This is a genomic window from Streptomyces zingiberis, from assembly GCF_012034935.1.
Classification (GTDB): Bacteria; Actinomycetota; Actinomycetes; order Streptomycetales; family Streptomycetaceae; genus Streptomyces; species Streptomyces zingiberis.
In genome coordinates, this window is record NZ_JAATEN010000029.1 from 1 (window position 1) to 56,783 (window position 56,783).

At 76.2% G+C, this 56,783-nt stretch carries 47 protein-coding genes and 1 pseudogene; 23 read left to right on the forward strand and 25 right to left on the reverse strand.

What is annotated here, in order from left to right:
* On the reverse strand, positions 1-750 hold a 750-nt coding region (locus HCK00_RS25050; RefSeq protein WP_375782008.1), incomplete at its 3' end, for a TerD family protein.
* 311 nt (positions 751-1,061) lie between these two features.
* Between HCK00_RS25050 and HCK00_RS25055 the strand changes: the two genes are divergently transcribed.
* Together HCK00_RS25055 and HCK00_RS25060 are read left to right on the forward strand one after the other, a co-directional pair.
* On the forward strand, positions 1,062-1,538 hold the full coding sequence (locus HCK00_RS25055; RefSeq protein WP_168104320.1) for a DUF6643 family protein: 477 nt from the start codon (positions 1,062-1,064) through the stop codon (positions 1,536-1,538).
* 474 nt (positions 1,539-2,012) lie between these two features.
* Positions 2,013-4,487: a right-handed parallel beta-helix repeat-containing protein gene (locus HCK00_RS25060; RefSeq protein ID WP_168104321.1), complete on the forward strand. Its 2,475-nt coding sequence runs from the start codon at positions 2,013-2,015 to the stop codon at positions 4,485-4,487.
* A 138-nt stretch (positions 4,488-4,625) separates the two neighbouring features.
* On the opposite strand, the gene HCK00_RS25065 is transcribed toward HCK00_RS25060, so the two are convergent.
* Positions 4,626-7,157: a hypothetical protein gene (locus HCK00_RS25065; protein WP_206320962.1), complete on the reverse strand. Its 2,532-nt coding sequence runs from the start codon at positions 7,155-7,157 to the stop codon at positions 4,626-4,628.
* Positions 7,158-7,386: 229 nt separating this feature from the next.
* Here HCK00_RS25065 and HCK00_RS25070 point away from each other — a divergent pair, with 229 nt between their 5' ends.
* Positions 7,387-8,277 (forward strand): DeoR/GlpR family DNA-binding transcription regulator, encoded by an 891-nt coding sequence (locus HCK00_RS25070; protein ID WP_168104322.1) that lies wholly within the window; start codon positions 7,387-7,389, stop codon positions 8,275-8,277.
* A gap of 159 nt (positions 8,278-8,436) precedes the next feature.
* On the opposite strand, the gene HCK00_RS25075 is transcribed toward HCK00_RS25070, so the two are convergent.
* Positions 8,437-9,537 carry a PLP-dependent cysteine synthase family protein gene (locus tag HCK00_RS25075; RefSeq protein ID WP_168104367.1) on the reverse strand — a complete coding sequence of 367 codons (1,101 nt, stop codon included), beginning with the start codon at positions 9,535-9,537 and terminating at the stop codon, positions 8,437-8,439.
* Positions 9,538-9,837: 300 nt separating this feature from the next.
* Here HCK00_RS25075 and HCK00_RS25080 point away from each other — a divergent pair, with 300 nt between their 5' ends.
* Together HCK00_RS25080 and HCK00_RS25085 are read left to right on the forward strand one after the other, a co-directional pair.
* Positions 9,838-10,167, forward strand: a complete 330-nt coding sequence (locus tag HCK00_RS25080; RefSeq protein WP_168104323.1) for a hypothetical protein — start codon at positions 9,838-9,840, stop codon at positions 10,165-10,167.
* Between the two features lie 284 nt (positions 10,168-10,451).
* Entirely contained in the window at positions 10,452-11,105 is a 654-nt protein-coding gene (locus HCK00_RS25085) for an ATP-binding protein (RefSeq protein WP_206320963.1), read from the forward strand.
* Positions 11,106-11,174: 69 nt separating this feature from the next.
* On the opposite strand, the gene HCK00_RS25090 is transcribed toward HCK00_RS25085, so the two are convergent.
* The 3 genes from HCK00_RS25090 to HCK00_RS25100 form a co-directional block, all read right to left on the reverse strand.
* On the reverse strand, positions 11,175-12,404 hold the full coding sequence (locus HCK00_RS25090) for an ROK family protein (protein WP_168104324.1): 1,230 nt from the start codon (positions 12,402-12,404) through the stop codon (positions 11,175-11,177).
* Between the two features lie 344 nt (positions 12,405-12,748).
* Positions 12,749-14,245 (reverse strand): MFS transporter, encoded by a 1,497-nt coding sequence (locus HCK00_RS25095; RefSeq protein WP_168104325.1) that lies wholly within the window; start codon positions 14,243-14,245, stop codon positions 12,749-12,751.
* A 203-nt stretch (positions 14,246-14,448) separates the two neighbouring features.
* On the reverse strand, positions 14,449-14,688 hold the full coding sequence (locus HCK00_RS25100; RefSeq protein WP_168104326.1) for a hypothetical protein: 240 nt from the start codon (positions 14,686-14,688) through the stop codon (positions 14,449-14,451).
* A gap of 187 nt (positions 14,689-14,875) precedes the next feature.
* Between HCK00_RS25100 and HCK00_RS25105 the strand changes: the two genes are divergently transcribed.
* Complete coding sequence (locus tag HCK00_RS25105) at positions 14,876-15,607, forward strand: class I SAM-dependent DNA methyltransferase (RefSeq protein WP_206320964.1); 732 nt, start codon at positions 14,876-14,878, stop codon at positions 15,605-15,607.
* 217 nt (positions 15,608-15,824) lie between these two features.
* Here the strand turns inward: HCK00_RS25105 and HCK00_RS25110 are convergent, their stop codons facing one another.
* Complete coding sequence (locus tag HCK00_RS25110; RefSeq protein WP_168104369.1) at positions 15,825-16,982, reverse strand: geranylgeranyl reductase family protein; 1,158 nt, start codon at positions 16,980-16,982, stop codon at positions 15,825-15,827.
* Positions 16,983-17,320: 338 nt separating this feature from the next.
* Here HCK00_RS25110 and HCK00_RS25115 point away from each other — a divergent pair, with 338 nt between their 5' ends.
* Entirely contained in the window at positions 17,321-18,700 is a 1,380-nt protein-coding gene (locus HCK00_RS25115; protein WP_168104327.1) for a dipeptidase, read from the forward strand.
* A 93-nt stretch (positions 18,701-18,793) separates the two neighbouring features.
* Here the strand turns inward: HCK00_RS25115 and HCK00_RS25120 are convergent, their stop codons facing one another.
* The 3 genes from HCK00_RS25120 to HCK00_RS25130 form a co-directional block, all read right to left on the reverse strand.
* The gene (locus HCK00_RS25120) at positions 18,794-19,093 is read right to left on the reverse strand and encodes a hypothetical protein (protein WP_168104328.1); all 300 of its coding nucleotides are present in this window, start codon (positions 19,091-19,093) and stop codon (positions 18,794-18,796) included.
* Positions 19,094-19,313: 220 nt separating this feature from the next.
* The gene (locus tag HCK00_RS25125; RefSeq protein WP_168104329.1) at positions 19,314-20,348 is read right to left on the reverse strand and encodes an NUDIX hydrolase; all 1,035 of its coding nucleotides are present in this window, start codon (positions 20,346-20,348) and stop codon (positions 19,314-19,316) included.
* A gap of 239 nt (positions 20,349-20,587) precedes the next feature.
* The gene (locus HCK00_RS25130) at positions 20,588-21,586 is read right to left on the reverse strand and encodes an ROK family protein (protein WP_168104330.1); all 999 of its coding nucleotides are present in this window, start codon (positions 21,584-21,586) and stop codon (positions 20,588-20,590) included.
* Between the two features lie 162 nt (positions 21,587-21,748).
* Between HCK00_RS25130 and HCK00_RS25135 the strand changes: the two genes are divergently transcribed.
* Positions 21,749-22,783 carry a LacI family DNA-binding transcriptional regulator gene (locus HCK00_RS25135; protein ID WP_168104331.1) on the forward strand — a complete coding sequence of 345 codons (1,035 nt, stop codon included), beginning with the start codon at positions 21,749-21,751 and terminating at the stop codon, positions 22,781-22,783.
* 123 nt (positions 22,784-22,906) lie between these two features.
* Here the strand turns inward: HCK00_RS25135 and HCK00_RS25140 are convergent, their stop codons facing one another.
* The 3 genes from HCK00_RS25140 to HCK00_RS25150 form a co-directional block, all read right to left on the reverse strand.
* Positions 22,907-23,869, reverse strand: coding sequence for an electron transfer flavoprotein subunit alpha/FixB family protein (locus tag HCK00_RS25140; RefSeq protein WP_168104332.1), 963 nt, complete (start codon positions 23,867-23,869; stop codon positions 22,907-22,909).
* Between the two features lie 48 nt (positions 23,870-23,917).
* A complete protein-coding gene (locus tag HCK00_RS25145) occupies positions 23,918-24,703 on the reverse strand; it encodes an electron transfer flavoprotein subunit beta/FixA family protein (RefSeq protein ID WP_168104333.1) in 786 nt (261 codons plus the stop codon).
* Positions 24,704-25,129: 426 nt separating this feature from the next.
* Positions 25,130-25,519, reverse strand: coding sequence for a thioredoxin family protein (locus HCK00_RS25150; protein ID WP_240966156.1), 390 nt, complete (start codon positions 25,517-25,519; stop codon positions 25,130-25,132).
* 277 nt (positions 25,520-25,796) lie between these two features.
* On the opposite strand from HCK00_RS25150, the gene HCK00_RS25155 reads away from it, so the two are divergent.
* Positions 25,797-26,525 (forward strand): lysophospholipid acyltransferase family protein, encoded by a 729-nt coding sequence (locus tag HCK00_RS25155; protein WP_168104334.1) that lies wholly within the window; start codon positions 25,797-25,799, stop codon positions 26,523-26,525.
* A 166-nt stretch (positions 26,526-26,691) separates the two neighbouring features.
* On the opposite strand, the gene HCK00_RS25160 is transcribed toward HCK00_RS25155, so the two are convergent.
* Genes HCK00_RS25160 through HCK00_RS25170 form a run of 3 tightly spaced genes read right to left on the reverse strand, consistent with a single transcriptional unit; the run spans position 26,692 to position 30,007 of the window.
* Positions 26,692-27,810, reverse strand: a complete 1,119-nt coding sequence (locus HCK00_RS25160; protein WP_375782009.1) for a threonine aldolase family protein — start codon at positions 27,808-27,810, stop codon at positions 26,692-26,694.
* Positions 27,789-28,580, reverse strand: coding sequence for an SDR family NAD(P)-dependent oxidoreductase (locus tag HCK00_RS25165; protein WP_168104372.1), 792 nt, complete (start codon positions 28,578-28,580; stop codon positions 27,789-27,791). The genes HCK00_RS25160 and HCK00_RS25165 overlap by 22 nt, the downstream gene beginning before the upstream one ends.
* A 26-nt stretch (positions 28,581-28,606) precedes the next feature.
* A complete protein-coding gene (locus HCK00_RS25170) occupies positions 28,607-30,007 on the reverse strand; it encodes a DUF6421 family protein (RefSeq protein ID WP_168104335.1) in 1,401 nt (466 codons plus the stop codon).
* 357 nt (positions 30,008-30,364) lie between these two features.
* On the opposite strand from HCK00_RS25170, the gene HCK00_RS25175 reads away from it, so the two are divergent.
* The 7 genes from HCK00_RS25175 (at position 30,365) to HCK00_RS25210 (ending at position 36,630) form a co-directional block, all read left to right on the forward strand.
* A complete protein-coding gene (locus tag HCK00_RS25175; RefSeq protein ID WP_168104336.1) occupies positions 30,365-31,048 on the forward strand; it encodes a glycerophosphodiester phosphodiesterase in 684 nt (227 codons plus the stop codon).
* 306 nt (positions 31,049-31,354) lie between these two features.
* Positions 31,355-31,747: a VOC family protein gene (locus HCK00_RS25185; protein ID WP_168104337.1), complete on the forward strand. Its 393-nt coding sequence runs from the start codon at positions 31,355-31,357 to the stop codon at positions 31,745-31,747.
* Positions 31,748-32,002: 255 nt separating this feature from the next.
* On the forward strand, positions 32,003-32,785 hold the full coding sequence (locus HCK00_RS25190) for a DUF5134 domain-containing protein (protein ID WP_168104338.1): 783 nt from the start codon (positions 32,003-32,005) through the stop codon (positions 32,783-32,785).
* 363 nt (positions 32,786-33,148) lie between these two features.
* Positions 33,149-34,114 (forward strand): M56 family metallopeptidase, encoded by a 966-nt coding sequence (locus tag HCK00_RS25195; protein WP_168104339.1) that lies wholly within the window; start codon positions 33,149-33,151, stop codon positions 34,112-34,114.
* 182 nt (positions 34,115-34,296) lie between these two features.
* On the forward strand, positions 34,297-35,037 hold the full coding sequence (locus HCK00_RS25200) for a phosphatase PAP2 family protein (protein ID WP_168104340.1): 741 nt from the start codon (positions 34,297-34,299) through the stop codon (positions 35,035-35,037).
* A gap of 89 nt (positions 35,038-35,126) precedes the next feature.
* Positions 35,127-35,822: an HAD family hydrolase gene (locus HCK00_RS25205; RefSeq protein ID WP_168104341.1), complete on the forward strand. Its 696-nt coding sequence runs from the start codon at positions 35,127-35,129 to the stop codon at positions 35,820-35,822.
* Positions 35,823-35,991: 169 nt separating this feature from the next.
* Positions 35,992-36,630: a TetR/AcrR family transcriptional regulator gene (locus HCK00_RS25210; protein WP_168104342.1), complete on the forward strand. Its 639-nt coding sequence runs from the start codon at positions 35,992-35,994 to the stop codon at positions 36,628-36,630.
* Here HCK00_RS25210 and HCK00_RS25215 read toward each other — a convergent pair.
* Entirely contained in the window at positions 36,621-38,096 is a 1,476-nt protein-coding gene (locus HCK00_RS25215) for an LVIVD repeat-containing protein (RefSeq protein ID WP_168104343.1), read from the reverse strand. The two genes, HCK00_RS25210 and HCK00_RS25215, sit on opposite strands and share 10 nt — an antisense overlap.
* A gap of 132 nt (positions 38,097-38,228) precedes the next feature.
* On the opposite strand from HCK00_RS25215, the gene HCK00_RS25220 reads away from it, so the two are divergent.
* The 5 genes from HCK00_RS25220 to HCK00_RS25240 all read left to right on the forward strand — a co-directional run bounded on the left by HCK00_RS25220 (position 38,229) and on the right by HCK00_RS25240 (position 43,442).
* Positions 38,229-38,963 carry a DUF305 domain-containing protein gene (locus tag HCK00_RS25220; RefSeq protein ID WP_168104344.1) on the forward strand — a complete coding sequence of 245 codons (735 nt, stop codon included), beginning with the start codon at positions 38,229-38,231 and terminating at the stop codon, positions 38,961-38,963.
* A gap of 272 nt (positions 38,964-39,235) precedes the next feature.
* Positions 39,236-40,351 (forward strand): WD40/YVTN/BNR-like repeat-containing protein, encoded by a 1,116-nt coding sequence (locus HCK00_RS25225; protein ID WP_168104345.1) that lies wholly within the window; start codon positions 39,236-39,238, stop codon positions 40,349-40,351.
* Positions 40,352-40,421: 70 nt separating this feature from the next.
* Complete coding sequence (locus tag HCK00_RS25230) at positions 40,422-41,099, forward strand: uracil-DNA glycosylase (RefSeq protein WP_168104346.1); 678 nt, start codon at positions 40,422-40,424, stop codon at positions 41,097-41,099.
* Positions 41,096-42,340: a BadF/BadG/BcrA/BcrD ATPase family protein gene (locus HCK00_RS25235; RefSeq protein ID WP_311765482.1), complete on the forward strand. Its 1,245-nt coding sequence runs from the start codon at positions 41,096-41,098 to the stop codon at positions 42,338-42,340. Before HCK00_RS25230 ends, HCK00_RS25235 begins: the two co-directional genes overlap by 4 nt.
* 121 nt (positions 42,341-42,461) lie before the next feature.
* Positions 42,462-43,442 carry a sirohydrochlorin chelatase gene (locus HCK00_RS25240; protein WP_168104347.1) on the forward strand — a complete coding sequence of 327 codons (981 nt, stop codon included), beginning with the start codon at positions 42,462-42,464 and terminating at the stop codon, positions 43,440-43,442.
* A 166-nt stretch (positions 43,443-43,608) separates the two neighbouring features.
* Here the strand turns inward: HCK00_RS25240 and HCK00_RS25245 are convergent, their stop codons facing one another.
* The 8 genes and pseudogenes from HCK00_RS25245 to HCK00_RS25280 all read right to left on the reverse strand — a co-directional run bounded on the left by HCK00_RS25245 (position 43,609) and on the right by HCK00_RS25280 (position 53,828).
* Positions 43,609-45,117 carry an FUSC family protein gene (locus HCK00_RS25245; RefSeq protein WP_168104348.1) on the reverse strand — a complete coding sequence of 503 codons (1,509 nt, stop codon included), beginning with the start codon at positions 45,115-45,117 and terminating at the stop codon, positions 43,609-43,611.
* Between the two features lie 722 nt (positions 45,118-45,839).
* Positions 45,840-46,271, reverse strand: a pseudogene (locus tag HCK00_RS25250) (PPOX class F420-dependent oxidoreductase); the annotation flags it as partial.
* A 628-nt stretch (positions 46,272-46,899) separates the two neighbouring features.
* Positions 46,900-48,138: an ABC transporter permease gene (locus tag HCK00_RS25255; RefSeq protein WP_168104350.1), complete on the reverse strand. Its 1,239-nt coding sequence runs from the start codon at positions 48,136-48,138 to the stop codon at positions 46,900-46,902.
* Positions 48,135-48,881: an ABC transporter ATP-binding protein gene (locus HCK00_RS25260; RefSeq protein WP_168104351.1), complete on the reverse strand. Its 747-nt coding sequence runs from the start codon at positions 48,879-48,881 to the stop codon at positions 48,135-48,137. Before HCK00_RS25260 ends, HCK00_RS25255 begins: the two co-directional genes overlap by 4 nt.
* Positions 48,878-50,299 carry a peptidoglycan-binding protein gene (locus tag HCK00_RS25265; protein WP_311765483.1) on the reverse strand — a complete coding sequence of 474 codons (1,422 nt, stop codon included), beginning with the start codon at positions 50,297-50,299 and terminating at the stop codon, positions 48,878-48,880. The genes HCK00_RS25260 and HCK00_RS25265 overlap by 4 nt, the downstream gene beginning before the upstream one ends.
* Entirely contained in the window at positions 50,296-50,886 is a 591-nt protein-coding gene (locus tag HCK00_RS25270; protein WP_168104352.1) for a hypothetical protein, read from the reverse strand. The genes HCK00_RS25265 and HCK00_RS25270 overlap by 4 nt, the downstream gene beginning before the upstream one ends.
* A gap of 147 nt (positions 50,887-51,033) precedes the next feature.
* Positions 51,034-52,404 carry a prephenate dehydrogenase gene (locus HCK00_RS25275; protein ID WP_311765484.1) on the reverse strand — a complete coding sequence of 457 codons (1,371 nt, stop codon included), beginning with the start codon at positions 52,402-52,404 and terminating at the stop codon, positions 51,034-51,036.
* The gene (locus HCK00_RS25280) at positions 52,401-53,828 is read right to left on the reverse strand and encodes an aminotransferase-like domain-containing protein (protein ID WP_168104353.1); all 1,428 of its coding nucleotides are present in this window, start codon (positions 53,826-53,828) and stop codon (positions 52,401-52,403) included. The genes HCK00_RS25275 and HCK00_RS25280 overlap by 4 nt, the downstream gene beginning before the upstream one ends.
* A 484-nt stretch (positions 53,829-54,312) precedes the next feature.
* Here HCK00_RS25280 and hppD point away from each other — a divergent pair, with 484 nt between their 5' ends.
* The gene (gene hppD, locus HCK00_RS25285) at positions 54,313-55,422 is read left to right on the forward strand and encodes a 4-hydroxyphenylpyruvate dioxygenase (protein WP_168104354.1); all 1,110 of its coding nucleotides are present in this window, start codon (positions 54,313-54,315) and stop codon (positions 55,420-55,422) included.
* Between the two features lie 70 nt (positions 55,423-55,492).
* Positions 55,493-56,599: an alpha-hydroxy acid oxidase gene (locus HCK00_RS25290; protein WP_168104355.1), complete on the forward strand. Its 1,107-nt coding sequence runs from the start codon at positions 55,493-55,495 to the stop codon at positions 56,597-56,599.
* Positions 56,600-56,783: the final 184 nt, after the last annotated feature.

Here is a 56,783-nt window from a genome sequence, read left to right on the forward strand (position 1 = left end):
GGCGCGGGGGGGGGGGGGGGGGGGGGGGGGGGGGGGGGGGGGGGGGGGGGCGTGGGGGGGGGGGGGGGGGGGGGGGGGGGGGGGGGCCGCCGCGGGGGGGGGGGGGGGGGCGGGGGGGGGGGGGGGGGGGGCGGGGGCCGCGGGGGGGGGGGGGGCGGGGGCCGGGGCGGCGGGAGCCGGTCCGGGGGCGGGGGCGGGAGCCGGAGCGGGGGCCGGTGCCGCCGGTTCGTCCACGCTGATGCCGTAGTCGGTGGCGAGCCCGGCCAGCCCCGAGCCGTAGCCCTGCCCGACGGCCCGGAACTTCCAGGCACCCTGCCGGCGGTAGAACTCACCGAGCACGAAGGCGGTCTCGACGGTGGCGTCCTCACTGTCGAAGCGCGCGATCTCGGCGCCGTCGGAGGCGTCCAGCACGCGGACGTGCAGCCCCGGCACCTGCCCGAAGGAGCCGCCGTCCGAGGAGGCCGCGACGACCACGGTCTCGACGTCCGGCGCGAGGCGCGCGAGGTCGGCCTCCAGGACGTCGGTCACCTGACCGTCACCGGTGCGCTTCCCGGCGTGCCGGACGGCGCCGGAGGCGTGCGCGGGCTGGTTGTAGAAGACGAAGTCGCCGTCCGAGCGGACCTTTCCGGAGGACTGGAGCAACAGGGCGGAGGCGTCCGCGTCGGGCACGCCCGGCCCCGTCCGCCAGCCCAGCTCGACCCGTACCGCCGGTGCCGGCACCGGGAGGTTGGTGCCCTTGCGCATCGTCATCGCCGCCCCCATCGTTCGTTCTCCGTGCGTCGCCCGCGCCCCGCCGCGAGGCGGGCCTTCCCCGCGTCTCCGCGGGGCCGCCGGACGCTCCCCGTCCAACCTAGTTGGGGGGCCACCCGCACGGTACCTGCGGGCCTGTGACAACCGGCGGTAACCCGCCTGGCACCAGGTCTTCACACGCTTTTGGCGGCCCTTGGCGACCCGTTTGGCCCGGTTACGGCCCATTACCGCGCCACGGCCGCTCCGAACTCGCCAAACTGCCCTCCGGCAGCACTCCCCAATAGGCACAACATGGGCTTAACTTAAGCAGCATGACCTCCCCCCGCTCCACCTACGGTGGCGGTTACACCTCCGTGTCCGCCTTCCCCGACACCCCGATCTACGACAGGCTGGTCGCGGAGCGGGGCACTCCGCAGATCGCGCCGATCCGCGTTCCGGCGGCATATGACAGCCATCTGCCCGCACTGCCGCCGGCCCTCCCCGCGCTGCCGGCAGGCCCCTCGGCCGCCCCCTCCTCCCCCGGCTACGGCTACGGCTACCCCGGCCAGCAGCAGTCACCGCTCCAGCAGGCACCCGCGCCGTACATCCCGCAGCAGCAGGCCGCCCCGCGCGGCTACCCCGGCCAGCAGCAGTACCCGCAGAGCCCTCCGGGCGGCGGCACGGGCTACGAGGCGATGCGCCCGGCGGCTCCCCGCCCGCCCGCGCCACGTCCCGCTCCCCCGCGCCCGGCGCCCGCCCCGTACGCGGACCCCTACGGCCAGCAGCGCCCGTACGACCGCGGTTACTGACCCGCCGAGTGACCGGCACGGCGTCCGGCGCGCGAGCGCCACGGCCGTCACCGGCGCCGGCGCCCGGCTCACCGGCACCGCCGGCCCGGCCGAGCGGTCTCCGGCCGCCGGGACGCCACCACCGTCCGGCCGGCCCGCCGGCACCACCCGCCCCGCCCGGGCGGGTCGGCGACCGGGTTCCGGGCCCGCCGTCCCCGGGGAGGTCTTCCGTACCGGGACGGCTCCCGGCCGGGCCGCGCCGCCGGGCGAGGCGCTCCGCACCGGATCCGTACCCCGACGGGCGCGGGGTGCCGGAGGAGGCGGGGATCCCGTGGGCCGGCCCGCCCCGGCGCCGTCCGGCCGGCGCCCCGGCCACCGCGTACGGCCAGGGGACCGACCGGTCAACTCCCGTACCCGGCACACGCTACGGTGGGTCGCCCGGCGACACGGCCGGATCCGGTGAACACTCGTACGAGGTTGGGGCGCAGCAGCAGCATGGCACCAGAGGGCACGGTCCAGGTGACGTACACCGGCACGTCGCGGTGGCGGCGCCGGACGGGCGAGTACGCCTCGCTCGCCGCGGCGCTGGAGGCCGCCGGGGACGGCGACGTGCTCTCCATATCCCCCGGCACCTACCGGGAGAACCTCGTCATCGACCACGCCGTCACCCTGCGGGGGGCGGAGGGTGGCCGCGGCTCGGTGCGGATCGCCCCGGTGGACGGGGTCGCGCTGACCGTGCGGGCCTCCGCCGGGGTGCACGACCTGCAACTGGAGGGTCAGGACTCGGCCGCCCCGGCGCTGCTCGTGGAGGACGGCACCGCCGAGCTGACGGGCATCCGCGTCGTCACCCGCTCCGCCGCCGGCATCGAGGTGCGCGGCGGCGCCCGCCCCACCGTGCGGCGCTGCACGGTGGACAACCCCGGCGGGGTGGGCATCAGCGTGCTGGGCGGCGCCGGGGGGATCTTCGAGGACTGCGAGGTCGTCGCGGCCGGGCAGTCGGGTGTCTCGGTGCAGGAGGGAGCGCACCCCCGGCTGGAGCGCTGCCGGGTGCACCACGCCTCCGGGGCGGGCATCTCCCTGACGGGCGAGGGGAGTTCGCTGGAGGCGTTCGGCTGTGAGGTGTACGAGATCCGCGGCGCGGGTGTGCGCGTCGCCTCCCGCGCCGGCGGGCATCTCACCGACTCCTCGGTGCACCGCACCACCGGCGACGGGGTCACCCTGGACACCGACGCCACCCTCACCCTCTCCGACTGCGACCTCCACGATCTGCCGGAGAACGCCGTCGACCTGCGCTCCCGCTCGGTCCTCACGCTGATCCGCACCACGGTGCGCCGCTTCGGCCGCAACGGCCTCTCCGTGTGGGACCCGGGCACCCGCGTCGACGCCCACGAGTGCCGCATCCACGACTCCACCGGCGACTACCCGGCCGTGTGGGTGAGCGACGGGGCCTCCGCCGCGCTGGAGTCCTGCCGGGTGCAGGAGGTGCCCGACGCCCTGTTCGTCCTCGACCGCGGCTCCCGGGTGGACGTGGTGGACAGCGACATCTCCCAGGTGCGCAACACCGCGGTCTCGGTCAGCGACGGCGCGGCCGCGCAGCTCGACGACTGCCGCATCAAGGAGGCGAGCACCGGGGCGTGGTTCCGCGACCACGGCACCGGGGGCAACCTCTCCGGCTGCACCTTCGACTCCGTGGCGACCGGCGTCATCGTCACCAAGGGCGCCGACCCCACCGTGGAGCAGTGCACCATCACCGCGCCGGGCGAGGCGGGTTTCTACGTCTCCGCCGAGGGGCGCGGCACCTTCACCTCCTGCCGGGTCTCCGGCAGCGGCGGCTACGGCTTCCACATCATCGACGGCTGCCGCTCGGTGCTGACCCGCTGCCGCACCGAGCGCTGCGCGCGCGGCGGGTACGAGTTCGCCGAGCCCGGTCCGGTCAGCGAGGACTGCACCAGCGACGAGAGCGCCGTGGCGACCGCCGTGGCCACCGCGCCCGCGGCACCGTCCCCGGGGGCGGCGGCCGGGACGGCGCCGGCGGTACCGGCCGCGGACGGCGGCGTGCTCGGCGCCGCGCCCGCCACCACTCCGCTCCCCGCCGCGCGGCCGGCCGCCGCCCCCGGGGACGGCACGGACGGCACCGGCACGGCGGACCCCGCGGAGCGCCGTCCCTCGGAGGAGGTCCTCGGCGAACTCGACGCCCTGGTCGGCCTGGACAGCGTCAAGCGTGAGGTCCGCGCGCTCACCGACATGATCGAGGTCGGCCGGCGGCGGCAGGAGGCGGGGCTCAAGGCCGCCTCCGTCAAGCGCCATCTGGTCTTCACCGGTTCCCCCGGCACCGGCAAGACGACGGTCGCCCGGCTCTACGGGGAGATCCTGGCCTCCCTCGGGGTGCTGGAACGCGGCCACCTGGTCGAGGTCTCCCGGGTGGACCTGGTCGGCGAGCACATCGGCTCCACCGCCATCCGCACCCAGGAGGCCTTCGGGAAGGCCCGCGGCGGTGTCCTCTTCATCGACGAGGCCTACGCGCTCTCCCCGGAGGACTCCGGCCGCGACTTCGGCCGGGAGGCGATCGACACGCTGGTGAAGCTGATGGAGGACCAGCGGGACGCGGTGGTGGTCATCGTCGCCGGCTACACCGCCGAGATGGAGCGTTTCCTCACCGTCAACCCCGGCGTGGCGTCGCGCTTCTCCCGGACGATCACCTTCGGCGACTACGCGCCCGAGGAACTGCTGCGGATCGTGGAGCAGCAGGCGGAGGAGCACGAGTACCGGATCGGCGAGGGCGCCGCGGAGGCGCTGCTGAAGTACTTCACGGCGATCCCCAAGGGCCCGGCGTTCGGCAACGGCCGCACGGCCCGGCAGACCTTCGAGGCCATGGTGGAGCGGCACGCGGGGCGCGTCGCCCAGCTCTCCGAGCCGAGCACCGAGGACCTGACGCTGCTGTACCCGGAGGACCTGCCCCAGCCCGAGTGACGGGACGGCGGACGGGGTCCCCCCGCGGCTCCCGCGGACGGTCCGCCGTCGCCGCCGCCCGCGGGTGTACGGCCCGCCGGGCCCCTCCCGCGCCTCTCCCCCGGCCCGGGACCCTCCCCGGGCCGCCGTATGCCCGGGTCAGCGGCCGCCCCGGCCCCCCGGCCCGGTCCCGGCGGCGCGGGGTGCCTCGGTGCCGGTCCCGGTCCCGTTCCCGGCCTCGGTACCTGCCCCGGTGGCGCCGGGGGACGCCGTCCGCTGCCGGGGCACCTCCGGCAGCCTCTCCAGCAGCCCCGCGCGTTCCTCGGCGAAGACCGGGTCCGCCGGGTAGTCGAAGTGGCCGAGGATCGGGGCGGGCAGCGGGTGTTCCGGCGTACGCCCGTAGGAGAGCGGGTCCTTCAGCGGGCCGCGGTCCACCTCCGGGCCGGGGTGGTTCTCCACGCAGGCCGGTCCGGGCACGCGCACGGGGCCGCCGATGGGGTCGGTCTCCCGCCAGAGGTTGCGCCAGCAGTGGATCTCGTGGTGCAGGGCGTCCAGCGGCACGGGGCCGAAGTAGGCGGGGAACCAGCGGCCGTAGAGCCGCTCCAGCGGCGATCCGTAGGTGAGCAGCGCGACCCGGCGGCGGGTGCGCGGGCTGAGCTGCCAGACGGCGGCGGCGGCGAGGACGCTGCCCTGGGAGTGGCCGGAGAGCACGACCCGGCCGCCGGTGCGGCGGGTCCAGGTCTCCATCCGCCAGGTCAGGTCGGGCACGGCGCGCTCCGCGTAGCAGGGCGGCGCGAAGGGGTGCGCGGCGCGCGGCCAGAAGGTGCCGACGTCCCAGAGGATGCCGATGGTGCGGCGCGCGGCCGCGTCACGGTAGGCGCGGCGGCCGGCGGCGAGGAAGAGCAGGAAACCGGCGCCCATCAGCCAGGAGCCGAGCGCCTGCGCGGTCTGGGCGAGGGCCCCGGCGGGCCCGGGCCCGCCCAGGGCCCGGCCGGGCACCTGCCCGGTGACCCAGGCTCCCGCGACGGCCACCCCGCCGAGCACCACGGTGGCCACGGCGGCCGCGCCGAGGAACCAGGGCGCGCAGTCGGTGAGCCGGGCACCGGCGAGCGCCCCGGCGATACGGCGGGTGCGCGCGGTGTCCTCCGGTTCCCCCGGGTGACCGCTACGCACCTCCGCCATCCGGTGCCGGCGTTCCCGCCACGTCCGGCCCGCGAAGTAGGCCGCCACGACGAGGATCACGGCCAGCAGGAACGGGATGGCGGCGGCGTTCCAGGAGAGGACGGCCGGCGGGCCCGCGATCCAGCCGTCGCCCATGCCCGGGGTGCCGGGCCCGTCCAGCCAGTCGGCGACCCGCTGGGCGACCCCGCCGGACATGACACCGCCGAGCGCGCAGGCCAGGACCGCGACCGCCGCGCCCCGCACCCCGCGCAGCGCCGACCGGGGGTCCTGGGCGCTGCGGTACAGCAGATGGCCGGCCACGGCCGTCGCGATCACCAGGACGCCCTGGGTGAGGGCGATGAGACCGAAGGCCGCGTCCCCCGGCAGCACCCCGGAGGAGCGCCAGCCCGGCCGGGGCCAGACGGCGTGCGCCGCGGCCAGGGCCAGCAGCCCCAGCGCGGTGCCCGGCAGGAAGCGGACGACGGCCCGGTCCAGCCGGTCGTCCGGCACCGACTCGCTGCGTCCCCGGGAGCACACGACCCAGATGACGAACACGCCGGCCGCCAGCAGGGCGACGGCCAGGCAGCGGCCCAGGACGCCGGGGACGCCGCCGTCCGGCCCGGTGTCGTGGCGCGTGGTGGCGTAGGTGAGGGCGGCGGCGACGGTGAGGAACCCGGCCGCGGTGTGCGCGGCGCGCAGCCGGGCGACGAGCCGGCGCCCGTACCAGAAGCCGGGCAGGCAGAGCGCGGGCCGGTCCCCGGCGCGCGGGTCCTCCTCCCCCACCGGCTCGCCGCCCGGCGGCGGTTCGGACTCGAACGCGCTCCAGGTGCGGTGGGAGAGCCACCACAGCAACCCCGTCACCAGGGCGGGCAGCACCGCGGCGAGCGCGAGCCGCCGGCCGGGCGAGCTCCACCAGCCGCCGTTCTCCGCGGAGAGGAAGCCCAGCCAGGCGCGGCCCTCCGCGCAGGCGGCGGAGCCCGCGCACTGCCAGGCCACCAGGTCCAGGGCGACCTCGCAGGCGGCGGCGGTCAGCAGCACCGTGAGGCTCAGCGCCACCAGCCGCACCAGCAGTCCGTACACCCGGACCAGGACACCGCGGTCCGGAACGGACGGCCGCATCCAGTGCGCCAGATTGACGACCATGAACGGCAGCAGGAGCAGCCACAGGGCGCGGGCGCCGTTGCCGGAGGTCAGCCCGCCCCAGCAGTACGCCTCGGGGACGGGCCGGCCGCTGTACGGCTCCTCCGTGACGCGGTCGGCGCCCACCGCCCCGGCCCGGGTGGGCCCGGCGCCGGTGTGCGAGGCGCCCTCCTCCACGTCGTCCGCGCGCCGGTGGATGCCCGCGGTGTCGTCCCCCGTGATCCGGACGGTGCGCGGGTCCTCCAGCACCTCCTCCGGGGTGGCGCCGCCCACGCCGTGCACGAGGATCTCCAGCGCGGGCCCCGGCCCGCCGTCCGGTCCGGCCCCGGTGTCCCCGTCCGTGGCCCGGTGGTCCCCCGGCCCGGCGGCACCCGGCTGTGTGGGCGTCATGGCGTGTCTCCCCATCCCCTCGGTCGCGCGCTCAGGATCCTTCCCCCGTACGGCAGTTCACAGGCGGCCGGGCCCGGCGAGGCCGGATCGTGATGGGACGATCACGCGGTGGTCACACCCCGGGCCCGGCGTGCGGTGCCGTCCCGCCGGGCGCCGGCGGCCGCGTGGGAGGATGTGCGGCGCGGCGGGCGGCCGGTGTGCCCGCCGGTGACGGAGGGACGGGGCTGCGGTGAGCGAGAGCCAGAACCTGCTGGCGGAACAGCGGCGGGCACTGATCGTCGACGAGGTCAGACGGCGCGGCGGGGTACGGGTCAACGAACTCACCCGGCGGCTGAACGTGTCGGACATGACCGTCCGGCGGGACCTCGACGCGCTGGCCCGGCAGGGAATGGTCGAGAAGGTGCACGGCGGCGCGGTACCGGTCACGGAGGCCAGCGCGCACGAGCCGGGTTTCGAGGCCAAGTCGACGCTGGAGCCCACGGCGAAGGAGGAGATCGCCCGCGCAGCGGCGGCGCTGGCCGCGCCCGGCAGCGCGGTGGCGCTCTCCGGCGGGACCACGACGTTCGCGCTGGCCCGGCGGCTGGTGGAGGTGGCCGGTCTGACGGTGGTCACCAACTCGGTGCGGGTCGCGGACGTGTTCCACACGGCGCTCCCCCCGGCGCCGCCCCCGGGCCGCCCCGGCGCGCCCCGCGCGGCGGGGGCCACGGTGGTGCTGACGGGCGGGGTGCGCACGCCGTCGGACTCGCTGGTGGGGCCGGTGGCCGACCAGGCGATCCGGTCGCTCCACTTCGATCTGCTCTTCCTGGGGGTGCACGGCATCTCGGCGGAGGCGGGCCTGTCGACGCCGAATCTGGCCGAGGCGGAGACCAACCGGCGGCTGGTGCGTTCGGCGCGGCGGGTGGTGGTCGTCGCCGACCACACCAAGTGGGGGACGGTGGGGCTCAGTTCGTTCGCCTCGCTGGACCAGGTGGACGTCCTGGTGACCGACCGCGGCCTGGCGCCGGCCGCCCGGCGGGAGCTGGCGGAGCTGCCGCCGGAGCTGATCGTCGCGGGCGAGCCGGCCGGCCGCGCGGAGGACGGCGGCGGTGGGGACGGCGGGAATGGAGACGCCGGGGGGTGACGGCGGGGGGGTGACGCCGGGGGCACGGAGGGGCGCCCGGCGCGCCGCTGAGGGCGCGCGGGCGCCCGCCCCGGAGCCGCGGCGCCCACCGGTGCGGGGGAAGGGCGCGGAACGCGGCGGACAGGGGCCGGACCGGCCGGGACCGGCCGCCGGCCCGCGTCAGGCTGCGGGGGTCCCCGGCCAGGCCCCGGTGGCCAGCAGATGGTCGAGCGCGCCGCGGTACGGCTCGATGTCCAGGCCCTGCTCGGCCAGCCAGGCGTCGGAGTAGTACTTGTCGAGGTAGCGGTCGCCCGCGTCACAGATGAGGGTGACGACCGAACCGGTCTCCCCCGCGGCGCGCATCTCGGCCACGATCGTCAGGGCGCTCCACAGCCCGGTGCCGGTCGAGCCGCCCGCCCGGCGGCCCATGACCCGCTCCAGGACGCGGACGGCCGCGACGGTGGCGGCGTCGGGCACCTTCATCATCCGGTCGATCGCCCCCGGCACGAAGCTGGGCTCCATCCGGGGGCGGCCGATGCCCTCGATCCGGGAGGCGCTGTCGCAGGCGGCTTCCGGGTCCCCGGTGGTCCACCCGGCATAGAAACAGGAGTTCTCCGGGTCGGGGACGCAGACCCGGGTGTCGTACTGCATGTAGTGCACGTAGCGGGCGATGGTGGCGGAGGTGCCGCCGGTGCCCGCGGTGGCCACGATCCAGGCGGGCTCGGGGTGGCGCTCGCGCCGGAGCTGCTGGTAGACGGACTCGGCGATGTTGTTGTTGCCCCGCCAGTCGGTGGCGCGCTCGGCGTAGGTGAACTGGTCCAGGTAGTGGCCTCCCGACTCCGCGGCGAGTTCGGCCGAGACCTCGTAGACCGTCCGCGGGTCGTCCACCAGATGGCACCGGCCGCCCTGGAGTTCGATCAGCCGCATCTTCTCCCGGCTGGTGGTGGCGGGCATCACCGCGATGAACTCCACCCCGATCAGCTGGGCGAAGTACGCCTCCGACACGGCCGTCGAGCCGCTGGACGCCTCGATCACCGGGCGGCCGGGCCGGATCCAGCCGCTGCACAGGGCGTAGAGGAAGAGCGAGCGGGCCAGCCGGTGTTTGAGGCTGCCGGTGGGGTGGGTGGACTCGTCCTTGAGGTACAGGTCGATGCCCCACTCCGCGGGGAGGGGGAAGCTCAGCAGATGGGTGTCGGCCGAGCGGCACGCGTCCGCCTGTACCTTCCGCACGGCCTCACTCAGCCAGGCCCGGTAGCCCGGGTCGCTGCGGTCGGTGTCCAGGACGGGGGACGGGCAGCCGGCAGGCCGCCACTCCGTCTGCTCCGTCTGCTCCGTGGGCTCCGCCCCCGCCGGGAGGGCGGGCTCGCCCGGTCCCCGGCCCCTGCCCCTGTCGGGCCTCCGGTCGGTGGTGGTCACCGGCACCGCTCCTCGCGCTCATGTCCACGGCCCGGCCGTGGCGCGCCGGACCGACCCGATCATAAGCCGGGGCTGGCGTCCGCGGCCGGTCGCGGGCACACTGACCTGCAGAGCAGCGTCCACCGGAGAATGACGGTGTGAGGGACACCCGAGGGGGAGGTTCGGATGGCGGATCCGGAGTACAAGGCGAGCCGGGTCGGGATCGGGCACCGCATGCGGTCGCTCACCCGCGCCGGGCAGGTACAGATCCGGGACGGCAGGCTGACGCTGATGAACAGCCAGGGCACGGAGATCGACAGCGCCCCCGTCCACCAGGTGCGCGCCGAGAAGCCCTGGTTCGCGGGCGGCGACCAGGCGCTGGCCACCGTCAACGGCCAGCGCTACCGCCTCACGCTGGGTGAGCGGGATCCGGACCCGGGTGAGGAGGGCCCGCCGTCGGCGAGCAGCTTCTTCGACGCGGTGCGGACGGCGGGCGGGGACGCGGACCGTCCCTGACCGGCGGAGCCCGGTGCGGCACCGGGAACGCCCGGCGCCACGGTGGTGCGGGGGAAGCGTGGGGTGTGAGTGACGCCTGCCTCCGCACGCTACGGCCCTGACGCGGGTTTACCGAGGGTTCACACGGTGTGGCGCTTCCCGCCGGTCCGCTCCGGGCACATAGAGCAGACCGACCCCGTGACGCGCTCCTCGCCGGCGCGTGCCGTGCCCCGGGCGTCCCGCCCGGCGCGGTGGCGATCTCGTCCTCCCGTCTTCCTGCCGTCCGAGCCCCAGGGAGCCGCAGCGTGATCAGTTCATCCCGCGGCCACCGCGCGGTGGAGTTCCGGACTCTGCCGTCGCGGATCGGCCCGATCCGCAGAATCGTCTCGGCGCATCTGCGCTACTGGCACCTCGACCCGTTGATCGACGCCGCCACGCGGGGGCTCACCGAGCTGCTGGGCCAGGTGGACCGCCAGGCCCGCCCCGGCCGGCCCTGCACCGTGGAACTCCGGCTGCGGCAGGACCGGTTGACAGTCGCGGTGCACGACGGCGACCCCAGGCCGCCGGGCCCCGGAGCCCCCGCTGTCCCTGGAGCCCCCGCGGCCCCCGGCGGCGCCGCGGCGGACCGGGACCCGGTGCCGGCCCCCTTCGCGGGCAGGGAGAGCTGGGGGATGCGCCGGCGCGAGGGGGACGGTGCCACGGTGGTCTGGTTCTCGCTGCGGGTCCCCGTGGCCGCCGGGCCGGACGGCGCCGCCTCCCCCGCCCCGTGCACCGCCCCGCCGCCGAGGGAGCCGGCCCGCGGCCCGGTACGGACACCGGGCGGGCAGCCCCGGGGCGTGGCCTCCCCGGACACCGGGCCGGCACCACGGCCCGGCGCCGGCCGCGGCCGTGCCCCCCAGCGCGAGCACGCGCGGTTCCGCTCCGGCCGCACCGGAGCCGCCCGCCCCGCGCCGGACTGACCGCCCGCGCCGGTGGGCCCCCGGGGGCCCACCGGGGCGCCCGGGGGTCTCCCGGCGGCTGCCGGGCCGTCAGCCGCCGAGCGCGCCCAGGGGGTCGTCCAGCACCGGCTGCCAGGCCAGTTCCGCGGCCCCCACCAGGCTGTTGTGGCCGAGGGCGCAGGGCAGCACGGGCACTCCGCCGCGCCGGCCCCACAGGCCGCGGTCCGCGACGGCGGCGCGCAGCCCCTCGGGGTCGGCCCGGAGCAGGTCCTGGTGGAGCCCGCCGAGGACGATACGGTCCGGGTTGAGGATGTTCACCAGCCCGGCGAGCCCCAGCCCCAGCCGTTCGATGAGCAGCCGGGCCGCCGCCCGGACCGCCGGGTCGCCCCATGCGTCGCGGAGCAGGTCGCGGGACTGCTGGAGCAGGGAGACCTCCGGGCCGGGGTCGCGGCCGGCGGCCGTGACGAAGGCCAGCGGGTCGGTCTCCACGTCCAGGCAGCCGCGGTTGCCGCAGTGGCACGGCCGGCCGTCGGGGTGGACGGTGAGGTGGCCGACCTCCAGCGCGAGGCCCGAACTCCCCGTGTGCAGGCGCCCGTCCAGCACGAGGGCGCCGCCGACGCCCCGGTGCCCGGTGGCGACGACGAGCAGGTCGCGGGCGCCCCGCCCCGCGCCGTGCCGGTACTCGGCGAGCGCGGCGAGGTTGACGTCGTTGCCCGCGGCGACGGCGGGGCCGGCCGGCCCGGCGGGGTCCGGCAGGATGCCCGCCTTCGCCACCGCCTCCCGGAAGATCTCCCGCACCGGCGCTCCCGCGGGCCAGGCCAGATGGAGGGGGCCGAGCGCGACGCCCTCCGGCTCCGCCACCGCCGAGGGCACCGCCAGTCCCGCGCCGAGGCAGCGCCGTCCGCTCTCCGCGAGCAGCCGGGCCCCCGTCCCGACGACGTCCGCCAGGACGTGCCCGGGGTCGGCGGGGACCTCCTGGCAGCCGGGCGCGGTGGCGACGATCCGCCCGCCGAGCCCCACGAGCGCGGCGCGGTAACCGTCGGCGTGCACCTGTGCGGCCAGCACCACGGGGCCGGCGGGGTCGACGGCCAGCCGGTGCGAGGGCCGGCCCTGTGACCCGGCCGCCCCGGGGCGGGAGTCCACGATGATCAGGCCGAGCGCGGCCAGTTCGGCGGCGACCGCCCCGGCGGTCGCGCGGGTCACCCCGAGTTCGGCCGTGAGGACGGCGCGGGTCGGCGCCCGTCCGGTGTGCACAAGCTCCAGCGCCGGTCCGAGGGCGTTGCGGCCTCTCTCCAGCCGTGTCGTCCGAGGTGGGGTCACGCCCTCATTCTCACTTTGTGCCCGCCGTGAACAAAACGCGGACGGCCCGGCCGGCCGCGCGCGCCGCCGTGGGCGCGGTGTGGGCGCGGTGTGGGCGCGGTGTGGGCGCGGTGTGACGGCGTGCTCCGGGCCCGCGTATCCCGGCGTGCCGTACCGTCGCAGGCGGGCCTGGACGGGCGTGTCCGGCCCACCGCCGTGTCACGCCCCGCCGCGCCGGGCCCGTCCCGCCGTACGGCCGCCGCGCCGCGCACGGCGGGACCACGGGCGCGGACCGGCCTGCGGCTGGGACCGGCCGGCGTGTTGCACGGAGGTCCGCCGCGGACCCTGCGGCGGGGCCGGGTCCCTCACCCGCCCCCGGTCCGGTCCCCCCGCCCCGGTTCCAGGGGCGGGCTGGAGATGGCGCAGCTGGGTGTGCACTGCGGCCGCTCCGGCCCCTGCTCGCCCTCGCCGCCGGGCAGCTCCGTGGGCACCGTGAACCAGGCGAGCAGCGCGCCCAGCACCATCAGCCCCGCGCAGATCGGCAGAGCCGCGCCGAAGGCCGGGTCCAGGGCCGCCGGGTCGCGGTAACGGTCGCTGGAGAGGCCGACGGCCAGCGGCAGCGCCGCCACCGCCAGGAGCTGGGCCATCCGCGCCGCCGCGTTGTTGACCCCACTGGCCACCCCGGCCCGTCCGGTCTCGGCCGCGGCCAGCACGGTGGCGGTGAGCGGGGCGACGAAGAGGCTCATGCCCAGACCCTGGACGACCACCCCGGGGAAGACGTCCACCCAGTAGGTGGAGCCCGGGCGGGCCCTGATCAGCAGCAGCAGACCGCAGGCGGCCACCAGTGGGCCGACCGTCAGCGGCAGCCGGGGGCCGATCCGCCGGGCCAGCTCCCCGGCGGGGCCGGACAGCGCGATCAGCAGCACGGTGACCGGAAGCGAGGCCACGCCCGCCTCCAGGGCGTCGTAGCCGAGCGCGTTCTGCAACTGCGTCGGCAGCAGGAAGAAGATCCCGCCGATGCCGGCGTAGAGCGCGATGGTGATCACGTTCACCCAGGTGAAGACCGGTGACCGGAACACCTCCAGCGGCAGTATCGGCCGCGGGGTCCGGCGCTCGTGCACGACGAACAGCGCCCCCAGGGCCACCCCGGCGACGCCGGTGACGATCACCAGGGCCCCGGCCCCGCCGGGAGCGGCGATCAGCGCGTGGGTCACCCCGGCCAGGGCCAGCGCCGCCAGCGCGCCGCCCGCGAAGTCGAAGCGCCCGGAGGACGTGGGGTCGCTGCTCTCCGGCACCCGCCGGGCCAGCAGCAGGACGAGAACGGCCGGCACCACGTTGATGAGGAAGATCCAGCGCCAGCCCGGTCCGTCCACCAGCCAGCCGCCGAGGAACGGGCCCACGGCGATGGCCACCCCGCCCAGCCCGGACCAGAGCCCGACGGCCCGGGCCCGGTCCTCGGGCCGGAAGGACGCCTGGATCAGCGCCAGCGACCCCGGCGTCAGCAACGCGCCGCCCACCCCCTGGAGCGCGCGGGCGCCGATCAGCGTGGCGGCGGTGGGCGCGATCCCGCAGAGGACGGAGGCGACGGTGAACCACACCACGCCGATCTCGAAGACACGGCGGCGGCCGTAGCGGTCGCCCAGCGCGCCACCGAGCAGCAGCAGCCCGGAGAGGGTGAGCATGTAGGCGTTGACCGTCCACTGCAGGGCGGCGAGTTCCGCGCCGAAGTCGGCGCCGATCCTCGGCAGCGCCACATTGACGATGGTGCCGTCGAGCATCGCCATCCCGGAGGCGAGCACGGCGGCGGCCAGCACGGCCCGCCCGGCGGGGCTTCCGGGGCGCAGCTCACCGGCTCGGGTCATCGGCCTCTCCCGTGGCGACGGCGTGGACTCGGGGCCACCGGGCCGGTCACGGGGACCGCCGCGGCCCGGGTCCGCATCGGGCCGGGCCGCCACGGTCCCGGCCGGACCGGCCGGCGGCGACCCGCCCACCGTAGCCCCGGGGCGCGTCCCGCCACGGGAGCGGCGTGGCGGCGGAAGCCGTTCCGCCGGGGGAAGCCGTCCCGTCAGAACAGGCCGCTGCCGCGGTACGGCCCGGACCAGCCGCCGGCCACCGCCGAGGCCACCAGGACCACCGCCACGATCGCGGCGAAGACCCAGAGCGGCCGCAGCGCGTACATCCGGGCGCGGACGGCGTTCCGCCGGGCGCGCGGACGGCGGGCGGCGCCCCGCCCGGGCCCGCCGAGCCCCAGGGCGCGCCCGGTGCGCCGCTTCCAGTACACGAACCGGTAGTAGACCCTCAGCACGTTCGTCCCCTCATCTCACTCCCACTCGGCCGTCTTCCCGGACCGGCCCTCGCCGGCCCGCGTGAGCCGCGCCGGACGCGCCCCGTCCGCCCTTCCGCGCCGGCCGGTCCCCCTGCCGGTGGCCGGTGGCGGCCGTACCGTCCGGCGATGACCGGATCAGGGCACTCCCGGCCGCCCGGCCGCTAGCATGACCGCCATGATCTCCGAGCCGGACTTCCTCACCGCCACCCGCGCCTCCTACGACACGCTCGCGGACGAGTACCACCGGCGCTCCCATGCCGAGCTGGAGGCGAAACCGCTGGAGCGGGCGATGCTGACCGCCTTCGCGGAGCTCGTCCGGGCCGGCGGGCTCGGCCCCGTCGCCGACGTCGGCTGCGGCACCGGGCGGGTGACGGCCTACCTGCACGGGCTGGGCGTCCCGGTGACCGGCATCGATCTCTCGCCGGGGATGCTCGCGGTGGCCCGGCGGAACCACCCGGACCTGCGCTTCGAGGAGGGCTCGATGCTCTCCCTGGACCTGCCGGACGCCGCTCTCGGCGGCGTTCTGGCCTGGTATTCCACGATACATGTGCCCGACGCGCAGCTACCCGTGGTATTCGCGGAGTTCCACCGGGTGCTGGCGCCGGGCGGGTATCTGCTGCTGGGGTTCCAGGCCGGGGAGGACACGCTCCGTCTCACCGAGGGGTGGGGTCACCCCATCGCCCTGGACTTCCGCCGCCGGCAGCCGGACGACGTCGCCGGTCTGCTGGCGGACGCCGGGCTGGAGACGCGCGTACGGCAGCTCCGCGCGCGGGACGAGACCGGCGAGTACGCCGAGCGGACCCCTCAGGCCATGCTGCTCGCGCGCCGTCCGGCCGGAACGGACGGCGGGGACACGGCAGCAGGGGCGGCCGGGGGTGCCGGGGATTCCGGCGGCTGAGCGGCGGTGAGGGGCGCTCGGGGAACGGCGGCGCGCGGTGATCCGATCCGGGCGTCGCGGGCCCGCCGCGGTGGCCGGTCCCGGCGCCGGGCGCGTTCCCCGCTCCCCTCCCGCTCCGTCCACGCTCCGGGCCCCCAGGAGAAGCCGGGCCGCCGGACGGGCCGCAGGCGCCCCTGAGCCCCCGCCCGGCGCCCCGCCCGCGGCTACGGGACCGCCGTCACCCCTTGTCCAGCGCCGCCAGCGTCCGGCGGGCCACCCCGTTGGTCCGGACGATCTCGCCGAGCGTGGTCGAGCCGCGGACGATCCGGGTGAAGGCGTTCCACGCCGGGCGGAACCCGGTGAGCGCCGCGTGCAGCAGCCCCGGCCGGCGGGCGAAGACGGCCTGCATCCGCCGCCCGGCCCCCATCTCCACCCCGAGCCCGGACTTGACGGCGAAGGCGTAGTTGAGCGCCTCCCGGCGGGCGTCGACCGCGTCGTACGCGCCCGCGATCCGCACCGCCCACTCCCCCGCGAGCCGCCCCGAGCGCAGCGCGAAGGAGATGCCCTCGCGGGTCCACGGTTCCAGCAGCCCCGCCGCGTCCCCGCAGACCAGGACCCGGCCCCGGGAGAGCGGGGAGTCGTCCGCCCGGCAGCGGGTCAGATGCCCCGAGGAGATCGACGGTTCGAATCCGGCCAGGCCGAGCCGTGCGATGAAGTCCTCCAGATAGCGCTTGGTGGCCGCCCCCTCGCCGCGCGCCGAGATCACGCCGACGGTGAGGGTGTCGCCCTTGGGGAAGACCCAGCCGTAACTGCCCGGTATGGGACCCCAGTCGATGAGGACCCGGCCCGCCCAGTCCTCCGCGACGGTCTCCGGCACCGGGATCTCCGCCTCCAGACCCAGGTCGACCTGGTCCATCCGCACCCCGACGTGCGCGCCGATCCGGCTGGCGCTCCCGTCGGCCCCGACGACCGCGCGCGCCAGCACCGTCTCGCCGCCGCTCAGCACCACCGCGACGGTGCGCCGGTCGGGCACCGCCGGGCCGTGCTGCTCCACCCGCGTGACCTGGACCCCGGTACGCAGCCGGGCGCCGGCCGCCTGCGCGGCCTCGACCAGCCCCTGGTCGAACTCGGGCCGGTTGACCAGGCCGAAGAGCATGTACCGGGAGCGGCGGGTGCGGGAGAGCCGCCCGTTGAGGGAGAAGGTCACCGCGTGCACCCGGTCCAGGAGCGGCAGTTCGAACCCCGGCGGGAGCGCGTCACGCGTGGGGCCGATGATGCCGCCGCCGCAGGTCTTGTACCGGGGCAGTTCCGCCTTCTCCAGCAGCAGCACCCGGCGGCCCGCGACAGCCGCCGCGTACGCCGCGGAGGCGCCGGCCGGGCCGGCCCCGACCACCACGACGTCCCACGGCTCCGTGGTGTCCGCCCGCCCGGCGCCGTCCGGGCGGTCGCCGCTCCTGGGGGCGGATTGCCCCGGCGGCCCGTCCTCCGCCGCCGGCCCTCCCCCGGGAGCCCGCTCGCGCCCCTCGTCCTCCGGAGAGGTGCCGCTCGTGCCGTCCGCCGTGTTGTCGCCGCTCACCTGTGCCTTCGCTCCCGATCGACCGTACGTCCCACCTCTTCCGGGCGCATCCTACGGCGCGGAGCCGGGACGGGCTCCTGTGGGAGGATCGGCAGCGCCTCGGCCGGCCGCGCGACCCGCGCCCCGGCCACCGACCCGCACCCACGAGGAGCGTGCCCATGCCATCGCGGTCCGTCGACCCCGCACGTCTCGCCGACGCCGTCACGGCCCTGATGCCGCGCGCCCGGGCCGAGTTGGGGGAGCTCGTCGCCTTCCGGTCGGTCGCGGACCCCGCGCAGTTCCCGAAGAGCGAATGCGAGGCGGCCGCCGCCTGGGTGGCCGGCGCGCTGCGCGCCGACGGGTTCGAGGACGTGGCCGTCCTGGACACCCCCGACGGCACCCAGTCCGTGTACGGCCTGCTGCCCGGCCCGCCCGGGGCGCCGACCGTGCTGCTCTACGCGCACTACGACGTGCAGCCGCCGCTGGACGAAACCGCCTGGGACTCCCCGCCGTTCACGCTGACCGAGCGCGCCGGCCGCTGGTACGGGCGGGGGGCCGCGGACTGCAAGGGCGGCCTGATCATGCATCTGACGGCGCTGCGCGCGCTGCGGGAGAACGGCGGGGTCCCGGTCTCCGTCAAGGTCATCGCGGAGGGCTCGGAGGAGCAGGGCACCGGCGGTCTGGAGCGTTATGCCGAGGCCCACCCCGAACTGCTCGCCGCGGACACGGTGGTCATCGGTGACACCGGCAACTTCCGCACGGGGCTCCCCACCGTCACCGCGATGCTGCGCGGGATGACGCTGCTGACGGTCCGGGTGGACACCCTGGCGGGCAACCTCCACTCCGGCCAGTTCGGCGGTGCCGCGCCGGACGCGCTGGCCGCGCTCATCCGGGTGCTGGACTCGCTGCGCGCCGAGGACGGCTCGACCCGGGTGGACGGCCTGCCGGCCGACGGCGTCTGGGAGGGCATGCCCTACCCCGAGGACGCCTTCCGGGCGGACGCCCGGGTCCTCGACGGGGTCGGGCTGATCGGGGACGGCACGGTCGCCGACCGGATCTGGGCGCGGCCCGCGGTCACCGTCCTCGGTATCGACTGCCCGCCGGTGATCGGCGCCACCCCGTCCGTCCAGGCGAGCGCCCGCGCGATGGTGAGCCTGCGGGTGCCGCCGGGCACCGACGCGGCGGAGGCGACCAAGCTGCTCACGGCGCACCTCCACGCGCACACCCCGTGGAACGCGCGGGTCACCGTCGAGCAGGGCGGCGAGGGCCAGCCGTTCCGCGCGGACACCACCAGCCCCGCCTACGCGGCGATGGCCGAGGCCATGAGCACCGCCTACCCGGGTGAGGAGATGCAGATCGCCGGGCAGGGCGGCTCGATCCCGCTCTGCAACACCCTGGACACGCTCTACCCGGAGGCGGAGATCCTGCTGATCGGGCTGAGCGAACCGGAGGCGCAGATCCACGCCGTCAACGAGAGCGTCTCGCCGGAGGAACTGCGGCGGCTCTCGCTGACGGAGGCGCTGTTCCTCGCCAACTACGCGGCGGCGCGGAACGCCTGATTCCCGGTCGGATCGACGGGACCTCCGGCCCGCTGGGCACGGACCGGGCGCCACGCGCGGTACGGCGTGGCGCCTGACCGGTCACCGGACGGCTCAGCGGCGGCCGTCGTCCCCCTCCGCCATCCTGTCCACCGCCTGCTTGGCCTCGACCAGGCTCGCGCCCGTGTGTGACCGGTACTCCCTGACGGCCTCGACCGTTCTGCCCTCCCGTATCAGGGCGCGGACGCGCTCCCGGTACGGCTCGGAGACGTCGATGCCCAGGTGACCGATGACCAGGTCGAGCTTGCGCTCGACCCGTTCCAGCCGGCGGTTGGCGCGGTCGACCCGGCGCTCGACGCCCAGAGCGGTCAGCAGGATCAGGGGAACGAGGAGGAGATACAGCAGCGGATCCATGCGGCACGACCCTACCGGCCACCGGCCGCCCGGCCCCGGCCGTCACCCACCGGCACCGGACCGGCCTCGCGCGCGGGCCGGGGAAGCGGAGGCAGCCCGCCCCGCCCTCGCGTCCGGCACCGCCTGCCTCCCGGCCACCCCGGCGCCCCGGACGGGGACGGAGAGGTGCCGGCGGCCCCGCGGCCGCGCCCGCCCACGGGCGGGTTCGGCCGCCGGCGGGTCAGCCGACGGGGACCCCCGCCTCCAGGTTGAGGACCGTGGCGCGTTCCCGGGCCCGCAGCGCCCAGCGCAGCCTGCGGTACCGCTCGGGCGGCAGCAGGGTCTCCGCCTCCTCCTCGGTGACGAACCGCCAGCCGCGCAGCTCGGCCGCCGGGAGGACGAGGCGGCCGCTGACCCGGGCGGCGAGCCGGCCGCCGTCGAAGAGCAGCCGCAGGCCGCCGTGGGCGGGCGGGGCGGGCGGCTCCCAGTCCACGACGAGGAGGCGCGGCGTCCGGTCGAGTCGCAGGCCGATCTCCTCGGCGACCTCGCGGACCCCGGCGCGCGCCGGCGCCTCCCCGGACTCCACCACGCCGCCGGGGAACTCCCAGCCCGGCTTGTAGACGGGGTCGACCAGCAGGACGCGGTCGAGATGGTCGAAGAGCAGTACCCCGGAGGCCAGCGTCTCGGCCGTGGGTTCGGGGGTCTGGACGATCTCGCAGGCCCCGGCGTCCGACCGCAGGGCGTCGGCGACCGCCTCGGCGGTGCGGCGCGGGCTGGCCCCCGAGGCGTCGACGAGATGGGCGTCCTCCGTGAGCCAGGGCAGCGCCGCGCCGTAGGGGGGCAGGTGCGCGAGGTGGTGGGCGCGGAGCGCGGCGGTGGCGGCGGGGTCCCCGGAGTCGTCCTCGCAGGTGGATATCCGCTGCCGGAGGATCGTTTCGGCGGTGTGCAGGAGGATGTGGCGGACGGGAATGCGGCGGGAGGCGAACCCGCCGAAGATCTCGTCCCGGTGCTCCTGGGTGAGGAGCGTCATGGGGACGATGAGCACCCCGGGCGCCTCGGCGAGGACGGCGGCGGCCGTCTCCACCGTGAGCCGCCGCCAGGCCGGCAGTTCCTGGACGTCCCCGACCTCGTCCAGCCGCTTGCGGGGCAGCACGGCCCGCAGGCCGTCAGCGACCGGCTCCGGGTCGTAGAGCAGGCTGCCGGGGATCAGGTCCGCCAGTTCGCGCGCCACGGTGCTCTTGCCGGTGCCGAACGCGCCGTTCAGCCAGACGATCACGACTCCCCCTCTGCGGTGGGCCCACGGCGGGAATGCCCGGTCCACCTTGCCACGGAAACAGTTGTTCGCGTCAGCGGACGAAACGCCCACCGCGTCCCACCTGGGGAAGGCCCCGGTGCCGGGGCGGGCCCGGCCCGCCCGCGGTCCGCCGCCGGGCCACGACACGGCTCCGGCCCCCGGGGCCGACCCCGGTGCCGCCCGGCGGCGCCCCCTCCGGGCCCGCGCTCCCGTGGCCGGGCTCAGCGGGTGGCGGCCGGCGGGCGGCTCCCCGCGCCGCCGGAGAGGGCCAGCGCGGCGGCCGCGGCGCCGAGCAGCCCGGCGTCGGTGCCCGTCCGGGCCGGGACCACCTCCAGGTCCCGTACGAAGGAGAGCGTGGCGTAACCGGACAGGGCCCGGCGCAGCGGCGCGAAGAGCACCTCGCCCGCCCCCGCCACGCCGCCGCCGACGACGGCGACCTCGATCTCCACCAGGGTGGCGGTGGCGGCGATCCCGGCCGCGAGGGCCTGGGCGGCGCGCTCGTAGGAGGCGAGGGCGACCGGGTCGCCGGAACGGGCGGCGCGGGCCACGCCGGCGGCCGTGGTGTCGCCGTCCGGACCGGGCCGCCACCCGGCCGCCAGGGCCCGGCGGGCGATGTTGGGCCCGCTGGCCAGACGTTCGACGCAGCCCCGCCCACCGCAGGGGCAGGGGTCCCCGTCGAGGTCCACGCTGATGTGCCCGATGTGCCCGGCGTTGCCGGTGGGTCCGGGGTGGAGGCGGCCGCCGAGCACCAGTCCGCCGCCGACGCCGGTGGAGACCACCATGCACAGGGCGCCGGCGCGGCCCCGGGCCGCCCCTTGCCAGTGCTCGGCGGCCGCGATGGCCACGCCGTCGCCGACCAGCACCACGGGGCGCGGGCCGACGGCCGGCCGGACCTCCTCCACCAGGGGGAAGTCGCGCCAGCCCGGCACGTTGACCGGGCTGACCGTGCCCGCCGAGGCGTCGACCGGGCCCGCGCTGCCGATGCCCAGCGCGGACACCCGCCGCCAGCGGACGGCGTCGGCGGCCAGCTCGTCGAGGACGGCCCGGACGGCCGCCAGCACCGTGGCGCCGTCCTCGCGCGCGGGCGTCGGCCGCTGGGCCCTCAGCAGGATCTCGCCGCCGGGCGCGACCAGGGCTCCGGCGATCTTCGTGCCGCCGATGTCGAGGGCGGCGACGAGATCGGTGGCGGCGGGAGCGGCGGGGGCGGCGGCATCGTGCATCGGCGGGACTCTCCGGGGCAGGGGAACGCGCTCCGGGCGGGCCCGGGCGCCGGTCAGGGCTCGGGCGCCAGTCTCCTGCACGTCTGACAACGTTGTCCAGCCGGGCCCGCCCTCTATGCTGCTGGTCACCACCCACCCCACCGCCGACCGAGGACCAGCCCCGTGGCCGACACGAGCCGTGCCCCCCGCCGCCGTTACGGCACCCGGCCCACCATGAAGGACGTCGCCGCGCGCGCCGGGGTCGGGCTGAAGACCGTCTCGCGGGTCGTGAACGGTGAACCGGGGGTCACCGACGACACCGTGCGGCGGGTGCGGGACGCCATCGACGCCCTCGGCTTCCGGCGGAACGACAGCGCCCGCGTCCTGCGCAAGGGCCGCACCGCGTCCATCGGGCTCGTCCTGGAGGATCTCGCCGACCCGTTCTACGGGCCGCTGAGCCGGGCCGTGGAGGAGACCGCGCGGGCGCACGGGGCCCTGCTGATCCACGGCTCCAGCGCCGAGGACCCGGAGCGGGAGCGGGAGCTGGTGCTCGCGCTCTGCGCCCGCCGGGTGGACGGTCTGATCGTCGTCCCCGCGAGCGACGACCACCGCTATCTGGAGCCGGAGATCGCCGCCGGGGTCGCCACCGTCTTCGTGGACCGCCCGCCCGGGCGCATCGAGGCGGACGTGGTGCTGAGCGACAGCTTCACGGGCGCCCGGGAGGGTGTGGCGCACCTGATCGCCCACGGCCACCGCCGGATCGGCTTCATCGGCGATCTGCCGCGCATCCACACCGCCACGGAGCGGCTCCGCGGCTACCGCGCGGCGATGGCGGCGGCCGGTCTGGAGACGGACGAGGGGTGGGTCTCCCTCGGCTCCACCGACCCCGGCCGGGTCCGGGCCGCCGCCCGGTCGATGCTGGCCGGCCCCGCCCCGGTGACCGCCCTCTTCACGGCCAACAACCGGGTGACCGTCACGGTGGTGCGGGAACTCGGCGGCCGGACGCGGCCGGTGGCCCTGGTGGGCTTCGACGACTTCGAGCTGGCGGATCTGCTCGACCCGGCGGTGACCGTGATAGCCCAGGACGCCGCGCGGCTCGGCCGCACCGCCGCGGACCGTCTCTTCCGCAGGCTGGACGGGGTGAACACCGCTCCCGGGACGACGAGGCTGCCGACCCGCCTGATCGCCCGCGGCTCGGGCGAACTGCCACCGGCGTGATGCTCCGGCACAGGCCGGAGAACACCGCGGGGCCGGAGAACACCGCGGGACCCCGGCGCACGCGACGCGCGCCGGGGTCCCGGAGAGGTGCCCGGCCGGAGGGGTGCCCGGCCGGGTGGGGTGTCAGCCCTTGCGGGCCTTGACCTCCTCGGTGAGCTGCGGGACGACCTGGAAGAGGTCGCCGACCACGCCGTAGTCGACCAGTTCGAAGATCGGGGCCTCGGCGTCCTTGTTGACGGCCACGATGGTCTTCGAGGTCTGCATACCGGCCCGGTGCTGGATCGCGCCGGAGATGCCCGCCGCGATGTAGAGCTGCGGCGAGACCTGCTTGCCGGTCTGGCCGACCTGGTTGCTGTGCGGGTACCAGCCGGCGTCCACCGCGGCGCGCGAGGCGCCGACGGCCCCGCCCAGAGCGTCCGCCAGCGCCTCGATGAGCGGGAAGTTCTCAGCGCCGTTGACGCCGCGCCCGCCGGAGACCACGATCGCGGCCTCGGTCAGCTCGGGCCGGCCGGTCGCCTCCCGCTCGGTGCGCGAGGTGACCCGGGTGCCGGTGGCCTTCTCCCCGAAGGTGACGGTGAGCTGCTCGACGGTGCCGGCGGCGGGCGCGGCCTCCGGGGTGGCCGAGTTGGGCTTGACGGTGATGACCGGGGTGCCCCGGGAGACCCGGGACCGGGTGGTGAACCCGGCGGCGAACACCGACTGGCTGGCCACCGGGCCCTCGTCCCCGGCCGTCAGGTCGACGGCGTCGGTGATGAGGCCGGAGCCGATCCGGAGCGCGAGACGGGCGGCGATCTCCTTGTTCTCCGCGTTGGACGGCACCAGGACGGCGGCCGGGGAGACGGCGGCGACCGCGGCCTCGAGGGCGTCGACCTTCGGCACGACCAGGTACTCGGTGAACTCGGGGGCGTCGGCGGCGAGGACCCGCACCGCGCCGTGCTCGGCGAGGACCGGGGCGGCCGTGTCGGCGCCGGTTCCCAGGTGCACGGCGACCGGCTCGCCGATCCGGCGCGCCAGGGCCAGCAGTTCCAGGGTGGGCTTGCGGACCGAACCGTCCGCGTGGTCGACGAGGACGAGGACTTCAGCCATGGGGATGCTCTCCTGCGTTACGAGTCTGTCGGGGTGGGCGCGGCCGGCTCAGATGAACTTCTGGCCGGCGAGGAACTCGGCGAGCTGCTTGGCGCCCTCGCCCTCGTCCTTGACGACGGTGCCCGCGGTGCGCGGCGGGCGCTCGGTGGCGTCCTCGACGGCGGTCCAGGCGCCTTCCAGGCCGACCTCCTCGGCCTCGATGCCCAGGTCGGAGAGGTCCAGGGTCTCCACCGGCTTCTTCTTGGCGGCCATGATGCCCTTGAAGGAGGGGTAGCGCGCCTCACCGGAGAGGTCGGTCACCGACACGACGGCGGGCAGCTCGGCCCGCAGGTGCTCGGTGGCGGCGTCGCCGTCGCGGCGGCCGGTCACCGCGCCGTCCTCGACGGCGACCTCGGACAGCAGGGTCGCCTGCGGGACGCCGAGGCGCTCGGCGAGGAGGGCCGGGAGCACGCCCATGGTGCCGTCGGTGGAGGCCATGCCGCAGATCACCAGGTCGTAGCCGATGTGCTCGACGGCCTTGGCCAGGACGAGGGAGGTGCCCATCACGTCGGTGCCGTGCAGGTCGTCGTCCTCGACGTGGACGGCCTTGTCGGCCCCCATGGAGAGCGCCTTGCGCAGCGCGTCCCGGGCGTCCTCGGGGCCGACGGTGACCACGGTGATCTCCGCGTCCTCCGCGTTCCCGGAGATCTGGAGGGCCTGCTCGACGGCGTACTCGTCGAGCTCGGACAGCAGGCCGTCGACCGCCTCGCGGTCGGTGGTCAGGTCCTCCGTGAAGCGCCGGTCGCCGGTGGCGTCGGGCACGTACTTGACACAGACAACGATCCTCAGGCTCACGCCGGCTCTCCTACCCCATCGTCTCTCTCGGACTGCCGTCGAACGCGGCGACCCGGCGAACACGGCACCAGCAGCATAGGTGCCGGTTCCGGCTCGTCCCCGCCCGGGACATCCGCGGTCCAGGCCGATATTACTCGTCAGTACACAGAGGTGTGTTCCCCCGGCGCAAGGCCGGTCAACTGTGACCTTCCCTACCCCGTCCGGGCGGGACGCGCGCCGCCGCGGAGCCGGCCCCGGCGGCTTCCCGCCCACCACCTCGGCGACGAGGAGATGGTGGGCGCGCGCGGGCGCCCGGGTGAGGACGCGGCCCGCCGGCCGGGCACACCGGCCAGGACCGGGACCCCGTACGGCCCGCGCGGCCGGCGGGTGGGCCCGGCGAAGCGACCGGCGCCCGGGGCGGTGCGAGGCCGATCACGATCTCGGCCGTCAGAACGCCTCCCCCAGGGCGGCGAGGACCTGGGCGCGGTGCGGGACCCCCGTGGCGCGGCGCACGATCCGCCCCCGGGCGTCGAGAACCAGCACGGTGGGTGTGCGGTCCACCCCCAGGGCCCGGACGAGCCCCAGATGCGCCTCGGCGTCGATCTCGATGTGGGCCACCCCGTCGACCAGGCCGGTGACACCGGCGAGGACACGGCGCGCCGCCCGGCAGGGCTGGCAGAAGGCGGTGGAGAACTGGACGAGGGTGGCGCGCCGGCCCAGTTCCGCCCCGAGGTCCGCCCCGGTGATCACCGTGTCCGTGGGGCCGGCGCCGCCACCGGGGCCGCCCCCGTCACCGCCGCCGTCGCCGTGTGCGCCGTGCTCCTGCCCGCCGTCCATCCGCCCGCCTCTCCGTTCCGTGGTTCCATGGCCCCGGTCCCTTGCCGCCGCGGCCGTCTCCCCGCCCCGGCGCGTCCGGCGCCACCGGGCGCTCCCCGCCTCCCGGCCGCCGGTGTCACCGCCCGCCCGCGCGGGGGCCGGACGTGACGAGGATCTCTTCCGGAGACCGTCCGCAGGGTGGCCCCGGACCCGTCCCATCGGGCACGATCGGCCGCAGCCGGAAACCTACGGCCGCGTAACATCCGGGTGAACCCCGGTCACAGGAGGTCCCCCACGCATGGCAGAACTCGTCTACCCGCCGGTGGTCGGCCTGGCACGCACCATGTTCAAGGCGCTCGATCTCCGCATCGACATGCGGGGCACCGAGCATGTGCCACGGCAGGGCGGCGCGGTACTCGTCTCCAACCACATCGGCTATCTGGACTTCGTGTTCTGCGGACTGACGGCGCGGCCGGCGAAGCGGCTGGTGCGGTTCATGGCGAAGGAGTCGGTGTTCCGGCACCGGATCTCCGGGCCGCTGATGCGGGGGATGAAGCACATACCGGTGGACCGCGCGCGGGGCGAGCACGCCTACGCGCACGCGCTGCGGTCACTCCGCTCGGGAGAGATCATCGGGGTCTTCCCGGAGGCGACCATCTCGCCGTCGTTCACGCTGAAGACCTTCAAGTCCGGCGCGGCGCGGCTGGCGCTGGAGGCCGGGGTGCCCCTGCTGCCCGTGGCGCTGTGGGGCACCCAGCGGCTGTGGACCAAGGGCCGCCCGCGGGACCTGCGCCGCAGCGGCGTTCCCGTCACCATCCGGGTGGGCGAGCCGCTGCGGCCCGGCGCGGAGGAGTCCGCGGCGTCGGTGACGGAACGGGTGAAGACCCGGGTGCAGGAGCTGCTGGAATCGGCACAGCGGGCGTACCCGGTGCGCCCCAAGGGGCCGGAGGACACCTGGTGGGTGCCGGCGCACCTGGGCGGCACGGCGCCCGCCCCGGCGCCGGCCCGGGCCTCCGAGGACGACTGAGGACGGCCCAGGACGGCTGAGGACGGCTGAGGACGGCTGAGGACGGCTGAGCCGCCTCCTGGCACCGGAGAGACCGCCGGAGCCAGGAGGCGCCTCACCGGGCCCGGGAACGCCGACGCGCCCGGCCGGATCCACCGGGGAGGTGGACGGCCGGGCGCGGCGCCGGTCAGCCCTTGCCGATCTCCTCCGCCAGCGCCGAGGTGAACGCGTCCACGTCGGCCTCGGTGGTGTCGAAGGAGCACATCCAGCGGACCAGGCCGTCGGCCTCGTCCCAGAAGTAGAAGCGGTGCCGCTTCCGCAGCCGCTCCGCCGCGTCGCGCGGCAGCCGGGCGAAGACCGCGTTGGACTGGACCGGGTGGACGACCTCCACCCCCGGCACCTGGCGCACGCCGTCCGCCAGCCGCCGGGCCATCGCGTTGGCGTGGCCGGCGCCGCGCAGCCAGAGGTCGCCGGAGAGCAGCGCCTCGAACTGCACCGAGACGAAGCGCATCTTGGAGGCGAGCTGCATGGACAGCTTGCGCAGATGCCTCATGGCGCGCACGGCGTCCGGGTTCAGCACGACGACGCACTCGCCGAAGAGCAGCCCGTTCTTGGTGCCGCCGAAGGACAGCACGTCCACGCCGGCCTCGGTGGTGAACGCGCGGAGCGGCATCCCGAGCGTCGCGGCGGCGTTGGCGATCCGCGCCCCGTCGAGGTGGACGGTCATGCCGCGCTCGTGGGCGTGGTCGCAGATCGCCCGGATCTCCTCCGGGGTGTAGCAGGTGCCCAGTTCGGTGGTCTGGGTGACGGAGACGACCTGCGGCTGCGCGCGGTGCTCGTCCTCCCAGCCGTGGGCCTCGCGGTCGATCAGCGCGGGGGTGAGCTTGCCGTCCCCGGTCTCCACCGCCAGCAGCTTGAGCCCGCCGACCCGTTCGGGTGCGCCGCCCTCGTCGACGTTGATGTGGGCGCTGCCGGCGCAGATCACCGCGCCCCAGCGCTCGGTCATCGCCTGGAGCGCGGTGACGTTGGCGCCGGTGCCGTTGAAGACGGGGAACGCCTCGGCCCCCGGCCCGAGATGGGAGCGGAAGACCTCCTGGAGGTGGCGGGTGTAGAGATCCTCGCCGTAGGCGGTCTGGTGGCCGCCGTTGGCGAGGGCGAGCGCCGCCAGGATCTCCGGGTGCGCCCCGGCGTAGTTGTCGCTGGCGAAGCCGCGGGCGTCCGGGTCGTGGCGGCGGACGGCGTCCGGCCGGCCGCCACCGGGCGCGCCGGGGGCTCCGGGGGTGGTCAGGGTTGCGGGGTCAGCCACAGGCGCTTTCCGTTCAGTTCCTCGGCGGGCTCGTCCCACAGGCCGGCGATGGCCGCGGCCAGGTCCTTGACGTCGGTGAAGCCCGCGAACTTGGCGTTGGGGCGCTCGGCACGCATGGCGTCGTGCACCAGCGCCTTCACCACCAGGATGACAGCGGCCGCGGGCAGTCCGCCCTCGCCCCCCTCCTTGCGCAGGGCGTCGGCCAGGGCCAGGGTCCACGCCTCGGCCGCGGCCTTGGCGGCGGCGTACGCGGCGTTGCCCGCCGTGGGCCTGCTCGCCCCGGCCGCGCTGATCAGGACGTAGCGGCCGTTGCGGCTGCGCCGCAGGGCGTCGTGGAAGGCGAGCGAGGTGTGCTGCGCGGTGCGGATCAGCAGGTCGTGCAGGGTGTCCCAGTCGGCGAGCGGGGTGGCGGCGAAGGACTTGCTGCCACGCCAGCCGCCGACGAGGTGGACCACGCCGTCGACCCGGCCGTACTCCTTCTCGGTGCGGTCCGCCCACGCCCGGGTGGCGTCCAGGTCGAGCAGGTCGACGGTCTCGCCGGTGACCACGGCGCCGCCGTGGGCGTACCGGGCGGCGTCCACCGCCTCGGCCAGCCGGGCCACGTCCGCGTCGGCGGCGACGACCGTCGCCCCGGCCTGGGCCAGCCGCAGCAGCGTGGCCCGGCCGGCGGGTCCCGCCGCGCCGGCCACCGCGACCACGGCCCCCTCCAGGGGGCTGCCCGTGCCCTCCGGCGGTCCGCTGCCCGCCGCCGCCTCCACGCTGCCGCTCATCTCCGTCGCCTCCTCGTCGGGACCGCTCACGCGGCCGTCGTCCCCGGGGTGTGCCGGGCCGTGATGCCCTTCGTGGAAGCGATCACACCGCGCAGCTTCTTCGCAAGCGCCTCGTAGAACATGCTGAGCGGGAATTCATCCGGAAGGACCTCGTCCACCAGCTTCCGCGGCGGCAGCGAGACGTCAAGGGCGCCCGGCCCCTTCGCCCACACGGACCCGGGGTGCGGGGCCAGGTAGGAGGAGACGAGGTCGTAGGCGGCGAACCAGTGGACCAGCTTGGGACGGTCGATGCCGTCGCGGTAGAGCTGCTCGATCTCGCCGAGGAGCCGCTGGGTGACCTCCGGGGCCCGTTCCCAGTCGATGCGGAGGGTGTTGTCCGTCCAGCGCACGACGTCGTGCCGGTGGAGGTAGGCGAAGAGGAGCTGGCCGCCGAGGCCGTCGTAGTTCTTCACCCGTTCGCCGGTCACCGGGAAGCGGAACATCCGGTCGAAGATCACGGCGTACTGGACGTCGCGCCCCTGCGGCAGTCCCTCGCCGGCCAGGCGCACGGCCTCGCGGAAGGCGGTGAGGTCGCAGCGGAGTTCCTCCAGGCCGTACATCCAGAACGGCTGCCGCTGCTTGATCATGAACGGGTCGAAGGGCAGGTCGCCGTGGCTGTGGGCACGGTCGTGGATCATGTCCCAGAGGACGAACGCCTCCTGGCAGCGGTCCTGGTCGTCGAGCATCTCCCGGATGTCCCCCGGGAGGTCCAGGCCCAGCGTCGCCACCGCCGCCTCGCTGACCACGCGGAAGCGGGCGGCCTCGCGGTCGCAGAAGATCGCGCCCCAGGAGAAGCGCTCCGGGGCCTCGCGGACCGCCACGGTCTCGGGGAAGAGCACGGCCGAGTGGGTGTCGTAACCGGCCGTGAAGTCCTCGAAGGTGATGCCCACGAAGAGCGGGTTGTCGTAGCGGGTCCGCTCCAGTTCGGCCAGCCAGCCGGGCCACACGGTGCGGAGGACGACGGCCTCCAGGTTGCGGTCCGGGTTGCCGTTCTGGGTGTACATCGGGAAGACCACCAGGTGCCGGCGGCCGTCGGTGCGCCCCTCGGCGGGGCGGAAGGCGAGCAGCGAGTCCAGGAAGTCCGGCACGCCGAAGCCGTCCGCCGCCCAGCGGCGCAGATCGGCGACGAGCGCCCGGTGGTAGTCCGCGTCGTGCGGCAGCAGCGGGGACAGCTCCGTCACGGCCTCCGCCACCCGGGCGACGGCGGCCTCGGCCGCGGGGCGCCCGGGGGCGTCCGCGCCCGCGACGTCGATCGAGCCGTCGGCGGACTGCCAGGCGCGGATCTCCTCCACCGCGGCCTTGAGCACGGGCCAGGCGGGGTGGTCGATCACGCGCTCGCCGGAGGAAAGTTCGCCCTCCGGGTGCTCACGAACAAGAATTTCCGTCATTGCCCCGCCTCCACCGAAGAAGATTTCGTTCCCTCACGGTATCCGCCCATGAATCTCCAGTTCAACCCGAGCGGACGAAAGTCATACGGTTCACAGCGCCTGCCGCCGGAAGTTTTCCCGTACAGGACAGTACCCGCGGGCACATCGGCCACTCCTGCGCCGGATGCGGCATGGCTCACCCCCGCACCACCCGCCGCGGGGAGACAGGCCCCCGCCGGGGTGAGGCGGGCGGACCCGTCCCGCACGCGGCGGTGCGCACGGCCCGGTGGCCAGTAGGCTGCGTGACCGGTTCACGGGGCGGCCGAGGAGTCCGCCCCTGCCCGGGGGTGACCCCCGCCCCCGCGGATTGGAGGACTCGTGACCTTCCTCGCCATCGGACACCGCGGGCTGATGGGCGTCGAGCCGGAGAACACCCTGCGCTCCTTCGTCCGGGCGGACCGCGCGGGTATGGACGTCATCGAGCTCGACCTGCACCTGAGCAAGGACGGTGCCCTGGTGGTCATGCACGACGCCAAGGTGGACCGCACGACCGACGGCACGGGCCCCATCGCCGACCTCACCCTCGCCGAGCTGCGCGGACTCGACGCGGGGCGGGGTGAGCGCGTTCCCGTCTTCGAGGAGGTCCTGGACTCCGTCCGGGCCCCGCTGCAGGCCGAGATCAAGGACGTGGCGGCGGCCCGGGCGCTGGCCGAGGTGATGATCCGCCGGGATCTCACCGGCCGGGTCGAGGTCATCTCCTTCCACGACGAGGCGCTGGTGGAGATCTCCCGCCTGGTCCCCGGGGTCCGCACCGCGCTGGTGGCCAGCCGTTACGGGCCCGAGGTGGTGGACCGCGCGGTGGCCGCCGGGGCGGGGACGCTGGTGCTCAACATCCGCCGGCTCACCCTGGAGACCGTCGAACGGGCCCGGGCCGCGGAGCTGCGGGTCATCGGCTGGGTCGTCAACACACAGGAGCACCTGCGGCTCGCCCGGGCCCTCGGCCTGGACGGCGGCACGACCGACTTCCCGGAGATCAAGCGCACCTGCCGCTTCACGGCCTGAGCCGCGCCGCGGCGGGACAGCACAGCCGCGCGGCGGCGGGACAACACAGCCGCACCGCGGCGGGACAGCACAGCCGCACCGCGGCGGGACAGCACAGCTGTGTGGCCGGCCGGCCGGCGGCCGCTCAGCGCAGGGACTTCACCAGTGACTCGAAGCGGAGATCGTCGCGGAGCGGCACCCCGAATCGCTCGTCGCCGTAGGGGAAGGGGCTCACCCCGCCCGCTCGCCGGCGGTCGCGGGCCGGAGCCGGAACGAGGTTGGCAAGCGGTCCGGACGGAAGCCGTCCGGGCACGTAGGGTCGCGGGCATGGTGCATGTACTGAGCAGCCGGATCCTGCTGCGTCCCGCCGACCCGGACCGGACGCGCGCCTTCTACGGGGAGTCGCTCGGCCTCCCCGTGGCCCGGGAGTTCGGCACGGGCCCGGAGCGCGGCACGGTCTACTTCCTGGGCGGGGGCTTCCTGGAGGTCTCCGGACGTTCCGACGAGACCCCCGCGCCCGGCCCGGGCCTGTGGCTGCAGGTGGCGGACGTGGCCGCGGCCCACGAGGAGCTGGCCGGCCGCGGGGTGGAGATCCTGCGGGAACCACTGCGGGAACCGTGGGGGCTGATCGAGATGTGGATCGCGGACCCCGACGGGGTGCGGATCTGCGTCGTGGAGGTCCCGCCGGACCACCCGATGCGCTACCGCCCCGGCATCTGACACGGTCCCGCTCCGGCCACTCCCCACGAGCCGCCCGGCCGGCGCGCCCTGACGGGCCGTCGTGCCGCTCGCGCCCGCCTCACGGCGCGCTTCGGCCGGGCGCCGGGCGCCGCCCGTTCACCGCGGGTGCGCCCGGTGAGCCACCGGACGCGCTCGTGCGCCGCCGTGCCGGGCGCCCGCCCCGGGCATCACTCCCCGCAGGGCCGGTGAGGCGCCGGCGGGGGCCGCCGGGCACGGCCCGCCGGGGAGGGCGCCGTGCACGGGCCACCGCTGATCGGCTGGCTGCTGACCGCTCAGTGCGCGGTGTCAGCCGCGCACTGCCTGGCCCGGCCGCGCACGGAGCCCGGCGCGCGGTGGCGAGCGGTGGACGGGGCGCTGATGGGGCTCGGCATGGCGGTGATGGCGGTTCCGCTCGCCCCGGTGGCGGGACAGCCGTGGCTGCCGCCGGTGTTCGCCGTGGTGTTCGGGGCGCTCGGCACGGTGTCGGCGCTGGCGTGCGCCCGCGCGGCCGTCCGCCGGGACGGTGGCGGAAGCGGAGTGACCGGCCGCGGGGCTGCGCGCCGGGCCCGCTCCCACGGCCATCACGCGGTGGCCTCGGCCGCGATGGTGTACATGGCCCTCGTCCCGTCCGCCGCTTCCGCGCCGGGAAGCGCTGGGCACCCCGGCGCACACGCCGGGCACCCCACCGCGGCCTCGACGGCCACGAGCGCCACGGACGCCGTGCACGCCACCGGACACGCCGGGCACGCGGCCGGGCTCTCCGGCGGCTGGTCCCTGCTGACCGGCGCCCTGGTGGCCTACTTCGCGCTCTACGCCCTGGGGACGGTACTGCGGCCGGCACCTCGGCCCGCCACGGCGCCGGGAGGCCGCGCGCCCTCACCCCGGCCGGATACGGCGGCTCCGGCCCCGGCGCCCGTCCCCTCCCGTCCCGGCGCCGGGGCCGGGGCCGGGGCGGACGCCGGGGCCGGAGCCGGGCTCGACGCCGCCGGGATCGCGATGGCCCTGGCCATGGCGGTCATGCTGCTGACCCTTCTCTAGCGCGCCTCCCGTGCCCTTCCGGAGCACGGGCGAGGAAGCCCGGGTGATACGCCGGACCCTGACCGTCGCGCCGGCGGAGGCGTCCACCCGGTCCCAGGCGGAGCGCGGCGGCCCGGCGCGGGACGGGAGGGGGCCACCGGCCGGAGGCCGCGGAGGCCCCGGGCAGGGGGCCGCGAACCGTACGCCGCGAACCGGTGGGTCTTCCCGGCCACGGGGCGCCGGGCCCCCTCCGGCGGCGTCGCCTCCCGGGGAGCTGTCCGCCCGGGGACGGCGGAAGCCCGGCGGGCCGGTCCGCCGTGGCGTCCCTCACTTTCGGGCCGGACGGCCTACGTGGTGCCGGGCCGCTGCTCATAGGCTGGCCCCATGATGCTCCCGCTCGTGCTTCTGGTCCTCGGCGGGCTCACCGCGGCCCTCGCCCCGCGTCTGCTGGCCCGCGCGCAGTGGCCGGACCGGGAGCCGGTGGTGGCGTTGTGGCTGTGGCAGTGCGTCGTCTCCGGAGTGCTGCTGTGCGCCGTGCTCGCGATGGCGCTGACGGGTTCGGCCACCTGGGAGCTGGTGCGCGGCCATGTGTTCGCCCCCGCACCGCACGGTGTGGTGGAGGCGTACGCCTTCGGCGGGTACGGGCCCTGGTCGGGCGCGGTGGCGGCGGTCCTGGCGGCGGCCGGGGTGTGGAGCGCGGCGATGCTCACCCGCGAGGTGTTCCGGACGCGCGGGGAACGCCGCCGGAGGCGCGCGGAGCTGCTCGCGCGCTCCCCGCTGCTGCCGGGCGAAGCGGCGACCACCGCCACGGACGGCGGGACGGCCGGGGCCGGTGAGCGTCTCGTCGTCCTGGAGGGCGAGCGGCCGGGTGCCTGGTGGCTGCCGGGCGCCCCGCCCCGGCTGGTCATCACCACGGCGGCGCTCCGCAAGCTGGGCCCCCGGCAGCTCGACGCCCTCGCGGCACACGAGCAGGGGCACGCGCGGGCCCACCACGACTGGCTGCTGCACTGCTCCGCGGCGCTCGCGGCGGGCTTCCCGCGGGTGCCGGTGTTCGCCTCGTTCCGGGACGAGGTGCACCGGCTGGTGGAGCTGGCCGCCGACGACGCCGCCTCGCGCCGCCACGGCCGGCTGACGACGGCGCTCGCGCTGGTCGGACTCAACGAGGAGCGCGGGGTGTTCGGCGCCGCCCCCACACCCCAGGCCCAGCTGCCGCACCGGGTGGACCGGCTGCTCGCGGCCCGCCCGCGGCTGAGCCCGGTCCGCCGGCTGCGGCTGACGGCGGCCGCGGCGCTCGTCCCCGTGGTGCCGCTGCTGCTCGTCTTCGTCCCCGGTCTCAGCGCGCTGCGCTGACCCCCGCCGCACCGCGCGGGGAAGAGCGCCCGGGGCGTCCGCCGCCCGGACGTCGCCCCTCCCACGGCGGGCAGCCACGCCTGGGCCGCGCCCGGGCCGGCGGCGGACGCGGCCGGTCCCGCGCGCCGGGTTCCGGCCGGGGCGCTGGTTTCCCGGGCGCTTTCGCGGCCAGGATGCAGTCCATGCGGACCTCCTCCACCCCGGGAACCCCGGGCGCCCCGCGCACCCCGGAAACGGCCGCCGCGGACCGGCTCCGCAGGCCCTCCGCCGCCCTCACCGCGGCCGTCCTGTGCGGTCTGGCCGCCGTGGTGCTGCTGGCGCTGGTGGTGGCCCGCTGGGCGCCCCTGCTCACCCTGGACCGCGGCATCGCCGTCGAGTTGCACGCGTCCGCGGTGCGCCATCCGGGTCCGACCCAGGTCAGCCGGGTGTTCACCGACTGGGTGTGGGACCCGTGGACCCTGCGGCTGGCCGTGGTGCTCGCGGCGGGCCTGGTGCTGTGGCGGTGGCCGCGCGCCGGCCGGGCCGCCGCGGCCGGGGTGCTCATCGCCCTGGTGGTCTCCTCCGTGGTGCAGCAGGGGATGAAGGCGCTGGTGGGACGGGAGCGCCCGGTGTGGCCCGACCCGGTGGACTCGGCGCACTACGCCGCGTTCCCCTCCGGGCACGCCATGACCGCCGCGGTGGCCGGTGTGCTGCTGCCCTGGCTGGCCTGGCGGTTCGGGGCCCCGCGGGCGCTGGTGGCGGTGGGTGTGGTGGTGTCCGTGGTCTCGGTGCTCGGTGTCGGGTTCACCCGGTTGTACCTGGGGGTCCACTGGCCCTCGGACGTGCTGGGCGGCTGGTTGTTCGGCGCCTGTCTGGCCTGGTTCACCGTCGTGGCGCTCACCCCCGGCCGCGGGCCCGGCGGGGACCCTCCGGGCCGGCCCTGAGCGATTCTGCGTGCCCGGCGGCGAAGACGCGGCGGCGCAACGTCCGGAAACCCTTGAACGGGCGGGACCACCGGGCCATGATCACGGCCATGGCGATCAACGGAGTGCTCTTCGACTTCTCCGGCACGCTCTTCCGGATCGAGTCCGTCGAACGGTGGCTGCGGGTCACCCTGGAGCGGCTGGGCATCGGGCTGCCGGAGTCCGAGCTGCTGGGCTGGGCGGCGGAGCTGGCGCGGGTGGGCGCGTTGCCCGGCGGTTCGACCCCGGAGTCGATCCCCCCGGAGCTGGCCGGGCTCTGGGAGGCGCGGGACAGCGACGCGGAGAGCCACCGCGAACTCTTCACCCGGCTCGCCCGGCAGGTGGACCTGCCCTGGCCGCAGGCGTACGACGCGCTCTACGAGCGGCACATGGAACCCGCCGCGTGGACGCCCTACCCGGACACGGCCGCGGTGCTGGGGGCGGTGCGGGAGCGGGGTGCGCGCGTCGCCGTGGTGTCGAACGTGGGCTGGGACCTGCGCCCGATCTTCCGGGAGTACGGCGTGCACGACTCCGTGGACGCCTACGTCCTGTCGTACGAGCACGGCGTGGCCAAGCCCGACGCCCGGCTGTTCCGCGCGGCCTGCGACGCACTCGGCCTGCCCCCGGAGGAGACGCTGATGGTGGGCGACCAGGCCCGGACCGACGGCGCGGCGGCGGCGCTGGGCTGCGCGGTGGAGCTGGTGGATCCGCTGCCGGTGGCCGAACGCCCGGACGGGCTGCGGGCGGTGCCGGCCCGTCTCGGCTGAGCTAGGTCCGGTGCCGGTCCCCGTACCGGTGCCGGAAACGGACTGCCGTCTTCGGGCGATCCCCCGCGTCGCCCGAAGACGGCAGTCCGTCCGGAACCCTCTGAACAGGCCAGAGGCACCTGCGCGCTGAGTATATTGGCTCGCAGCCAGTCAACGCAGGAGTTACAGCATGTCCCCGCGCAGCGCATCGGTCAATGAAGAGTTGCGCCGCCGTTCCCGCGAGCGGCTGCTGCAGGCGACGGTGGAGCTGGTCGACGAACGGGGTTATGACGCCACGACCTTGGCGGACATCGCGGACCACGCGGGCTCGGCCCGCGGTCTGGTCTCGTATTACTTCCCCGGGAAGCGCCAGCTGCTCCAGTCCGCCGTGCACCGGCTGATGCACCGGACGCTGGAGGCGGCGCTGGAGCGGGAACCGCGCACGGAGGACGGGGAGGAGCGGCTCGCGCGGGCCATCGACGCCGTCCTGGGCCTCGCCCGCGACCACCCCACGCTGATGCGGACCCACATGGCGGGCATCCTCACCGCCGAGGGCTTCGTGCAGTGTCCCGAACAGCAGCGGCTGGCGGCGATGCTGAGCGACACGGTCGTCCGGTACGGCTCGGCGCACCCGGAGGTGGACTACCCGTTGCTGCGGGCCCTGCTCATGGGCGCGGTGGTGGCGGTACTGCTGCCGGGCGCGCCGATGCCGGCGGAACGGCTGCGCGCCGAGCTGTTCGAACGCTACGGGCTGCGCTGGGAACTCGGCGTCCCGCCGGGCGAGGAGCCGCCCGGCGGGACCCTTCCGCGTGCCGCGGTTCAGCGGTAGTCGGGCTGCGTCTGCACGTTCAGCTCGTTCAGGCGCACCCGCTCGGCGCCCGCCGTCCGCGGGTCGTCGATGCGCAGGACGTCGAAGCCCTTCGCGATGTCGTTCGAGTAGATGTGGCCGTTGTAGTAGTACGCGGACCACGAACCGCCGACTTCGAGCACGTCCGTGGAGAGCGGTCCGCGTTCGAAGTAGCCGATCTCCTTAGGGCGCGAGGAGTCGGTGAACTCCCAGACCGAGACGCCACCCTGGTACCAGGCCTGGACCATGATGTCGCGGCCCTTGACCGGGATCAGCGAGCCGTTGTGGGCCACGCAGTTCTCGGTGTCCGCCTGGTGGCGGGGGATCTTGAAGTAGCTGCGGAAGACCAGCTCGCTGCGGTCACCGCGGCCCTTGAGGTCGTAGATGCCGTTGGCCCCGTGGGTCGGGCCGACCTCCGCGTTGCAGGTCGCGCCGCCGCCACCGCCGAGTTCGTCGGTGAAGACGACCTTGCTGCCGTTCTCGCTGAAGGTCGCCGAGTGCCAGAAGGCGAAGTTCTCGTCGTCCCGCACCCGTTCGACGACGCGGGGCCGTGCGGGGTCGGAGATGTCCATCAGGATGCCGTCGCCCATGCAGGCGCCGGCGGCCAGCCGCTTCGCGGGGAAGGCCGTGATGTCGTGGCAGCCGGAGGTCTCCAGGCTGCCCTTCTCCGTGCCGGGGTTGCCGCCGTCGGGGAAGAGCACGGGGAAGTCGACGACCCGGGCGCGCTCGGGGCTGGCCTTCGGAACCTTCACCACGGAGATGCCGTCGTGCGGCGGCCGGCAGTCCGGGAAGTCCTCGCTAGGGAAGTAGGAGGACACGTAGAGGTAGATGTCCTTCTTGTCCGGCACGAGGGTGTGGGTGTGCGAGCCGCACGCCGTCTCGACGGAGGCGACGTAACGGGGGTTCCGCTTGTCGCTGATGTCGAAGATCTTCATGCCCTCCCAGGAGGACTTCTCCGTGGCCGGCTGCGACGTGCTGGAGCAGGAGTCGTCGCTGCGTGAGGAGTCCGTGGAGAGGAACAGCAGATTCCCGGAGACGGAGATGTCGTTCTGCCCGCCGGGACAGAGGACCTGGCTCACGATCTTCGGGGAGCGGGGGTTCCCGATGTCATAGATGGTGAAGCCGTCGTAGTTGCCGCCGAAGGCGTAACGGCCCTGGAAGGCCAGGTCGGTGTTGAGGCTGCCGAGGGAGCCCTTGCCGAGGCTGGCGAGATGCTTGATGTTCTTGCTGTGGACGATCTCGTCCACACCCGGGATGTCGCCCTTGCCGATGCCCTCCCGGGTCTCGGCCTCCTGGCTCTTCGACATCCGCTGCCCGCCGGGCGCGTCACCGGGGTCGGGCGTCGCGGCCGCGGGCCCGGCCGCCAGGAACGTGGCGAGCAGCCCGAAAGCCGCCACGGCCACGCCCAGACGGCTGCGCCGCACATGGGGTCTGTGCACCGACGTCAACTGAGACCTCCCTCGTCCACCGTTCGGTCGAACGGTCGCATCCCGCAGTATGGCCACCGGCATGGCTTCTCGACAGCGGTTAAACGAAGATATGTTCGCACTGCAACAATCCGTTTCCGGTCTGGAGGTCCCGTGAACCACCGCAGGATGGCGGGCCGCGTCCGCCCGCCGGCTCTCGCCCTCACGGCGGCGGTCGCCGTTCTCGCCCTCACGGCCTGCGAGTCGGAGGACTCCGGCGCATCCGCGGCGGAGGGGAGCCGTCCTTCGGTGGTGGCGCCCGGCCGGCCGGGCGAGGAGGCCCGCACCCTCTCCCCCGAGGAGGCGCGGAAGCAGGGCGCCCGGGAGGCGGAGCCCAACGCCGCCGACATCCGTTTCGTCCGCATGATGATCGTCCACCACCGGCAGGCCCTGACCCTCTCGGCGCTGGCGGAGGAGCGCGCGGGCTCCCGGGGCGTCCGCAAGCTCGCCGAACGGATCACGGCCGCCCAGAAGCCCGAGATCGGCGCGATGGAGGGCTGGCTGGACCGCCATGACCTGCCGCGCGAGGAGAAGAGCGGCGGGCAGGGGGACCACGGGGAACACGGGGAACACGGGGAAGCCGGGGAAGCCGGGGAGCACACAGAACACGGCGGTGACCACGCCGGGATGCCCGGGATGGCAACCGAGGCGCAGATCAAGCAGTTGACGGCGGCGCGCGGCGGCGCCTTCGACGAGCTCTTCGTGAAACTGATGACCACCCACCACCAGGGCGCGGTCACCATGGCCACCGAGGTGCTGGGGGCGGGCGCCGACGTGACGGTCGAGGAGATGGCCACCGAGATGGGCGCTCAGCAGTCGGCCGAGATCAGGCGGATGCGGGATCTGTGAGGCGGGTCGCCGCCCCGCGGCCGCCGGGCGCGACCGCCACGCGGCACGGAGCGAGGGGCGCCCGGTGACCGCCGGGCGCCGGGCCGGCGGGCGGGGCGTCACGCCGGCTCCCCCGGGCGGCGGGCCGCGCGTGAACCGGAGGCCGGCGGCCCCTCCCGCCCCGCGACGGCGCGGGGCGGGCCGGCCCGGACGCGCCGTCGCGGGGCGGATTGTCAGTGGCGAGGTACAGACTGTGGCGCACCTTGAACCCGACCGTTCGCGGAGGTGCCGCCATGTCCGATGCGCCAGAGGTCCTGCTCGCCGTGGGAACCCGCAAAGGCCTCTTCCTCGCCCGCCGTCGGGGCCCGTCCGGCGGATCCGCCGGGGGCTGGGAGTTCGACGGCCCGCACTTCACCGCCCAGGCCGTCCACTCGGTGGGGATCCTGCCCCGCCCGGGTCCCGTTCCCCGGCTGCTCGCCGGCGGGGACAGCGCGCACTGGGGGCCCTCCGTCTTCCACTCCGACGACCTCGGGGCCTCCTGGCAGGAGCCGAAGCGGCCCGCCGTCCGCTTCCCGGAGGACACCGGCGCCTCGCTGGAGCGGGTCTGGCAGTTGCAGCCCGCGGGCCCGGCGGAGCCGGACGTGGTCTACGCGGGTGCCGAACCCGCCGCTCTCTTCCGCTCCTCCGACGCGGGGGAGACCTTCGAGCTGGTCCGCCCGCTGTGGGAGCACCCGACGCGGGAGCGGTGGATGCCGGGCGGCGGCGGTGAGGCCGTGCACACCGTCCTGGTGGACCCGCGGGATCCGCGGGCGGTGACGGTCGCGGTGTCCGCCGCCGGCGTGTTCCGCTCGGAGGACGGCGGCGCGAGCTGGTCCCCGTCGAACACCGGGATCTCGGCGGTCTTCCTGCCCGGCCCCGCCCCGGAGTTCGGGCAGTGCGTGCACAAGATCGCGCGGGACGCCGCCGACCCCGACCGGCTGTATCTGCAGAACCACTGGGGGGTCTTCCGCAGCGAGGACTCGGGGAAGACCTGGACGTCCATCGGCGAGGGGCTCCCCTCGGACTTCGGTTTCCCCGTGGTCGCCCATCCCCGCCGGGGCGGGACCGCCTATGTCTTCCCGCTCAACGCCGACGCGGACCGGGTCCCCGCAGGGCGCCGCTGCCGCGTCTTCCGCACGACGGACGCGGGCGGGAGCTGGCAGGCGCTCGACACCGGCCTGCCCCGGGAGGAGCACCACGGGCCGGTCCTGCGCGACGCGCTCTGCGCCGACGACGCCGATCCGGTGGGCCTGTACTTCGGCAACCGCAACGGCGAGCTGTACGCGAGCGCGGACGAGGGCGAGAGCTGGCACCTGCTCGCCTCCCACCTGCCGGACATCCTCTGTGTCCGGGCGGCGGTGATCGGCTGAGGCGCGTGCCCCGCCGCCCGGGGGCGGGGCCGCGGCGCCCCGGCGCGGCGGGGCAGTAGAGTGACCGGCCGTGGCTGCACGACCGTTGAACGAGATCGTCGAACCGGGCTGGGCCAAGGCGCTGGACCCGGTCGCCGGGCAGATCACCGCGATGGGGGAGTTCCTCCGCGCCGAGATCGCCGCCGGGCGCACCTATCTGCCCGCGGGCCCGCACGTGCTGAGAGCCTTTCAGCAGCCCTTCGAGGAGGTGCGGGTCCTCATCGTCGGGCAGGACCCGTATCCGACCCCGGGGCACGCGGTGGGGCTCAGCTTCTCGGTGGCGCCCGAGGTCCGTCCGCTGCCCGGCAGTCTGGAGAACATCTTCCGGGAGTTGCAGCAGGACCTCGGGGTGAACCGGCCGTCCTCGGGTGACCTGACCCCCTGGACCCGTCAGGGGGTGCTGCTGCTCAACCGGGCGCTGACCACGGCCCCGCGCCGGCCGGCGGCACACCGGGGCAAGGGCTGGGAGGCCGTCACCGAGCAGGCGATCCGGGCGCTCTCCGAGCGGGGCCGGCCACTGGTCGGCATCCTCTGGGGGCGGGACGCGCGGAACGTGCGCCCGCTGCTGAGCCAGTACCCCGCGGTGGAATCGGCCCACCCCTCCCCCATGTCGGCCGATCGCGGTTTCTTCGGCTCCCGGCCGTTCAGCCGCGCCAACGACTTCCTGCTGCGGCAGGGTGGGGAGCCGGTCGACTGGCGCCTGCCGTGAGCGGCGGGCGTGGCTGGGTGGTGGGGGTCGACTCGGGCGGCTCGGGCCTGCGGGTGGCGCTGGCACGCGCCGGAGGGGACCGGCCGCCCGCCGGGCCGGTGCGGACGGGGCCGGTGCGGACCGGGCCACGCGGCATCGACGCCGGGGAGTTCCTGGAACGGCTGCTGCCCGCCGTCCGGGGCCTGCTCGCCCAGGCCGCCGGCAGCGGCGCGGCTGCCGCCGGGACCGACGCCGAAGACGCCGAAGACACGGCGCGGGACGGCCCGCCGGCCGGGGATCCCGCGGTGGTGGCGGTCGCGATCGGCGCGGCCGGCATGGCCACCCTCGGCGGGGACCTGCGCGACCGGCTGCCGGAGGCGCTCGCCACGGAACTGGGTGTGCGGCGGCTCGCGCTGGCCGCCGACGCCGTCACCGCCTACGTCGGCGCGCTGGGCCAGCGGGCGGGGGCCGTGGTCGCCGCGGGCACCGGGATGATCGCCCTGGGCGCGGACCCGGGTCCCGCCCCGGACGCCGTCCCGGGCCGTGCCGCGGGCCCCGGCGCGGACGGCGGACCCACCGCGCCGTCTCCGGCACCGCCGGCTCCCCCGATGGACACGGCGCCCGCACCGCCCGCCCGTCCCGGCGCCCTCACCCCGGGTCCTCCGCCCGCGGACGCCCCGGACTCCCCCCGCGCCGCGGGGACCGGCGGGGGCTGGCGGCGGGCCGACGGCTGGGGCCATCTGCTCGGCGACTGCGGGGGCGGTGCCTGGATCGGGCGGGCCGGCCTGGAGTCCGCGCTGCGCGCGTACGACGGCCGGCGGGGCGGGTCACGGGCGCTGCTGGCCCGGCTGGAGGCGGTGTTCGGCCCGCCGCCCGGCCTGCCCGGGCTGCTCTACCCGCGCCCCGACCGGGCCGCGGTCCTCGCCTCGTTCGCGCCCGAGGTGGCCGCCTGCGCCGACGGCGACCCGGTGGCGGCAGGAATCCTGCGGACCGCCGCGCGCCACATCGCGGAGGCCGCCGCCGCGGTGTGCCCGCCGGTGACGGGCTGTCCGGTGGCCTTCACCGGCGGCCTGTTCGCCCTCGGTGACCCGCTGCTGGTGCCGGCCCGCGCGGAGTTGGCCGCGCTGGTCCCCTCGGCGCGCCCGGTGCCCGCCGAGGGCGGCCCGCTCGACGGGGCTCTGCGGCTCGCCGGCGCCCTCGCCACGGACACGTTGCGGCTCCCCGCCGACGAGCGGATGCTCACCCTGCACACCGGCCTCTGAGACCCCGGCGAACGGCCCCGCGTCCCCGATCCGAGGAACGCCTGGACGAATACGGACGATCCACACTCGACCGCCCCCTCCCCGAGCACCAAAGTCCGTCAAAGGGTTAACATGCGGCGCCATGAGCACCCCCACAGGGCCCGCGCCCGGCCTACCCGTACGAATGCCGCGTCCCCGCCAGTCCGGCCGGCACCGGAAACCCGAGCCGCTGGCGGCGCCCGAGGGTGCCCCCGCGCTGGTGCTGGCGGTGCCCGGCAGGCCCACGGCCGCCTCCCGCGCCCTCGCCGAGGAGGTCGTGAGCATCGCCCGGTCCGAGCTGCCCGGCGTGCACGCCCACATCGGCTACGTGGACGGCGGTGAGGACGACTTCCCCGCCCTGTCGGCCGTGCTCTCCCAGGCGGCGGCCGACCGTGCCGCCCGGCTCGAACGGGCCGCCGCCGCGGCCCGCGAGGAGACCGGCGACCCCGAGGGGGTGGAGGAGGCGGCGGGCGCCGAGGTGCGCACCCCGGCGATAGACCCGGCCGCCCCGGACACCGTGGTGGTGCCGCTGCTCGCCGGCCCGGACAGCGCGCTGACCCGGCGTATCCGCCAGGCCGTCATGGACAGCCGTACCTCCGCCGAACTCACCGACGCGCTCGGCCCGCACCCGCTGCTGGCGGAGGCGCTGCACGTCCGGCTGTCGGAGGCCGGGCTCGCCCGGGCCGACCGGGCGCGGCTGTTCACGGTGACCACCGCGGCCGACGGCATCATCCTCGCCACGGTCGGCGGGGAAGAGGCGGTCCAGGCCGCCGGGATCACCGGGATGCTGCTCGCGGCCCGGCTCGCGGTGCCGGTGCTCGCGGCGGCGCTGGACGTCGAGGGCTCCATCACGAAGGCCGCCGGCGAACTGCGCGCTTCCGGCTCCGGCCAGCTCGCGCTCGCTCCCTACCTGATCGGCCCCGAGCTGCCGGAAGGGCTCCTGGAGGCAGCCGCGGAGGAGGCCGGCTGTACCTCGGGCGAGGCCCTCGGCGCCTACCCGGCGGTCGGCAAGCTGGTGCTCTCGCAGTACGCGGCCGTGCTGGGTATCACGCCGCGGCCCCGGGCCCAGGGCGGCCCGCGCTGACGCACCGGCCGGAACCGGTCGCCCCGCCGCCCCGGCGGCGGGCCGGGGACCGGCCGGAGGAACGACCCCGGGAGGGGCGGCACCGGACGGTGCCGCCCCTCCGGTCGTTCCCGGGCCCGGCGGCCGGTGCGGACGCCCTCCCGCGCGGACCCGCGGCGGAAGGCCCTCAGGCGCGGGCGAGGGCACCGCGGGGCGGGTCCCCCAGCGGCGCGGCGAGTCCGCGGAGCGCCTTCTCCAGGCCGTCGAGGTGGGCCAGTGCCGTCCCCGCCCCGGGCTCCGGCGCGGGCGCCGGGGGCGGAGCCGCCGGGCCACGGACGGCGGAAGGGCCGGTCAGAGCCTCGACGGCGTCCTCCACCCGGCGGCAGGCGAGGGTCAGGCGGGCGTCGTGGGAGGCCTCCGGATCGGCGGCCACGGCGGCCAGCCCGCGCACCTCGCGGGCGCAGACGTCCAGCAGGTCCAGCACCTGCCGGGCCCGGCGCCGGCGGGCGCGCAGCGGGTTGAGCGGGTGCACCAGCGGCGCCAGCGACAGCCGGACCCGGCCGAGCAGCGCCTCCAGCCGGGCGATGTGCGGTGCGGGGTCCGCGTCCGCCGAGCCGGCGAGCCGCGCGGCGGCCTCGGCCGTGCACCGGTGGACCTGGCGCAGGGCGTGCCGGATCCACGCGTCGGTGGTGGCGTGGGTGGTGACGGGCAGCACGAGGAGCACCGCGAGCGCCGCCCCGAGCGCCCCCACACCGGTCTCGGCGAGCCGGAGGAGGAGCAGCGCCGGGTCGAGGACGTCCAGCAGCCCGTAGAGCAGCGCGGCCAGCAGCGTCGCCGCCAGCATCATCCACGTGTAGGAGACGGGGGCCGCGTAGAAGACGGTGAAGACGCAGACGGCGGCCAGCGCGGCGGTGGGCAGCGGATCTCCCGCCACGGGCACGGCCAGGAGGAGACCGAGGCCGGCGCCGAGCACCGTGCCGGCGACCCGCCGGAAGCCGCGGACCAGGGTCTCCCCGCGCGAGGTGGTGTTGACGAAGACCCACCAGACGGCGCCCACCGCCCAGTACCAGCGCTCCGCGGAGAGCAGTTGCCCGGCCGCGAGGGCGAACAGCACGGCGGCCCCGGCCTGCACCGCCTGGCGGGTGGTCGTCCGTGCCCGGCCCGTTCCGGCCGGCGGGGGCTCCACCACGGGCGGGGCCGACCGCCGCTCGTGACACCACAGCCCGAAGCGGACCGCGGAGGCCGAGAGGAGGGCGAGCAGCACCGCCGCGTACAGGGCGGGGAGCTGCGCGGGCTCCGTGCGGAGGAACTGCGCCACGAAGAACGCCATGAAGGCGAAGATGCCCAGGGCGTTCCCCCGCGGCCCCCAGCGGCGGGCGTAGACCCCGGCGACGACGACCGCGAGGAACGCGGCGTCACGCAGGAGCGGATGGCCGTGCACCACCGCCGCCAGCGCGAGCACCGGGAACCCGGCGACGGGGAGCAGCGCCGTGGTCAGCGCCTGGGCGCGGACCGTGGCGTCGGTGACGGTGAAGAGGGCGAGCAGCGCGGCGAGACCCCCGGCGATCACCGCGGTGAGCGGATGCCCGGCGGCCAGGGAGACGCCCACCGCCAGGCCGATGCCCAGGACGGCCCGCAGGGCGTTGCGCAGCCGCAGCCGCCCCGGGTCCGGTGCCACGAACATCCTCTTCAGCACGCCGGTCCTTCCTCTCACCGCCACGGAACGCGAGCGGCGGGCCGCACGGCGTGGCACGAAAAAGGCGCCGCGGAGGTCCGCAGCGCCATCGACCACTCCATGAGAGCACCTGGGCGCCCATCGGCTCAACCGCGGATGGATCGGATGAGCCAATGGCCCAGCCGGGGCGGGCGCGCCGTGAACCAGGCACGGCCAATGGCCCCGGCTCACGGCTCACGGCTCACGGCTCACGGCTCACGGCTCACGGGAGAGCGTGACCGGTGCGGACAGCCGCCGGTCGGCCCGGCCGCCGTGACGTGGCCACCCGGTCAGGCTGCCGGGGGCCGGCGCCCCCGGGCCGGGGCGGCACCCGTGGGCGGCGGGGGAACCGGCGTCCTCCCGCCGGGCGGGAAGGCCGGGAGGAGGAAGGGGCCGGGCACGGGCGCGCCCGCCGTGCGGGGGCACGGCGGGCGACGGGACCGGAGCGGCGGGACGGCGGTGGCCGGGGGCAGGGCCGCGCCGCCCGTTCGGTGCCGTGACCGGCGGGACGGCCGTGCGCAGCCGGAAGGCGCCCGGCCGGTTCAGCCGACCATGATGCCGCCGGGCCCTTCCGGGCCGATGCCCGGGCCGGGCCCCTGCCCGGCCTGCGGCATGGGCCCCCGGCCGAGCTGGAGACCCGGGCCCCGCGCGGCGCCGTCCCCGGGCGCGGGGCGGCTGCCGGCCAGGACCCGCTTCCCGGCGGAGCCGTAGACCTTCTCCACGGGGAGCCGGATCACCAGACGCCGTTCGGCCACCATCGCGGCGCGGAACCCCTCCCAGTCGGGGTGCTCGCCCTGGAACCCGCGGAACACCACGGCCAGTTCGTCGGCGACGGCGTCGTGCGGGTCCGTGGTGATGGGCGTCAGCTCCGCGGTGCCCTCGGCGGCCATGTAGGAGAAGCCGTTGGGGCTGGTGACGAAGAAGGTGGCGCGCGGATCGCGGCGGAGATTGCGGGTCTTGGCCCGGTTGTAGGTCACCATCATGCGGATGAGGCGGCTCTCCGGGTCGTAGGCGTACCCCACGTTGGAGAGCTGGGGACGGCCGTCGCGCTTGAGGGTGACGAGCGTGCCGATGCGCTGTGCCCCGAGCAGCTCGTAGAGGGCGCTGTCGTCGGTCTTTCCCTGGGGCTCGGTCATGCGCCGAGAGTACGGCAGTCGCCTCGCGGCGGAACAGCGTCATGTCCCCGAATGGACTGGACATCCACGGGAGTTCGAGAATCACCGTGCCGGGTCGCGGGGAATGGCACGGAGGTGTCCCGGCCATGGCGCACGGCGCCGAATCATCCGGTCCGCCGTCCCCGTTCGGCGCGGGCCCATTCCCGATCTTCCCGGTTCCGCCGCGGCTGCTTTTCCGTCACCCGTGGAAGGGTCGCGGCCGAACGGCGGGCACGGATGCCTTTCCCGCCTGAACGGCGTGGCTCCCCCGTCCGTGCTCCGGTCACGGGTGAGTTCTTCTCCGGGAATTCCGCGGGGAATTCCTCCCGTGCTCGACGGCCGGCCTCAGGTGCACTTCCCCGGCCGACGCGCCCTGGATTCCGGTTCCGGATTCCGGTTCCCGGATCGGCCGCCTCGTCCGTGCGCAGGCCGGGGTCACGTCCCCTCGGCAGGACATCGGGAGGGGAACGTGACCCCGGCCGGCGCACGTCCCTGCGCGGACGCGGTGCGCCCGGCGCCCCCCGGCGCCGGGAGAACCGCGCCCGCGCGGAGCGGTGCCCTCACGGCCCGCGGGGGATGTGAGGGCCTGTGAGGGCACCGCGGTCCGGGGTCAGGTCGTGGCCAGAGCCTCGGTGGGAGGAAGCCGGGCCGCGCGGACGGCCGGATAGAAGCCGGCCAGTCCGCCGATCACCAGCGTCGCGACGACGCCACCCGCCATCGCCCACGCCGGCACCACCGAGGGCCAGCCCTGGTACGTGGCGTAGCCGGAGGTGACGGCGATGCCGAGCAGCACCCCGCCCAGTCCGCCGAGGGCGGAGAGGAGCAGGGCCTCACAGAGGAACTGGTTGCGGATCTGCCCGCGGGTGGCGCCCAGGGCCCGCCGCAGACCGATCTCGGAACGGCGCTCCAGCACCGAGATGACCATGGTGTTGGCGACCCCCACCCCGCCGACGAGGAGGGCCACCGCACCGAGCCCCAGCAGCAGGCCGCTGAGGGTGTCGTCGGTCGCCTGCTTGGCGGCGAGCACGTCGGAGGGCCGGGAGACGTTCGCCTCACTGGGGTTCTCTGGGTTGGCGGTGGCCCCCAGGACGGACTGGACGTCGGCCACGGAGGCTTCCTCGGCGCGGGTGTAGACCGTCGTGGGATAGCCGTCGAAGTCCAGTTCCTCCTCGGCGAAGGGCCAGCCGACGAGCGCGGCCGAGTCCAGGTCGGGGACCAGTTCGTTGGGCGCGAGCAGGCCGACCACGGTGACCCGGTGGCCGCCGAGGTACACCTGGGTGCCGGAGCCGGCCCGGAAGACGCCGAGTTGCTCGGCGGCCTTGGGGCCCAGGACCACCGCCGGGTAGTTCCGGTTGGCGCCGTTCAGCCAGCGGCCGTCGACGATCTCCGCGCCGGCCGTGGCCGGCAGGTCGGTGCGGGCCGCGTACACGGTGAGGCCGCCGGTCTCCTCCCGGGGGACGTGGTCGTTCCGGTAGACCTTGGCCTTCGTCCGGCCGAGGGCGGAGGCCGACTCGACCTCCGGGATGCCCGCGATCATCTCCACGGACTCCGCCGGCAGATGGGCGGCGCCACCGCCGAAGGACTGCCCGGGGCTGACGGTGAGCAGGTTGGTGCCCAGCGCGGCCAGCCGCCGGTCGAGGTCCTCGGAGCTGGAGGTGGAGATGCCGACCACGCCGACCATCGCGGCGATGCCGATGGCGATGCCGAGCGCCGAGAGGAACACCCGCAGCGGGCGGGAGCGGAGCCCGGAGCCGCCCACGCGCACCACGTCGGCCGGGGTCATCCGGGCGGGCCGGGGCCGGGGCGGCGCCGGGGCCGACGGCTCCCGTGCCTCGTTCAGCAGCGTCATCGGGTCCCCTCCCCGGCGGCCAGGACCGGGACCGGGGCGGAAGCGGCGGCCCCTGCTCCCGGAAGGGCCGAGTCGTGCTCGATCCGGCCGTCCCGGACCCGCACCTCGCGGGGGAGGGAGGCCGCGATGTCCCGGTCGTGGGTGATGACCACGACGGTGGTGCCGGCCCGGTGGAGTTCGTACAGCAGCTCGATCACCACCGCGCCGGAACGGGAGTCCAGGGCGCCGGTGGGCTCGTCGGCGAGGAGCAGCGGCGGGTCGCCGAGCACCGCGCGGGCGATGGCCACCCGCTGTTTCTCGCCGCCGGAGAGCTGGTGCGGCTGGTGGTACAGCCGGTGCCCGAGGCCCACCCGGCGCAGGGCGCGCTCGGCGAGCCGGCGCCGTTCGGCGCGGGGCAGCCCGCCGTAGAGCAGCCCGTCGGCGACGCTGTCCAGCGCCGGTACGCCCGGTGCGAGGTGGAACTGCTGGAAGACGAAGCCGATGGTGGAGGCGCGGAGCGCGGACAGCTCCCGGTCGGTGAGACCGGCGACGTCGTGCCCGCCGATGCGCACGGTGCCGGTGGTGGGCCGGTCCAGGGTGCCCATGATGTTGAGCATCGTGGACTTGCCGGAGCCTGAGGGGCCGACCACGGCGAGCAGTTCACCGCGGTGAACGGTCAGGTCGGCGCCGCTCAGGGCGGTGACCTCGCCGTACCGTTTGCCGACGCCGGACAGTTCGACCACCGGGCGGGGGGAGACGGTCACCGGGGCACCCCCACGACCGTTCCCGCGCCGACGCCCTTGCCGGACACCTCGACCATGCCGTCGGCGAACAGGCCGAGCTTCACCGGGCGCCGTTCCACCGTGCCGTCCTCGCCCACCACCTCCAGGGCGTAACCGCCGCCCCGCTCGGCCACCAGGGCGTTGACCGGCACGGCGAGCACGTTCTCCCGGGTCTCCGCCTTCAGCGTGACCTGGACCGCCGCGGCCTGGTAGCGGCCGAGCCCCTTCTGCTCGTCGGCTCTCAGCTCGACGGGCAGGGTGGGGTCGGCCTCCTGGCCGGTGCCGCCACCGGGGGCGCCCTCGCCGCCGGCGCCGTCCTCCGGCCCGGAGAGCGTGCCGACGCCGGTGACCTCCGCCTCGACGGTGGAGTCGTCGGGGAGGGTGACGGTGGCCTTGGTGCCCTTCTCGACCAGGTCCTCGTACTGCACGTCGAGATCGACGCCGATGATCCGCTCGGTCCCGGTCCAGGTGAGGATCGTCCCGCCCAGCAGGGCGCCGGGCGAGGTCTTCACATCGGCGACGCGGCGGGCACCGGGGGCGACCACGGCGTCCCCGGGGCGCACCGTGCCCGTCTCCGGCCGGCCCAGGTCGTCCTGCCAGCGGCGGACGGCCTCGGCGGTGGTGGCGGTGAACCGCTTGTCGGCGGTGAATCCGCCGTAGCCGAGTTCGGCGAGGTTGCGCTCCAGGATCTCGACGTCCTTGCCCTCGCTGCCGGTCTCCAGCGTGCGGTAGAAGGGCGTGGCGCCGTAGAGGAGGGGGACCTCGCGCTCGTTGACCCGGTAGACGGTGCCGCCGCGCTTCACCGTGTCCCCGTCGGCGGGCACCCAGGTGATGATGTCGGCGGCCCCGCCGCCGGCGCCGCCCTGTCCCGGCTGCCCCGCCTGCCCGGCTGCTCCCGCGTCGCCCGGGGCCTGCACGGCCGTCGCCTCCCCGTACCCCAGCCGGCCGTTCACGGACTCCGTCCGGGTGAGGGTGGTGCGCTTCACCTCGGTGGTCTTCGGCGGGCCGGCGGGGGCCGCGCTCGCGGAGCCACCGCCGTCGCCGCCGAAGGCGCCGGTGGCGGCGGCACCGGCCGCCGCCACCACGGTGACCGCGGCGGCGACCAGCGCCGAGGTGCGCAGCGGGCTCCGGCGGCGTCCGGCGGACCGGCCGGCGCCGTCCCCGGAACCGCCCTCGCCGCCCTCGCCGCCGCCCGCATCGCCGCCGCCCCCTCCCTCGTCACGCGGGGTCAGGTCCCGCGGGGCGCCGGCGGCGTCCGGTGTCCCGCCGGGGGCGGTCTCTCCCGCAGCCCGGTCGGTCATCTCGCGGGGGCCGCGCACCTCGAGGGCCGCGGTGGTGTCGCCGCGCGGCTCGCCGGGCGCCTCCCCGCCCCGCTCACGGGTCCCGTCCGGCGCGGTCACCGCGCGCCGCCGCCGGAGATCGTCACGCCGCCGCCGGGCCACTTGTCCTGGCAGGCCGCGCGGGCCTGCTGGAAGGTGTCGTCGCCCGGGTTGATGCCGGAACCGGCGAAGTCGATGCCGAGGCTGTTGCCGTTGATCTCCGGGTCGGGGAACTTCGGCAGGCCGTTGTCGCGCATGCACTGCGCCCAGGCGGCGACCTTGGCGGAGTCCAGCGGTTCCCCGCCGCCCGCGCCGGCGCCGCCTCCGCCGAGCTGACCCTGCGGCATCTTGTCGCGGCAGGCCTCCTGGGCGGTGGAGAACTCGGGCGAGTTGGGGTCGACGTTGCCGTCGCCGGGGCTGAGCGCGATGCCGCCGCCCTCCTGCTGCTGCGGGTCGGGGAAGCCGGGCACCCCGTTGTCGCGCATGCACTGGGAGAAGGCGAGAGCCTGGTCGAAGGGGCTGCCCGGGGAGGCGCTCGCGCCACCCCCGGCGTTCTCGGACGGGGCGGCGGAGGAGTCGTCGGAGCAGCCGCTGAGCAGCGCGCCGGCCAGCAGGGCCGACGCCACCGCCAGGGTTTTCAGGACGTGTGGCTTCGATGTGGTGACCATGGCGCCCAGTTCTACGCCGGGACCGGTCACACGGCGGGCACAGGAGTTGTCACCACGGTGTTACCGCGCGGGGAGCACAGTGGCGGCAGGCCCACCGCCGCGCCGAACCCCCCGGCGCGGCGGGCGGGCCCCGGCCGGGCGCGGCGCTCACCGGCCGCCCGCCGCCGGGAGAACCGGCACGTCCCGCCGGGTATGACCCCGGACGGTGGCGTCCCTGACGGTGGCGTCCCTGACGGTGGCGTCCCTGACGGTGGCGTCCCTGACGGTACCGTTCCGGCCGGCCCCGTCCCGGCGCGCGCCGTCCCCCGGCGCGCGGGGCGCGGCCGGTGCGGCGGGCGTGACGGGACCGTCCCCGGCGGGCCAGCCCTCGGCACGCAGCCGGGCGGCCAGGGAGCGGGCCAGCGGCGGTTCGGTGGTGAGCCGGACGACCAGGGCGTTCCCCCGTCCGGGCGCGCACCGGACGGAGGTGTCCTCCAGGGTGACGCCGAGGGCGGCCGTGGTGCCGAGGAGCCGGGACAGCTCGCCGGGGCGGCCGGTCAGCGGGATGTCGAGGTGGCTCCGGTACGGGGTGCCGCCCGGCGGCGCGGCGCCGGGGACGGTGGCGTTCCGCCCGCCGCCGGCATGCCCGTCCGGACCGTCGGCGGGCCGTGCGGAACGCGCCTCGTCCAGCCCGGCCAGTCCGGCCACACCACGGCCCAGCAACTCCGTCAGGGCTCCGTCGCCGGCCGGCGTGCCCCGGGCGCCGCCGGCGCCGGCCAGTTCCCGCAGGGCGGCCAGCAGGCCGTCCAGGTCCCGGTGGAGTTCGGCCAGGACGGCCGTGACGGCGGCGGCGTTGGAGGCCAGGATGTCGGTCCACAGCCGGGGGTCGCCGCGGGCGATCCGGGTGACGTCCCGCAGTCCCTGCCCGGCGAGATGGGCCGTCCCGGCGCCGATGCCGGCCAGCCGGGCCGCCATGAGACTGGCCACCAGGTGCGGGGTGTGGGAGGTCAGGGCCACGGCATCGTCGTGCGCCCGGGCGCGCATGACGCGGGGAACGGCGCCGCACAGGGCGATCAGGTCCAGGGTGCGGTCGAAGACCTGTTTGGACGTTACGCGGGTGGGGGTGAGCACCCAGGTGCGGTCGCGGAACAGCTCCGGGCGGGCGGCGAGCGGCCCCGACCACTCGCGGCCCGTCATCGGGTGCCCGCCGACGTAGTGCGACGGGTGGGGCGCGGTGGCCAGGACCTCCCGTTCGGTACGCGCCTTCACGCTCGCCACGTCGGTGTAACCACGGGCCAGCCCCCGGGCCTGGGCGGTGGCCAGCACCGGCGCGATCTGGCCGGGCGGCACCGCCAGCACCGCGAGGTCCACCGGCGCCTCCGGCCGTTCGGCCCGGCCGGCGCCCAGCGCGGCGGCGGTGCGGGCGGCGGATTCGTCCCGGTCGGCGAGGTAGACCGTCAGCCCCGCGCGGGTGGCGGCGAGCGCCACCGAGGTGCCGATGAGGCCCGTGCCGACGACGGCGAGCGTGCGCAGGCTCACGCCGCACCCCCCGGCAGCCGCCGTACCGGGGAACCGGCCCCGGGCAGGCACGCGGTGATCAGCGCGGCCAGCCGGTCCAGGCCCTCCTCGATCCGGTCGGGCGTCAGCGCGGAGACGGACAGCCGCAGCTGGTGGAAGCCCGCGGTGGAGCCGTAGAAGTGGTGCATGGGGGTGAAGAGCACGCCGTGCCGGCGGGCCGCGTACTCCAGCAGGTCGTCGTCGACGGTGAACGGGACCGTGAGCACCACGAAGAACCCGCCGGCCGGGGTGTTCCAGTGGACCCCGGGGAGCTCGCCCAGCCGCCGTCCGAGCCCGTCGAGAACCTGCCGGAGGTTGCCGCGGTAGATCTCCGTCTCCCGCCGGTTGGCCTCGGCGAGGCTGCAGCCGTGGGCGAGCAGCTTGCCGCCGATCAGCGCCTGGGCGACGGGCGAGGTGTTGACGGTGAGCATGCTCTTGAGCTTCGCGAGCTCGTCGGCGAGGAGCGTGCCGGGACCGCCGCCGGCCCGGTCCCCGTCCCCTCCCGCTCCCCCGGCCCCGGACCCGGGCACCGGCCCGCCGCCGGGGAGGACGCGCTGGTCGGCCACGACGTAGCCGACGCGGGCGCCGGGCAGTCCCGTCTTGGCGAAGGATCCGAGGTAGACCACCCGCCGGTGGCGGTCGAGCGACTTCAGCGTCGGCGGGCGGCCGGACGCGCCGCCGAGCAGGCCGTAGGCGTTGTCCTCCAGCAGCAGCAGATCCTCCGCGGCGGCGATCTCCAGCAACCGGCGGCGCGCGGCCACGGGCATGCTGACGCCCACGGGGTTGGCGAAGTCGGGGGTGACGTAGGCGGCGCGGACCCGCCTCCCGGCGGCGCGCGCCCGCCGCAACCGGGTCACCAGGTCGTCGAGGTCGATGCCCGCCTCGTGGCTGCGGACCGGGATCACCGGCAGGTCGGCGAGGAGCGCCGCGCCGGTCAGGCCGACGTAGGTGGGGCTGGGGGCGAGCACCGCCTCGCGGTCGTCGGCGCGCAGCGCCCGCGCCACCAGGAACAGCGCCTCCTGGCAGCCGACGGTGACCACCACCGCCTCGGGGGTGGTCTCGATGCCCTCGTCCACGGCGAGGCTCCGGGCCACCAGGTCGGCGATGATCCCCTTGGTGGCGCCGTACTGGTAGAGGGTGCGGGCCACCTCCCGCTCCGTCAGGCCCCGGTCGTCCCGCAGGTGGTCGCAGTACACGCGCAGGTGGTCGTGCAGGCGCTCCACGTCGTAGAAGCCCTCGTACGGGCGGCCCGCGGCGAAGGAGACCGCCGTGGGGTAGGTGTCGGCGATCTCGTTCAGCAGGTTCATGGACTCCATCGACGCGTCGCCGAGCGAGGAGTGCAGCGTGTCCGCGCGCAGTGCGGCGGGCGGATTCTCCGATCGCGGAACGTCATGCAGAACATCCATCGGCGTCATTCCTTCTCCGGTACGGCCGGGAAACGGGACAGCGGATAGGCCATCGGATACGGCCATCGGGATATGGCATACGGATACGGCGCGGGGAAGGAAGGGCGCGCGGCCGGTCCCGTGCGAGACCTCCCCCGGTGCCGCGTCCTCAGCATCGTCCCGCGCACCGGCGGCGGCAATGGGCGCGCGCCTCCGGAATTCCCCTGCCGCGTGGCCCGGTCACGGATGGTCCTTGACAGCTGCGCCGCCCCCGGCACGGGCATACCATCGGGCCGCACGGCGGAATTCCGGCCGCAGGGGTCACGCGCCGGCGATTCGCCTCCCGGCACCCCGGTTTCACGACGGGGGAATTCCCGGAACCGGTTCGGCGGATTCCGGGAACGCCACCGGAGGCCATGTCCCGCTCCTGCGGTGTCCGTTCCGGCCGGGGCCGGCGCGCCGGAATCCGCCTCGTTCTTCTCCTTCTTCGCCCGGGGGGGCTCCCATGACGGTTCTGCCCGCACTTCCGCCAGCGAAGGCCGCGCTCGACGGCCTGGCGATCGACTACGTCGAGTTGTACGTCGAGGACCTGGAGCCGGCGGTGTCCGGCTGGGTGGACGGCTACGGCTTCACGGTCGTCGGGACCCGCGGGTCCGGCGGCTCGCGCGGCGCCGCCCTGCGCCAGGGGCGGACGACCCTGGTGGTCACCGCGGCGGACTCCGCCTCCCACCCCGCCTCGTCCTACGTCGCCACGCACGGCGAGGGGGTGGCCGACATCGCGCTGCGCACCACCGACGTGGCCGGGGCCTTCGCGGCGGCGGTGGCGGCGGGCGCCCGTCCCGTCCGGGAGCCGGCCCGGCACGGCGGCGGTCAGCCCGCGGTCACCGCCGCCGTGGGCGGGTTCGGGGACGTGGTGCACACCCTCGTCGAACGCGCCCCCGGTGAGGGTCCCGGCCTGCCGCCCGGCTTCGTCCCCGTACCGGGCGCCGCGGAGTCGCCCGCCACCGGGGTGGGGCTGCTCGACGTCGACCACATCGCGGTCTGCCTGGACGCCGGCGACCTGGTGGGGACCGCCCGCTTCTACGAACGCGCCCTGGGCTTCCGGGAGATCTACGCCGAGCGGATCGAAGTCGGCGTGCAGGCGATGGAGTCCAAGGTGGTGCAGAGCGCGGGGGCCGGGGCGGTGACCCTCACGCTGATCGAGCCGGACCCGCGGTCCCAGCCGGGGCAGATCGACGACTTCCTCAAGGGCCACCACGGGCCGGGCGTCCAGCATCTGGCCTTCTCCAGCGCGGACGCCGTGGGCGCGGTGCGCGCGCTGGCCGGCCGCGGGGTGGCGTTCCTGCGCACCCCCGGCACCTACTACGACCTGCTGGGCGAGCGGATCGGGCTGCGCACCCACACCCTGGAGGACCTGCGCGCCACCCACCTCCTCGTGGACGAGGACCACGGCGGCCAGCTCTTCCAGATCTTCACCGCCTCCACGCACCCCCGGCGTACCCTCTTCCACGAGGTGATCGAGCGTCAGGGCGCCCGCACCTTCGGCAGCGCCAACATCAAGGCGCTGTACGAGGCTGTGGAGCTGGAGCGGACGGGCCAGCGTGCCCCGCGGTGAGACCCCGGCGCCCGCCGCCGCGCCCTCTCCTCCCCCCGCGCGCCGGGACCGGGAGGGCGCGGGCGGTGGCGTGCCGGACGGGGACACCCCCGGCGGCACGCTGTGGGACCTGGCGGACGCCGAGCGGGCCGCGGCGGCCGTCCTGCCCGCCGCGGTACGGGACTTCGTCGCGGGCGGCAGCGGCCGTGAGCGGTCACGGGACGGCAACCAACGCGCCTTCGACCGGCTCCATGTCGTCCCCCGGGTGCTCCGCGACGTCTCCGGCTGCTCCGCGCGGAGCACCCTGCTGGGCCGGCCGGTGCGGATGCCGGTGGCGGTCGCGCCGGTCGCCTACCAGCGCCTGCTCCACCCCGAGGGGGAGCGGGCCACGGCGCGGGCGGCGCGGGCGGCCGGGGTGCCCTTCACGGTCGCCACGCTGAGCAGCGTGCCCGTGGAGGAGGTGACGGCGGTGGGCGGCACGGTGTGGTTCCAGCTCTACTGGCTGCGGGAGCGGCGCCGCACGCTGGACCTGGTGCGGCGGGCGGAGGACGCCGGCTGCGCCGCGCTGATGGTCACCGTGGACGTGCCGTGGATGGGGCGGCGCCTGCGGGACGCACGCAACGGGTTCGCCCTGCCGGCCGGGGTGCGCGCCGCGCATCTGGGCGGCGGGGCCTCCTCGGCGCACCGGCCGTCGGCCGGCTCGGCGGTGGCCGCGCACACCGCGGAGACCTTCTCCCCGGCGGTGACCTGGTCCGACCTGGAGGCGCTGCGCGCCGCGACACGGCTGCCGCTGCTGGTGAAGGGCGTGCTGGCGCCGGAGGACGCGGCACGGGCCGCCGGGCTCGGCGCCGACGCGGTGGTGGTCTCCAACCACGGCGGGCGCCAGCTCGACGGCGCGGTGCCGGCCGTGGACGCCCTGCCCGGGGTGGCCGAGGCCGTCGGCGCGTCCGGCACCCCGTGTGAGGTGCTGGTCGACGGCGGGGTGCGCGGCGGGGCGGACGTCCTGGCGGCGCTCGCGCTGGGTGCCTCGGGTGTGCTGGTGGGGCGCCCGCCCGCGTGGGGGCTGGCGGCCGCCGGTGAGGCGGGGGTCCGGCGGGTGCTGGACCTGCTCGCGGACGAGGTGCGGGACGCGCTGGGGCTGGCCGGCTGCGCCCGGGTGGCCCAGGCGCGGGAGCTGCGGACGGTGCGGGTGCCCTGAGGGGGCTCCCGCGATCCGCGGCGGGCCGGCGCGGCCGGAACGGCCCGGACGGAGTGGCCGTCCGGGCCGTTCCCGGCCCGCCCGGGCGCTCCGCGCGGGAGGCTCCGGCGCGCCGCGGGGCCGGTGGGGCCGCGAGGCCGGTAGGTACGCGAGGCCGGTGGGTACGGGGCCGGTGGGTACGGGG

Excerpts from the sequence above, each read along its gene's own strand:
- HCK00_RS25055 (WP_168104320.1), top strand. The coding sequence starts at position 1,062 with ATGACCTCCCCCCGCTCCACCTACGGTGGCGGTTACACCTCCGTGTCC.
- HCK00_RS25060 (WP_168104321.1), top strand. The coding sequence starts at position 2,013 with ATGGCACCAGAGGGCACGGTCCAGGTGACGTACACCGGCACGTCGCGG.
- HCK00_RS25065 (WP_206320962.1), bottom strand. The coding sequence starts at position 7,157 with ATGACGCCCACACAGCCGGGTGCCGCCGGGCCGGGGGACCACCGGGCC.
- HCK00_RS25080 (WP_168104323.1), top strand. The coding sequence starts at position 9,838 with ATGGCGGATCCGGAGTACAAGGCGAGCCGGGTCGGGATCGGGCACCGC.
- HCK00_RS25095 (WP_168104325.1), bottom strand. The coding sequence starts at position 14,245 with ATGACCCGAGCCGGTGAGCTGCGCCCCGGAAGCCCCGCCGGGCGGGCC.
- HCK00_RS25105 (WP_206320964.1), top strand. The coding sequence starts at position 14,876 with ATGACCGCCATGATCTCCGAGCCGGACTTCCTCACCGCCACCCGCGCC.
- HCK00_RS25115 (WP_168104327.1), top strand. The coding sequence starts at position 17,321 with ATGCCATCGCGGTCCGTCGACCCCGCACGTCTCGCCGACGCCGTCACG.
- HCK00_RS25120 (WP_168104328.1), bottom strand. The coding sequence starts at position 19,093 with ATGGATCCGCTGCTGTATCTCCTCCTCGTTCCCCTGATCCTGCTGACC.
- HCK00_RS25130 (WP_168104330.1), bottom strand. The coding sequence starts at position 21,586 with ATGCACGATGCCGCCGCCCCCGCCGCTCCCGCCGCCACCGATCTCGTC.
- HCK00_RS25140 (WP_168104332.1), bottom strand. The coding sequence starts at position 23,869 with ATGGCTGAAGTCCTCGTCCTCGTCGACCACGCGGACGGTTCGGTCCGC.
- HCK00_RS25150 (WP_240966156.1), bottom strand. The coding sequence starts at position 25,519 with ATGGACGGCGGGCAGGAGCACGGCGCACACGGCGACGGCGGCGGTGAC.
- HCK00_RS25155 (WP_168104334.1), top strand. The coding sequence starts at position 25,797 with ATGGCAGAACTCGTCTACCCGCCGGTGGTCGGCCTGGCACGCACCATG.
- HCK00_RS25165 (WP_168104372.1), bottom strand. The coding sequence starts at position 28,580 with ATGAGCGGCAGCGTGGAGGCGGCGGCGGGCAGCGGACCGCCGGAGGGC.
- HCK00_RS25170 (WP_168104335.1), bottom strand. The coding sequence starts at position 30,007 with ATGACGGAAATTCTTGTTCGTGAGCACCCGGAGGGCGAACTTTCCTCC.
- HCK00_RS25185 (WP_168104337.1), top strand. The coding sequence starts at position 31,355 with ATGGTGCATGTACTGAGCAGCCGGATCCTGCTGCGTCCCGCCGACCCG.
- HCK00_RS25195 (WP_168104339.1), top strand. The coding sequence starts at position 33,149 with ATGATGCTCCCGCTCGTGCTTCTGGTCCTCGGCGGGCTCACCGCGGCC.
- HCK00_RS25200 (WP_168104340.1), top strand. The coding sequence starts at position 34,297 with ATGCGGACCTCCTCCACCCCGGGAACCCCGGGCGCCCCGCGCACCCCG.
- HCK00_RS25205 (WP_168104341.1), top strand. The coding sequence starts at position 35,127 with ATGGCGATCAACGGAGTGCTCTTCGACTTCTCCGGCACGCTCTTCCGG.
- HCK00_RS25210 (WP_168104342.1), top strand. The coding sequence starts at position 35,992 with ATGTCCCCGCGCAGCGCATCGGTCAATGAAGAGTTGCGCCGCCGTTCC.
- HCK00_RS25225 (WP_168104345.1), top strand. The coding sequence starts at position 39,236 with ATGTCCGATGCGCCAGAGGTCCTGCTCGCCGTGGGAACCCGCAAAGGC.
- HCK00_RS25240 (WP_168104347.1), top strand. The coding sequence starts at position 42,462 with ATGAGCACCCCCACAGGGCCCGCGCCCGGCCTACCCGTACGAATGCCG.
- HCK00_RS25255 (WP_168104350.1), bottom strand. The coding sequence starts at position 48,138 with ATGACGCTGCTGAACGAGGCACGGGAGCCGTCGGCCCCGGCGCCGCCC.
- HCK00_RS25270 (WP_168104352.1), bottom strand. The coding sequence starts at position 50,886 with ATGGTCACCACATCGAAGCCACACGTCCTGAAAACCCTGGCGGTGGCG.
- HCK00_RS25280 (WP_168104353.1), bottom strand. The coding sequence starts at position 53,828 with ATGGATGTTCTGCATGACGTTCCGCGATCGGAGAATCCGCCCGCCGCA.
- hppD (WP_168104354.1), top strand. The coding sequence starts at position 54,313 with ATGACGGTTCTGCCCGCACTTCCGCCAGCGAAGGCCGCGCTCGACGGC.